Here is a 57,671-nt window from a genome sequence, read left to right as displayed (position 1 = left end):
GATAATGTAAACCTTTTGAATACAGGCTCTTAATAGAAGCAGAATCATTGTTAGCTTCTTTTTGACTCAAAATCGGATAAATGACCGTAGTCACTGCTGTAATTAAAATCGCTTGTGGGAATTGCATCAGCTTAGAAGAATAGTTCACAGCTGCTACAGCCCCTTCAGAAAGCATACCAGCAAAAATACGCTGTAACAAAGCATATAATTGAATTGTCGCTCCTCCAAGCATAATTGGCAACACCATAATCCAAAGCTGCTTTGAGGAAATATTATGCTCAAATGAAAACCCGACTTTAGGGGAATCTAATTTGCGATAACCAATTATTAAGAAATACAACATAATTGCCGCACTGGCTAAGGCACTTATACCATACCCAAGTGCTCTAATACTTTCAATTTGAGATAACCCAACAGCAATGACTAGGAAAATCGCATTGTAAATTAAAATGGCAAAGCTCGATAAGTGGAATTTTTCATTGACATTCAGCAAGCCACTATACCAAGAAGATAACACAAGTAATATCGATGATGGCATCATCCAATAGTACAAGTTTTTCAATAAGTCTAAATCACTTTGACTATACTCACCATTCGTTTTTTCATGATTGAAAATCTCCATGATTGGATTCGTAAATGCTAATAAAATAATAGTCATTGCCGACACAGTCAACAACACAATGGTAAAGGACTGTTTTACAAATAGTGCGCGGTCTGTTGTTTCCCGATTATAAATCGAGATTACAGCTGTCGTAAAAGCCCCACCTACTACTAAATATAAAAAATTCGGAATGGTGTAAGCTGTGAAAATACTATCCGCAGTATGAGAACTTCCATATTGGATACCGATAATTATTTCACGTAAAAAGCCGAAGACACGGGCAACGATATTAATAATCGCTACGGCTCCTACAACTTTTATAAATTTATTCATAAGTCATCCCCACCTTTAATGGCCGACTTATAAATGGCAATACATCTTGCAGTTATATTTTTTTCATCGTGAACGTCTAATACTTCTTCGACCGCTTCACGATTCATATATTGTTCTTTCGGCGTGTTCACGGCACGCAGCATCTCCTCAGATAAAGCGATTGCGTCTTCAGGCTCCACTAAATGCCCTGCACCTTCACCAAGTAGTGATACGAGGCCACCAACTTTAGAAGCGATGACAGGTGTGTCTGTCGCTAATGCCTCTAATGCTACAAGTCCGAATCCTTCTAAATGTGATGGTAATACGAAGACATCGCTTGCCTGGAACCACTTTACAAGTTCCTGTTGTTTTAGTGGGTCTATAAATTTGACGTCTTCACTGAAGAATGGTTGCAAAGATTGGAAAAATCCCTCATCTCTTCTAGAGCCTACAATAACTAGCTCTATAGGACGCTCCACTTTCGTCTTTAACATTTGGAATGCTTGCAGTAGCTCTTCAACACCCTTTTGTTTAATGACATTTCCTACGAATAGAAAAACAAAAGGCTCTTTGGCTAATTGCAATTGTTGTCGTGCTTCTGCTTGTCTACCTTGTGAAAATACTTCACGATTCACGCCCATGCTAACTACTGAGATTTTGTCGGGAGCTATATCAAAGTCTTGCTCAATTTGTTGTGCTAACACAGGACCTACTGCAATGACATGCTCACTTTCACGTAAAATACTCGCTGTCCAGTTGCGAATTCTCGCACTTTTCTTTGCCATACGTTCAATGTCTCCACCATGAGCAGTAACAATGTACGGTATACCAAACATTTTCTTTAAAAGTAGCGATAACATCCCTGAAGGAAACACATAGTGCGCATGTGTAATATCGATTGATTTTCGATTTTTTAACCCCTTCAATAATGTAGAAAATCCCCATTTAGCATATTTTACAATGGTGTTTTTCTTGCCTGTAGCTGGGTTTGTATTCACTGCTATTTCAACGTCTAGTCCAGCTTTTTCAAGAGCTGTAACTTGATTTTTTACAAAAATACCGAATGATAAATGATCAGATGTTGGATACATATTACTAATGACGAGTATTTTTTTCATAGACGTGTCACTGCCTTTTTCATTAATTCCTGACCATACATGGCCTCTTTATGAATATGTGTAGCAATTTGTTTCGTCTCTGCAATTGACTGTTCCCAATTGCTACTTAGTTTACCAACTAATTTAGAAAGAGCATTCTCATCATCTTCTATATCCTGCATCTGTAAGCAACGATCTGATGCACCAACAAAGGACATAAAATCTTGCACTTTTGTATGATAGGATACAGCAATAATGGGAGTCTCTGAATTGGTCGCCAAAATAAGCGAATGTAAACGCGTACCAATTATTATATCTTGTTCGCCCGTAACTTCTAGTAAACGCTCAGGCACAAGATTTCCCTCAATTATTTCTGTCTGTGCACGATGCTGCATTTTCTTCTGAATATCTTGTGTCACGGTTACATCTTGAGGAAACTTCGTTGCAAAAAATGTGATGTGAGCATTTTGCTCCGAAATGACTTTATCTAAGTTTTTCGCCATACCTGTTACATATGCATCATATTTTGCTACATTACCTTCTGGCCAATAGTTTGCATTATAATACGGAACGGCAGATACACCAATTTTTCTTGGCTTTTCAGCATAATCTTTGCGATCACCTTTTAATGTAAACGCAGGATCACCAATCACTTCTATCGGTTTTTTGACCCCGATACTTTGTAATAACTTTTTAGACTGCGGATCACGCACAGAGATATTTGCTGCATAACGGCACATGAATCGGATACTAATTTTACCTGAAAATGTATCTAGTGGTCCTGCGCCACATCCGTAAATAATGTAGGGAATATTATTTTGTTTTGCCATCATTGCGTATGTTCCATAAAGATGGGCTTCACGTTTATAAAAATCCATTAAAATACCACCACCACCAATGATGAGGAGGTCAAAGTTCGATACATATTGTTTGTTATTTTTATACGTATGGATAAACGTTTTATATAGATTGCCCTTTTTATGATACAACGGATAGCTATGTACCCCATAACGCTCGGATGTTTGTTTTGTGTTATTGCTAAAAACGGTAATGTCGTCACTCGTTACCGAAAATGTTTGTTTTACTTGTTGAAGAATGCCGTATAATATTGATTCATCACCATTATTATCATTGCCGTAATTCCCCACAATGCCTATTTTCATTAAAAAACATCCTTTTACTTTTTAATACAGAGATTATACCACAATTGCACTTATTCGTTCTTTTTAAAAATAGTAAAAAAAAAGGGAACCTCGAATATCTACGAGATTCCCTCTATTTCTACCGTCTTATGGCTACAATTCATAGCTTAAAACAGCAAAAAAGTACTACTTCATTTTTAAGCGATTATTTATTAATCGTTCTGTAAAGGAACAGACCAAAATGTGCTCGACTGATCGCTTCGTTCGGTTTATAAATGTTACCGTCATAGCCAGTCGTAATGTTGTTTGCTGCTAGTTGTTGTACATATGTGTAAGCCCAATGATCTTTTGGAACATCCTTAAATGCAATACTACTTGTTCCTTTTAAATTATAGGCAATTGCCACAATTTTCGCCATCTGCGCTCGTGTCAATGTTGCATTCGGGTCAAAAGTATTATTTTCACGACCACTCATAATCCCTGCTTCTACAACAGCTGCAATTTCTTTATAGTAAATGTGATTTGCCTGAATATCTTTGAAGCTTGGATTTTTCACATTTTTTGTATCTAAATTTAATGCACGGCTAATAATGACTGCTGCATGTGCACGAGTTAGCTTGTCATTCGGTCTAAATGTACCATCAGCCTGACCTGTAATGATATTGTGCGTCGTTAAATATTCAATCTCTTTATAGTAGACATAATTATTCGGAATGTCCTTAAACAACGCTGGTTTCGCTACAGAAACTGTAGCAGCTACATTTTTCGTTCCTAAAGTAGCGATTACCTTACCAGTCGCCCCTGGATTTTGCGCTGTAAACTTACCAGTGCTTGTAATTGTACCGATGTTACCTTCTACAGACCATTTCACTTGAGAAGGATTATAAACAATAGGCTTACCTGCGTCATCTTTTGCATCAATCGTAAAGTTAACAGATTCGCCTGCACCTACCGTTTTAGAGCTTGGTGCAACAGCCATTGTTGTAGGGGCATCTACTACTTTAACTTGATATGATTGCACAGCAGCGCCGTCATAGCCGATATAGATTCGGTCATCCCCAGCTTGTGTTGCTGTATAGTTCAAGCCATTAATCTGTAACGTTTGGTTTTGAGATGCTAACGATAAATGACCATCTAGAGGTAGTGTCGTATAGTTATCATCTAAAACATATTGAACAGCTACACTTGATGAAGCACCTACTAAAAGTGTTGCGTAGTTTGTACTATTCGTAAATTTGATATGTGTTGCCTTGCCAGTTGGCGCTGTACTTACTGCTTGTAGTGTGGCAGATACAAGACGTTGCGTATTACCTGAATTGGATGGCAAATTCGCTAAGACCACATTATTACTGCCGTAGTTTCGAATACCCATTGTTGTTGAGCCACCGCCATCTAAGTTAATGGCTCTGTCGACACCAAGTGCTACTAAATAATTCGCAAGTTGCACCATATTCATGCCCTTACTATGGGTTTGACGCCCGTCTACTGTAATAAAGTGCACTGTTTGTCCATTATTACTTGTAGCTACTACTGTACGTGGTGCAACTTCTTTTGCACGTGAGCTTGAAGTGCTCATCATAATATAAGGTTTACCATCCTTTACTAAGTAAGGACCGCTCGCCAATATAAATTGTGCATTTTGCCAAAGCTGATCAATTGAAAAATTAACACTCATTTCATCGCCAACAGCTACTTGGCTTAACTTATTGTGCCATTCACCGCCCTGTAAAGATACAACAAAGCCAGTAGATGGAATCGTTAATTTTTCTTTCGATCCATAAGGCTTAATTTGTGTTACTTTACCAGTTAACGTTTGTCCAAATGTATTTTCTGTAATCGGTGAACCAGTGTCTACCACTATTTCAAAGCCGTATTCATTAGTATCTGTTGTTTTGCTATAAAACTGTGGTGTGTAAATAATAGCTTCATATATATTACGTGTACGATTTAAGCCTGACATCTCGTAATTCGTTCCGTTATGGGAAAGTGTCACGTCAAAATCAAAATAATCAATAACACCGCGACCATCAGATGTCATTCCAAAAGCCGTCGGAACATTCATATATTGGTCGGAACCGCTTGAAACTGTTCCACCGTTCAAAATAACATTATTTTTAGCTAGTAAAAATAATGGGTAACCTTCTGACATATTGTAAAAACTTGCATTAATAGCACCAACTACTCGATTTCCCTCACGAGAAAGACGATTCGCATTTGCTACTGTCGATTCTTTTCCATTGACTGCTGCGGGCATCCCTAATTGTACTTCTGTCGTCGGATCTCCAACATTAATCGATAAATGATTAATAGAGTTTGTATAGGTATTACTGTATGTATATTGTTTATACTGTACACCTTTTGAAAGCGGGTAATCCTTCTTTACTGTTTGAAATGCATAGGCATTTAGCGGACTAACAACGATCGACATCATTACAACTAAAATCAGTAAAATTTTTGCTATTTTTTTCATTTTTTCGCGCTCCTCAAGTAATGTAGAGCCCTCACCTTCCCTTCTTTGTTTTACTTCTATAAGATTATCAAAAATATGCCAAAATAGCTATGGAACATTTAAGCTATTTTCCAGTTACATATAATTGGTAAAAAAACTATTTATATTGACGCATTTTACAAGAATCCATACATTTGACCTTATCTCGACTCTCTAACTTTGGTAAAATGATGTTAAAGTTTAGGAGGGAAAAATATGAAAAAACTATCAATCATTGCATTGCTTATGGCAGTGGTTAGCTTGCTCTTTTGGCAACCCCAAATGGCATCTGCTGATGAACTTTCAGGGCATGCTCATGAAAATGGTCTGCGCTACTTAATTTCGAAGAACGCTTTAGTAACGGATGCTAATGGCAGTTATCGTCCAAATGACAATGTCACGCGTGGTGAATTTGCTTCTTATTTAGCGAAGGTAATGAATCTTGAAGCAAATAACGGTATGGCATTTACAGATGTTCCAGATACATATGTGTATGCAAAGGACATTCAATTGGCTGCTACAGCTGGAATTATTACTGGATACACAGACGGTTCATTTAAACCTGATGCAGCCATTTCAAGACAGCATATGGCAATTATGCTGGAGAGAGCTATTGATTATTTAAAGATTCCTAAGGGTACTTCATCCATTACGTTTAAGGATAATGCATCCATTATTAAAGACTATCGCAATGCCGTAGCAATCGGTGCACATTTAGGAATCATTATCGGTTCTGATGGCTACTTCATGCCAGAAAAAAATGCAACAATTGGACAAGCTGCAACGTTTATTCAACGTTTAATGTTACTTGCAGGTGATGCTGCTGCTGACTTCTCTACTTATGCGATTAAAGAAATTTCAAATGGTACACTAGTTGGCAATCAAGGCTTCACAAGCTTTGATGCTGCGGAAAAAGCCTTAACAAAAAATACGCAAGTTATCGTTCAAAAAGATAAAATTGTAAAAATGACCTCTGGCTATGTTGTAACTAATAAATATGTTGCACTTTATTCAGAAACGATTAAAGATCAAATCGCTGTTGCTGGTAATACAGAAATGGAATATATCAGCAGTGATGCAGCACAAGTAAAAGTGCGATTAGCTGGTCAAGTAGGCTATTTAAAACAGGCCGATGTAACGCTAATTCCTTTTTCACTAAGTAAGGGACGTTCTTACTATTCAAACGAAAATGGTGAAATTAAACACACACTATACGATTACGCAACAAATAAATATTCTTCAAGCTATGTTTACGGAAAAGCACCTGCCTTCATGAAGCAAGGTGAAAAATACTATAGCTGGAATGGTATTTACTTCACAAATGGTAATGGCTCTTCTAAAGGTGACGCTTATAACTATTATCAATTTTTACCTGCTCGTGCAACAACACAATACACAGCAGAAGAAATCGATGCTTACATTATGAACAAGCTTGCGGAAATGGAAAGTACAGGTATTACACTTTATAAAGATGCCACTACGAAAAGTAAGCTTATCGGGTTAGGCCAAACATTAAAAGAGGTTGAGGCAAACTCGCATATTAACGCCATGTTAATTTTGGCACTTGCTCAGCATGAAAGTGCTTATGGTATGAGTGATCATGCACAAAACTTAAACAACCTATTTGGTTTATATGTTTATGACACGAATCCCCTTAATAAGAAATTTGACAGTGTAGCTGCAAATATTAATGAACTGGTTGATAAGTTCCTACAACCAAACTATATTACACCAGGTGGTGCTCCTGGGAAAAACTATGCAAACGGGGCAGTAGTCGGTTCAAAAGCACTTGGTTTTAACGTAAAATATGCTTCTGACCCTTACTGGGGAGCTAAAATTGCTGGACACTACTATCGTGCTGAAAAAGCGTTAGGCTTTAAGGATGCAAATAATCCTTATAAAATTGGCTTAACAACAACGACTGGTTTAAATGTACGTGTAGACACTTCTACTAGCAATAGCCCGCTCTTCACTTATGCTAGAAGTGGGATGCCTGTTATTGTGATCAACACAAACCTTAACGGCTGGTATGAAGTACTATCTGATAAGCTCCACACTGGTTCAGCTTACATTAGTAAAGACTATATTCAGTTTATAGATACAGTGAAATAAAACAAAAGCTCCATCCAATAATGCTATTGGATGGAGCTTTTTTACATGCAATACGGTAGTTTCCGCGATTCTACTCCTTTTTTCCGCGGTGTGACGCTGGAATTCCGCGATTCTGCACCTTTTTTCCGCGGTGTGACGCTGGAATTCCGCGATTCTGCACCTTTTTTCCGCGGTATGACGCTGGAATTCCGCGATTCACTCCCCCTATGCAGGAATAATAAAAGGGCTGTCCTTAATAGGGCAGCCCTTTACTGTTAGTATCGAAGTTTTCTTTGCTCTGTTTTTATAATTGCTGATGCAATTACTACAAAACCTAACATTAATATAAAGATTAAATCAAGTAAGCCTGTGTGCATCGACACTGTAAACAGTGTAATGACAAATGCGTAGGCTACTGAGTGGAAGCTACGGATGCCACCTTGTTTAACTTTATTATAGATTAATGAAATTAATACACCATATAATAAGAAGCCAATTGCTACAAGCGCATAGCCACCATCTAGGAATAGTTGTCCGATAAAGGTAGGTGTTGTTGTTCTTGTTGGACGTGTAATATATTTACCTTCTTCCACGCTCAATGAGTTCACAACTTCCGTCACCTTCATACGAGGTGAAATTTGCTCACCAGGAAGAATCGTATTAAAGATCCCTTTGTGAATTTCGCCTTTTAAATAGCCTTCTTCTTGCGTGTATTCGATAATTTTACTTAAAACGATATGACCTGTCACACTTTCACCATTAATAGAACGCATCCATTTAGGTGTTAAATTTACTTTTTGCTCAACAGTTAAAAGCTTTTCTTTTTCTGTTTCTGTCAATTCAACATCTGGTTGATCACGATTATTGAATTCTTTCGTTGTATCTTCTGTTACTACTCGTAAGAAACCAAACATCGAGAACGCAACACCGATTACAAATAATGCTGTTAGGAACCAAGTTAATTTTACACGTTTCACAACATAGTGGAAAATAATAATTCCAGTAAATAGCATAATAATTAATGGCGTACGATAACCCATTAAAAGGAACAAGAACATTACAACAGCAAAGATCGTGCCGTATACAATTGCTTTCTTCCATGTCATATGCTTTTCTAAAATCATTTTGTAAGATAATAACAGTAAAATTCCATACCATAATAATTGGCTGAAGAAGTTTAGTTTTGGATCGAGATTACGACGATTCGATTCATCTGAAATCCCTAAACCTCCACCAAAAATCATCATTAAATAAGAAGCTAAACCGATTATAGTTAGTAATACAACAATGTGGATAACATATTTACCTAAGAAAGATAGCCCAAATGATGGGATTGTCCATTGTAATTTATCAATAATATAAACACCGATATAATAGCAAACAAGTGCTACTAGTACCGCTGGCAAAATTGATACACGAACGTTAAATAATTCAAATCGATGGAAATCGAATAGACTTGTAAAGAAATATAGTACTAATATAAAAGGTAAAAAGAAATACGGTGAAAACGTATCAATCTTATTGACCTTTGCGAAAACTTGCTTCAGTTTATTCATACATGTAATACATCTAAATAGATGTTATTGCCCTCCTCTATCGTGAATCAATAGTTGTTATTCACTATTATATTCTTTAGTTTTCCCTACAAAAACAAAGGTTATTATATCATAAATACGGATAGACTTATAGAAAGTATTCTATGGATTTTACATAAAAATGCTCAAATTTTTCATTTTCACCTAAATCTCTACGATTCAGTAATTATTTGGGTGTATGATGAAATGAAGTAATACTATTTTTGAGAAAAATACAAAACAAGGATGTGGATTTATTGAAGTTATTTCTTTCATTAATTACAGTCTGCGCTTGTTTGCTTGTTGTATTCCTATTACCGACGCAAGCTCAAGCTACAACACAAAAAATTGGCATCGTTTTCTCTGAAAGTAGCGAGAAATATGCCAACGCCACACACCCTGGTGGTACATATGAGGGACAAACTGTATCTCCAAAGGTCGATTATAGCTCTACATACAACAAAGAGCTAAAAGCTTTCCTTTTATATCAGCAACAAGGCTTCAATGTAGAGAAAATTTACGAAAAGGACTTAAATAGCTTAGAAAGTTTAAGCCAATATGATGCAATCGTCTTTCCTTATACGGTCATGATGAACCATCAACAACGCGAAAATGTCAAAATGTACGTTCGCAACGGTGGCGGTGCCATTTTTGCGTTCCAAACAGCTCGTAACGAGTCTGCCAAATTTCCAAAGGCTGGCCAAATGGACCTCTCTCCGTTAATCTATGATGTCGACTCATGGGTCATGGAATGGGATAACCTATCAGAAGTTTTCAACTCACGCTTTATCGACGATATCGTGTTGGGTAACGGAACAATTAGCAATAACAATTCAGTTCATCCAATTATCCAAAATGCTACTAACGAGCTCGGCAAAAGCCAACTAAGTTTTAAAAAATCTGATCGTGAGTGGGTTGAAATCATTAAACCATGGCAAGGTGGCTCTGCGTCACCGCTATTATATTTTTCGAATTACGATTATACTGATAAGCCACAAACAATGAAGAAAAATGAGTTCGGAGCAGCACATGCTATTGAATATGGCAAAGGTAGAGTCGTACAAATCGGATTCAAAATTTATGATTACATTACTATTAATACCAAAGCAGATTGGCAAGATAACGAAAACGGTGTTGCTTACTCTACAACACAAGGCGACTTAGACGCTCAAGTATTTATGAAGCACGCTTTACGTTGGGTTGCCGAAAATCATGATAGTGATGTGCCACGTCGCTACAATCTTTCGCTATACTCTGACGGTGTGCAAAGCTATGTAGCGCCATCTGGTAAATTCGTCTTCTACTCTACTGTAACGGTTAAAAACAATGGCAATGTGCCAGCCCGCGGTACACTAAAAGTAGAAATTCTCGATGCAAACGATCACGTTGTCGGTAAAGGGCATGATCGTTATATACCAGGCCTTGCTGCAGATGCGACAACTACTAATGCTGACCGCAAAGATATTAGTACCCACTCGGAAAAATATCAAATTTTTATGCCAGGAAATTTAGCCACTGGAACATATACAATCCGTACTTCCTTCATAGAAGGTCGCGATGATCGTAAAAATGCTGACGAAAAATTTGCAACCATTGCAGAAATTAAAACGCTCACACGTACAAAAGGTTCCAATAAGGCGTCTATTGAGGTTGCCCCATTTTTTCCAGATGTATCAACATCAAATGGTGCTTATTATGACATAAAAAACTTACATGCATTAGGCATTGTGAAAGGTAGTAATGGCAAATTTAACCCCCAAGGCACACTCACTCGGATACAAGCTACTGACATGATATTACGTGCACTTGGTATCACCCCTTCAAGCTCAGCAAGCTTGAACGCCAGTGATATAAATGCTGGCGATTATGGCTATGCGGTTTTAGCCACAGGTGCTCGCTATGGGATTCTTTCGTTAGAAGATGGCAAAATTAACGCCCATCAACCAATGACACGTGCAGCAATGGCACATGCACTTGTAAAGGGCTTTAAGCTACAAGGCTTTACTAAAAATACATTCATTGATGTCCCGATATCTCATGTCAATTTTAAAGATATTCAAGCTCTCTTTGCTTTAAATATAACGACAGGCTACGCGGATCAAACTTTTAAACCAAACAACACGGTAACACGCCAAAACTTTGCCCAATTTGTAAATCGTACACTTCATGCAAATGCTAAATAACTTGATTGTTAGCGCTGATAGATTGTCTGTAATCTCCTTCATCCAATAAAAAAAGAGCTACGTCGTTCAAAAATATGAACGATGTAGCTCTTTCGTTTTATTGTTTTGCGTAGTATTGAGAAATACCTTTATAAATAGCTTCAGCAAATAACTCGATATATTGATCATCTGTCATTTTGCCACGGTCTTCACCATTTGTAAGGAAACCTAGTTCAACTAGAATCGCAGGAATTAATGTATTGCGAATAACATAGTATTGTTGTTCTTTAACTCCACGATTTTTCATGTTTAAGTTATTAACAATTTGGTTATTTACAAAAGTAGCGAGATCAACATCTTCTTGATACATATCTCCAGTTGTTACAGCATAATATGTTTCAGTACCTTGTGCAGAGGTGCTAGATGCTGAGTTGACATGTATACTAACGAAGATTTCGCCAAAGTTTGCATCGGTAAAATCAACACGGTCTTGCAATGAAGGATATGTGTCACCTGTACGAGTCATTAACACTTTCGCTCCAGCTGCTTCAAGTTTCTGTTTTACTAGTGTACTAACTTTTAATGTAATAGATTTTTCTGAAGTGGAACCTACTACAGCTCCAGGGTCTTTACCACCATGACCAGGGTCAAGGATGATAATACGATTTTTCAGTGCATTACCACTTTGGTTTAATAGTTTTAAGTAAGATTTATGCACATAGCCTGTTTGTCCATCAAAAGTAATTTGAGCCCAGTAGCCACTAATGCTGTTAACATGCACATAGTCGCCTTTACTTAATTTACATAGTACCGTAGAAGTTGAGTTCGCTTCTTTGCGGACATTTAAACTATCAACAGTTGCGCGACCTAGTAAGTCTCCTGCCACTGGTGGTGGAGTCGGATCTGGTATAGAAGGTTGTTCTACTTCCACATCCTCTGTACTATTTGCAACAATATAACCTGGTAAACCATTTACTACTGTTAAATAGTAGCCATTAACCGTTTTATAGACAGGCAGTTTAACATTACTATTGATTGTTGAAATTGTTTTAGAAGATGAAGTAGCCTTCACATAAAGATTGATACCTTGTGTTGTCTTCACTTCTTTTTGGATTTTTCCTAACGCATTACCGTCCGCATCTAAAAATTGTGCGTACGTTTTATAAATATAAGCAAATGCACCTTTATATGTTACTTTTAACCAGTCTCCTTCAACTGCATAGACTGATAGTTTTCCACCTTTATCGACAGTACCTACAATGTTAGTACTAATTGAAGAGTCTTTTGATTTACGAATATTCAAGCCATCTGTTGTCACTTGAATTAAACCGATAACCTGTGTTGTATCAGGAACAGTAACACCTTTTACAGGTAACTCTAAACGGTATTTTTCACTTTTAGCACGAGCAACAAATAATGCAAATTGTGCACGTGTTACTTGGCTATTTGGATTATAGTTTTGACCGCTTCCTTTTGTAATACCATTATAGTAAATCGTATTGATATATTGAACGTAGGGATGTGTAATACCTACATCAACAAAAGGAGAATCAATATTTTCGTATTCACTTGCGTCAAGCTTAAATGCCTTTGTTAATACATAACTCATTTCATCGCGAGTTAGAGGCTTGTTCGGTAAAAACTGACCTGTTGTATTTGTTTTAAAGTATCCTAGCTGTATAGCACGTTCAACGTAGCCTGAAAGCTCGGTACCAACTGTTACATCTGAAAAATTGGATTTATTGACAACTAATGGTTTGTTACCAGAAGCAACAACGGCCATTTTTGCAACTTGTCCGCGTGTCACGTTATTATAAGGCTTATAATACGTTTTACCATTTTCCGTGTACCCTTTAATAACACCTAAACTAACTAAATAATTGATCTCTTCATAAGCTTCATGCTTTTGGGGTACATCTTCAAAACCACCACTAGCATTTGCACTATGTATCGTAAACATAGAAGCTGAAATGAATAAGACGCATAATATAAGACTGATTTTTTTAAAGTACAATGTCTTATTTCCTCCCTTCATGTTCTCGTGTTATTGTGTTCATTTTAACAAAAATTCACATACAAAACTATCATAGATTGTAACTATTCGACATTTTTTTATATCACCCCATTTCATATAGATTCATAAAAAGAAGAGAGCCTGCAAGTGCAAACTCTCCTCCGTTTATACGTTATTTAAAAGAACTTCCATGCATTGCTTCACTTCAAACGTAGCCCTTGTCCGAAGCGAAGTAGAAATTGATTACTTATTCACTTGCTTAGCGCGCTCGATAAATGTTTCAAGCTGAGAAATTTTTAACATTTCATCATAGCCGAAATTGCCGTTATCTTTACCTGATGTAATACCATTTGATGCGATAATTGAAATATATTCTGTTGCCCAATAGTTTTCAGGAACATCAGCAAATGTCACAACATCACCTTTATGCTCAAGACCAAAAGCAACTACTAAAACTTTTGCAATTTGTGCACGAGTCATTGGAGAAGAAGGATTAAATTTGCCGTGATCATCACCTGTAAAAATTCCTAACTTCGCTACAGCAGAAATTGCACCAGCATGTGCATAAGTAGGTTTTACGTCTGCAAATGACGTGTTTTTATCAGATGTATCTAAATTTAAAGCTTTTGCAATTTGTACAGCAACTTCAGCACGTGAAGCATATACTGAAAAGTCAATTGCAGCGTCTTTTACTTCAGCAGTCGCTACTTTTGTCACTTCAGCTTGTTGTTCTGCGTCAAAATCTGCTACACGTTTAGCACCAACGTAACGAGAACTCCAATAATATGGATCGTTTACATTAGAATAGCTAACGCCTTTACCTGTTTGAGAGTGAATCATTTTACCGTCACCTATGTATATCGCTACATGTGAGATACCACTACCACTCGTGTTAAAGAAAAGTAAATCGCCAACTTTTAGATCACTCTTCGCAACCGCTGTACCTTGCTGATATTGAGAGCTTGATGTACGGTTTAGTTTAATGCCTAAATCGTTGAAGACTTTAGAAGTAAAGCCAGAGCAATCTAATCCGCTAGTAGTTGTACCACCATATGCATAAGGAATGCCTAAATATTTCGTCGCTGTTTCAGTAACTTCATTTGCAGTTGCCGCTTCAGCGTTATCTATTTGAATTGTTGAAAATAACATAAAAGATGCAAAAATCGGTAATAACCATTTTTTCTTCATAAGTTTGTTATACCCCTCTCAAGGAACTTTTTTGCCTATACATAGACTATCACAAATGAAGGTATTTTAATTTTTCAATTGTGTAACGGTTTTAAAAGTAAAAAAAAAGCTGATATACCAACACTTTGTGGTTTATCAACGTTAAAATATGGGTATTAATTAATGGGTATTGCGGCTTTTTGTAACATTCCTGTAATATTAGCCATGCTTTGTTACAATAGAGTGCCTGTTGAAGTGCCAGGCACTCAAACAACTCAAATAATTCAAACAATTTCTAACGACTTTAGGTGGCACTCGGATTTGAACCGAGAAAAAGGTTTTACAAACTTTGCCTTACCACTTGGCTATGCCACTACGATTTTATTTATGAAAGATGAAAACAACCTAATTATTTTGTTCATTATATCGTTTCTTCAAATCCCAAAATCCTGGGACGGAATTCACATCATATTTTCGTATAGTATTGATGAGCTTAATAAGTAAATCCTGACGTAAATCCTCTCTAAAATGCGGATGGGTTTGATAAAGACAATGTTTCACTATAGGCTCAAAATAATTAATTACAGTTAATAAAGCTTTATCATCATATTTTGATTTTTTTACTAAGGCAATTAATTCTTGTGACATCTCCCTTCAGTCCTTTCTTACGTTTTTAATAAGGTCCGATAATTTATTAATGCTTAACTCAAGATTTTCAATTTTTTTTTCGAATCTAATGAAAAGGTAGACTGTTATTGCTATTGGAAAACCAAAATTTCCGATTATCATGATCCAATCAGATGGTTCTGTTATCATCAGAAATCCCCCTTTTTTTCCCCATGATTTTTAATATACATCATCATATTTTCCAAAGCTTTTTTATGGGTCTTAGAGACAGCTTGCTGTGATTTATTTAATCTTCGTCCAATTTCCGTATCGCTTAAACCTTCTGCATAAGCTAGACTAATTATCTCCTTTTGCTTTTTTGTCAGCGAATTTAATGCATCATACAATATCGGGCTTATTACATAATCATCTAAGTTATCCTTTAAGTTGACCTCACTAAAATGGCCTTCAGCTTGTTCATCAGCTATTAAATCGAGAAATGTTTCTTGTCCTTCATTAGCATTAATCTTGGCGTCTAAAGTAAGAGAAAATCTAGATTGTATAAGTCTCAATTTTTTGTCGAAATTAATTGAATTAAACTTTAGAGTTGAGGAAATATGAGAAATAAAGCGAATTTTAAAATAAAAATGTTTAAATAACATATCTAATTCTTTCATATTCTCCGTAGTTGGGTTTATTATGGTATCCATGTACTTTTCTTTGTTAGTTGGTATTTTCAAAAAGGAAATTACCAACTCGTTATTTATTAGCTGTTGATTTTCACCTTCAAATTTTTTAATTCTTTCTTCATCATCCCTTTTATTTTCCAACATCCAAAGCACTCCTTTTAAGAAGCATACATTCGCTTCCAAATTTTAAAAAGAGCATATGTTCTTATTTCGAGTAAAAAAAAGAGTGTAAGTTCTTTTTCAAAATAAACCATTTGTCCTTAAACCTAGTTTCTCTATCTTATGATTATTTTAACGATTTTATTATTTTCTTAAAATCACCTCCTTTTCTTATTGTATATAGAATAAACAATCTAAAATAAAACAACCTTTCGAAAAAATTTGTTTGAGTGTCAGGCACTCAAACAATTTCCAAACAATTTAATAAAACTATAAACAAACTCGAAATTGCTCGAGTTTGTTTATAGTCTGAAGGCACTTCTAATGCAGTATCAGTGATTATAACTGGCTTATGAACCAAGTAGCTTGTCTATTACTAGTTTCGTTAAATTAGGCATGATTTCCATTGTATATTTTAATTCCGTTCTTTCGTATCTGTTATGTGCATCATAACCATACGGTCCAATATTAATTGCTGGAATATTTATATCCCTAATGGCCTTATAATCAACAAAATGTTTTGTCCCCCAACTTGGGTTATTGTTAATAACGGATTGAATGCTATCTTCATCGTCATTAATTGCTACACAGCTCATATCACAAATATAAGGAAAGTAATTTCTTTGGACAATCGGCTTATTATAATGTGGTTGCACTTTTTCGATAGCATAGTCTAAAGCGATTAATAGATTCTTTTCCTTTTGATTTTTACCAGTCACCTCTACGCGTGGTGAATATAGTGACGAATAAAAAAGAATAATAGCAGGGCTTTTATCCTTTGCCCATTTCCAAGTTTCTTCTACAACTCTCGCTGAAAACATACGTACATCTAGTTCTTTATTTGCCAATAAGTTTTCTTTAAATTTCTTCATATGCTCTTTATAACTTTCACCAGCTTGTGAAATAATTGATTGCTCTAGTTCTTCATAAAATAACACCCTTGTTTCCCAAGGTAATTTTGTATATTCCTGTTCACTAATTTCACAATACCGCTTATAATGATTATTTAAATTTTCCACTACATTATTAAAGGCAATTTCTGCTTGGTTTTTCAACTTATCAAGAACATCTTTAGGGGACCATGATTGCACAAAGAAATTATAATATACATAGGAAGCAAGTGCTGTTTGAACAGTATATGTTTCTTTAAAATCCGTTTGCTTCAGCGTTACTGGCGGCATAGGCGTTTCACCTAATGATTTATCGCATAGCTCAGGATTATATGCAATTTGTCTAGTTAACTCTGCTGCAATATAGTTAGGATCAAGTCCTTCAAAGCTTGAGCCCACGTGACTTTCAGCTCCAGTTATATAAAATGAAGGAAGCAGCTTCCCGACACTGCCTTTATAAATATATCTATTTTCATCGCCTTCATATCTAGGAGCTACAAAATCCGAATTTATTAACGCTTCATACTCAAATCCATATTCGTCTCTAAGTTGTTTTAAATCATTTAAGCCTGATAATACTCCGTGCGAGCTATCTTCCTCATCACATTCAGCAAAAAATACAATATTTCCTTTTAATTCTTCTGGGTGCTCTGAGTAATACTTTAAAAGATAAAAATTGCTGGCTACACCGCTTTTCATATCTAGTGTTCCTCTGCCAAATAACCATTCATTTGATTCCAAATGCTCTTTAACTAACGGAGGAAGCTTTTCATTTTTTAATGCTTCTTGAAGATTATTAGGAAAACAGGCTTTTTCTTTTAAGCTATTATAATCATCTATACCTACCGTATCGGTGTGACCCATTAAGACAACCGTTTTAGCGCTACTTTCTTTTGTCCCCCTTACAAAAGCAAATACGTTATATCTCTCAATCTCATCATCTACAGTTTGTGATGTAAACACATAGTCCGAATGTTTTTGGAAGTATGGTAGGTTAGCAATTGTTTTAGCAAGTGTTGTTGATATATCGATTTCGCCTTCAGTATTGACGATACTTTCAATATTGACAAGATCATTCGTCACTTTTAATACTTCATCATACGTTTTTAACATTAAACACAACTCCTAACTTGAAATAATGATTATAAAACCTGTTGTAGAAACTTCGCTGTTCTCTCTTCCTTTGGCGTTTTAAAAAATTCGGAGGGAGGCCCTTCCTCAATTATTTTTCCATCAGCTAACATAATGACTCTATCCGCAACTTCTCTTGCAAAGCCCATTTCATGCGTTACAATGACCATTGTCATCCCATCCCTAGCTAAACTTTTCATTGTTTCTAATACTTCACCAACTAATTCAGGATCTAACGCCGATGTAGGTTCATCAAACAGCATAACGTTTGGGTTCATCGCAAGTGCTCTTGCAATGGCTACTCGTTGCTTTTGCCCTCCAGATAATTGTTCAGGATAATAGTTAGCCTTATCAGCAAGCCCAACCCTCGTTAATAGCTCCATTGCTTTTTTGTTCGCTTCCTCCTTACTTTGCTTTTTCACTTGGATAGGTGCTTCAGTTATATTTTGTAAAACACTTAAATGAGGAAATAAATTAAAGTGTTGAAATACCATACCCATATTTTCTCTAACTTTATTTAAATTCGTTTTTTCTATATCAATCATTTCATCATTAATGCTGATAGTTCCTTCATCTAAAATCTCTAAAAAATTTATACAACGTAACAACGTACTTTTTCCCGAGCCACTTGCTCCAATTAAAACAACTACTTCTGATTTATCGATTTCAAGACTTATATCCTTTAAAACTTTCAATTTACCAAATGATTTAGAAAGCGACTTCAACTTTATCATGCTTTTTCCCCTTTCCAACATCCATTCGGCTTTCAAGTTTATTGAACAACAGTGTGAATATTAGAACTAAAATTAAGTAATATACACCTACTACAAAGTAGGTTTCTAAAGGCATATAATTGTACGCTTGAGCGGATAAGGCATGGTTAAATAATTCTGAAACAGCAATATAGGCTACTAAAGAAGAGTCTTTTAATCCAATAATGAATTGATTTGCTAATGCTGGTATAGCTCGTTTAAAGCTTTGTGGCAAAATAATTCGTCTCATTGTTTTAAAATACGTCATTCCTAAAGAGCGGCCTGCTTCCATTTGTCCCTTATCGATTGATTGAATGGATCCTCGAAAGATTTCAGCAATATAAGCTCCAGAATGAATTCCAAGTGCAATAGCACCTGCTGCAAAATCCGAAAGAACAAATATACTAGAAATGCCGTAGTATAAAAACATAAGTTGTACTATAAGTGGCATACCACGAATAATAAAAATATAAGCGTTTGCTATTTTTTCTAATATCTTTATATTTGAAACCTTGAAGAAGGCAAAAACAAGTCCAATAACACAGGCAATTAATAAAGAAACAACCGTTAACTCCACTGTTAAAATAGTAGCTTTTAAAAACTCGATTCCATGTTTTTGGAATATCGAGGCTATATTCGTTAAAAACTCCATAAAAATCACCTAACCTCTTTAAGTGTTTTTGGTACAGAAGAAAATTTTAAGAATATTCAAATTATTTTACCTAGTATTTTTCTATTCAACTAGGTAAAATAATTTATACAGTCTGTTTATTCTAATAAATCTTTGCCAAACCATTTTGTACTTATTTCTTTATAAGTGCCGTCTGCCACCATATCTGCTATTGCTTTGTTTATTGCATCTAATAACACTTGATTATCCTTATTAATAGCTACCGCAATTTCTTCTCTTTTAATTTCTTCTCCTACTGTTTCAATTTCTAACCCAGATTCTTTCATCGCTGAAATGCCTACAATTTTATCTGTAATAACGGCATCTAGACGTCCTGGAGGAAGGTCTTGTAATGCATATATCTCACTAGGGAATTCTTTAATTTTATCTGTATATTTTTTTGCGTCTTCAACATACGTACTCGCTTGCATAACACCGATTGTTTTTCCTTTTAAATCTTCAAAAGATTTAATGTCTGTATTTTTACTTGAGATAAAGACTGTAGCTCCTGAAATATAATATGGGTCTGAGAAGTCCACCTGTTTTGCTCTCTCCTCAGTAGCTGTCATACTTCCAATAATGGCATCATATTTCTCTCCTCGTAGTCCTTGGAGAATCGTTTCCCATGGATTTGTCACAGGGTTCGGTTCAAGACCTATTCTTTTTGCAATTTCATTTCCAATTTCTACATCGAAGCCAACTAATTTTTCATTTTCCTTATAGTTTAATGGTTTTAGTAAACCGCTCATGGCAAATGTTAGCTTCCCATCATTCACTAATTTCATTTCCGATGTAGCGCTATTTTCTTGTTCTTTATTATTTGCAGCTGTTTCAATTTTTTTATTTGAATCTTTTTCTGAACACGCAACCATCAATGCAGCAATCACCAATAACAAATAGAATAGACTTTTCTTCATAAATACCAATCCCCCTCGTTTTATGATTAAGCTAATTCTCCACCATCAATGGCAATTGTTTGCCCCGTAATGTAAGCTGATTCATCTGAAGCTAGGAAGGCATACAATGCCCCTACCTCTTTTGGATCTGCATGCCGCTTTAAAGGAATGCCTTCATTTACAGCCGCTAACATTTCAGGTGTATACTCAGCCATTTGCATCGGTGTTAATACATATCCAGGACATATTGTGTTCACTCGAATGTGTGGTGCCAATTCTAATGCCATCGTTTTTGCTAATAAATTGACGCCTGCTTTTGAAGCGTTATAGTCCGCATAGAACGGATGTCCCGTAACTCCATTTGTAGAGGCTGTCATGAGTATAACGCCTTTCCCCTGTTCAACCATGATTTTTGCAGCCGCTTGTGACGTATAAAAGACACCATTTAAATTAATATTTAATACTTTATTCCATTGTTCTGGCGTAATATCAAGAAATTGAGAGCGAACGCTAATACCTGCATTTGCTATAAAAACGTCCACTCCACCTAAATCCTCTTTAATGGTTTTAAAGACAGCGTTTACACTTTCATGGTTACTAACATCCACTACATAGCCTTTAGCAATTCCTTTGTTTTCTTTTACAGACTTTTCAATACTGTCTTCATTAATATCTAAAATGGCTACGATAGATCCTTCTTCGACAAAACGTTGTGCTGTGGCTAATCCTATACCACTTGCCCCTCCTGTAATGACTACTCTCTTCTTTTCTAAGCTACTATGCCTTGTCGTCATCAAATTCCCCCCTAACGGTTATAACTTGTTATTTCCGCTTCATTTTTCACCTTTTCTTGATATACCCTCCATGAAATACACCATTTTGTAGGGTCATCTAAATAATCAGCTTCGATTAATTGATGAATGGTACTATTTTGCGGTGCACTTTTCACTACTTCTGGATTTTCATATGCTTCCTTTGAAATTTGTTCAAGTGCCTGGATATACTCATCTAAATCTGCTTTAGAGTAGGATTCTGTTGGTTCTAATGTGAATGGTTGAGGCACAATGTACGGATGATGACTTGTCCAGTAATGTAAACCAAAGTCTGTCATGCGACGCTGTACATCCTCTGTTGTAACACCTGTTTCTTTCTCCAGTTGCTCCCAACTATAACGAACTTGTTCCAACCGTTGCCCTTGTACATAAGGCACACTTGCGCCACGAATTTTGGAAACTCTACTATATAAATAGTTATTATTTAGCACAGCTGTTTCTGCCACTGCTTTAAGCCCTTCTTGCCCTAATGCTCGAATCCATGCATACGAACGTAAAATAGTTTGTGCTACCCCATGGAAAGCGCGCACTTTTCCAATTGAATGCTCTAATTGATCATTTAGCACATATTGATCCCCATTTTTTTCGACAATAGGTCCTGGTAAAAACGGCTTTAATTCCTTAGTTACGCCTAATGCACCTGTTGCTGGACCACCACACATATGTGGCGCTGCGAATGTTTTGTGTAAATTGAAGAAACACATATCGAAGCCCGCCTCTTTTGCACGTGTAATGCCTAATAACCCGTTTGCATTCGCTTGATCGTAGTAACAAATACCACCTGCATCATGTACAATCTTCGTAAATTCTTTAATTTTCGAATTGTAAATACCTGTGTCTTCTGGGTTGGCTACAACAAAGCCTGCAGTTCTTTCGGATACAACTGCCTTTAACTTTTCAATATCAGGGAATCCATTTTCATCTGGGTGTAAGGTAATAATTTTATATCCCTTTACAACTGCCGTTGCAGCTTGAGATGGATGAGAGAAAATAGTTGTAATAATTTCATTACGTTGCTCTGCCTCGCCCTTTACTTCAAAATACTTACGGACAATCGATGCCATGGCAAATAAAGCTTGTGTACCTCCACTCGGTTGGAAAGAGAATGCATCCATTCCTGAAATCTCACGCATCGCTAAATCCATGTTATGAATAATTTCTAACATTCCTTGTACAGTACGAATATCTTGTAGTGGGTGTAATTCCATTAGTTTAGGATTCCGAATTAATAGCTCATTAATTTTCGGGATGTACTTCATCGTACAAGTCCCTTGACCAATTTCTACATTAAAATCTGAACCTAATGTTTCTTGTGAAAGTCGAACATAATGGCGTAAGACACGGGCTTGCCCGATTTCTGGTAAGCTCGGCTTACTTGCTCGCTTTATATTTTGCGGTAAAACTGAAATACCATCACCTACTACATCTATCACTTCTTGTGAAACTTGCGGTACTTCAACTCCAACTTCACCTGGTTGATGAAGCTCGAAAATTATAGGTTCATTCCACTTGGCTTGATGAAAATCTATATTTACAGATTGTCTTTGAATTTTTAACATGCTAATGCTCCTTTCTGTCTCGTTATTTCGTCACAATTTTTGCTAAAGCACTTACTAGTTTGTCTATATCTTCTTTCGTATGCACTTCTGTTACACAATAAAGAGCCGACTGCCCATATTGTGGAAACTCTTCCGAGAGATTCTTTCCTCCGAAGATCTTATGCTCTAATAATTGCGTATTGATTTCTTCTACAGTTAATCCCGTATCATTAAAGTCGATAATAAATTCTTTGAAAAAAGGTGATGTCATTCTCGAACCTCTAATGTTCTGAATTTTATTAAGCTGCATCACAGCGTACTGACTATTTTGCATGATTGCTTGCCCTAAATCGTACATACCATTTGGTCCCATTAACGATAAATAAACACCTGCTGTAATACCCCATAGAGCTGTTTGCGTACCAACAGATTCTTTACCATTTTCTCTATCTGCAAAAGATGTACGGTCATATGCAATGTCACCAAAACCATACTCTCCTTCTTTTACCGTAGGAATAATACCAAACAATCGTGATGGGTATTCATTAACGAATTTCGGATCATTATGTGTCGCAATAAACCCTGCTTGCCCTCCACTATAATTCATATGCATCCCAAGTGGTTGAAGGTCTCCACATACAATATCAGCACCATACTGACTCGGTGGTGCTAGTATTCCAAGTGAAATGGGATCAACTCCAACTACGATTATGGCACCGAATTTTTTTGCAAGATTTGAAATCTCTTGCCCTTGTGATTCAATAAATCCTAAATAGGATGGATTTTCAAAATAAATCGCCGCAACATCATTAGATAGTTTTGATTCTAAATCGGCTAAATCCATTAACCCTGTATTAAGATTAAAATTCACATCTTCAAATGCTAATTGCGGTGTACCATAGTTTGTTATAATCTTTTTTCGCTCAGGCGAAACTGTACTAGCGAGTAAAATCTTAGTACGTTTCGTAATACGACTAGCCATACGAATCGATGTAGCTGCAGCCTGAGCCCAATCAAACGTTGGCACATTCACTACTTCCATATCAACAAGTTCAGCCATAAGACTTTGGTATTCAAATAAAGCTTGGAAACGACCATGATCTTCATATGGTTCTCCCGCATAAGCAGTTAAAAATTCAGCTCGTTGATTGACCTCATCACATACTGCTGGTATAAAATGTTGCCAGCAGCCAGCCCCTAAAAAGTTAAGATATTCATTCGTACTTATATTTTTATTTAATAAACCTTCAATATGTCGTCGTAACTCCAATTCATTTAAAGCTTTTGGGATATTCATTGTTCCTTTATATTGCAAATCCTCTGGAATACAAGAATAGAGTTCTTTAATGGAAGGCACTCCTATTTCGTCTAACATTTCTTGTTTTACTTCGGGTACCATATTTGGAATGTATGGATGAACTTTTTTACTCATGTAAATTACCTCCTAAAATTTTTTATGCTAAGCCGCCACCATCAACAGTTAATGTCGTTCCAGTAACCCAAGCAGATAAACCACTTGCAAGGAATAATACCCCCTTCGCAATATCTTCAGGTGTGCCCAACCTTGCCAATGGTCTATCTACAGCCGAACTACGAAGAAAACTAGACTCCTCTATATCTAATTGTTTTGCCTCCCCACGCAGTAACGGCGTATCTGTATCTCCAGGGCAAATACAATTTACGCGAATGTTCTCTGATCCATGGTCGATAGCCATAGCTTTCGTTAAATTTACAACCCCTGCTTTCGCAGCACAGTAAGATGCCGCTTTGTCTCCACCTTTTAGTCCCCAGCCAGAACCAGTATTGATAATACTGCCGCCTCCGTTGTTCCGCATAAGTGGAATCAAATATTTAGAAAGTAGGTAAACGCCTTTTAATGAAACATTAATGACAGCATCCCAATCAGATTCATCTAAATCTACAACTGTTTTTCTACGTATAATGCCTGCATTATTAAAGAGCACATCGACGTTTCCATGCTTTTCTTCAAGTAACCCCGCCACACGCTGGCAATCTTGTGAGTTTGTGACATCACACTTTACAAACTCAATATCTAAGCCCGCAGCTCGCAATGTTTCTTCTGTTTCCATTCCCTTTTGCTGATCGATATCAAGAATAATTGTTTTCGTCCCTACCTCACTTAGCAATTTAGCGGTTGCAAGACCTATTCCTGAAGCTCCCCCTGTTACTACTGCAATCTTCCCACCTAATTCGAAGTAATCTAGCAAATAAATGTACCCCCTTTTTTGTTTCTCAATGTATATAATGCAAAAACCATGCCAAATTAAAAAAGCTGATTTTACGAGATTCATAAATAATTCATCAGTATTTTTTGACACATTTGTCAATTCAAATGTTATTTTTGTCATAATATTCAGTTTTTTAATGAGATTAATTAAGAACTATCTAATAGTTCCTTTAGAAGAAGTCTTAATGATTTAGCTTTCTGATAAAATAAGCATAAAAATATAAAAATTGAAGATAAATAAATTTTAAAAATAGAAAAGGTAGGAGGAATGAATTAAAGAAAAGAAAAATGAAATTGATATTGCAGCAATCAATATGCCTATCTTAAATACAAGAGTGTATTCAAACTTAGAGAGTTACAGGGGTTTCAAAGACAACTATCTACAAAATAAAACAAGAAATTGAAAAATAAAATAGAAATTCAAATAAAAATGTAGAATAAAAGTCTAAGAAAATGACTAGTATAATACTATAGAGAGAATATAGGGGCGATGAAATGAGCAACCGATTACACGTAACTAAAACATTTAAATCTTTAGATGAACAAATTGCTTTATTAAAAGGAAGAAAATTAATCATTAGAGATGAACAAAAAGCTAAACGTCATTTATTAGAAAAAAACTATTTTGATTTAATTAATGGTTTTGAAACACTTTTATTAAAGGACGATAAAGCGATAGATAAAGAATTCGAAGGATATTACTTTGAGGATTTTTTATTGTTGTATGATTTAGATAAAAAATTGAACATTGAGCTATTAAAACTTTTAGATAAATTTGAAACTCGCTTAAAAACATCAATGGCATACAGATTTTGCGAAAAATATTTTCGAACTGCTGCCGATGCAGATTGTTACATTAATTTGAGCAATTACACAAATCCGGCTAATAATCATTTAAGTTTACCTAGCGATATTGCTAAATCTATTAGGAATCATAAAATATTTAAAACTAACATTCGATATAACGGGGTTACGTATAGAACCTTTATTGAGTTTAGCAAGGCAAAATACACTTTTTTGTCTACTTATGATTCTCCGCCTTTTTGGATGTTAATTAAAGTACTTGAATTTGGTGCTGTATTCAAACTTTTATTAGGTTATGAAAAGGACGTATTTGAAAAAGTCATTGAAGATATGGGAATGAAGTACATAGATAAACAAAAATTTATTAATTCAATACGAATCTTTATTGACTTACGTAATACTTGTGCACATTTCCAACTGGTTAATAGATACCGTACAGCAAATAATATAAGAATAGATGCAGGAATGATTAATGATTTAGGATTGAGACCAAAATCAAATATCCGGGGATTACCTACTTTTTATGAAATAAAACTTTATGATACTTTGTTAGTTATTTCTCAATTCGAAGATTTAAAAAACATAAGGAAGTTGATGAATGATTTTTATTATAAAAGATGTAATTCAAAAAGAGAAAGACAGTTAATGATGAAAATATTCGAAAGAATGGGAGAAAACAAACTTTCTAATTGGCTTAGTATAGGGAAATGCAACTAGCCTTCTATCCATAGAGTTGTGATTTTTTCTTTAATAGTTAAAGCATATATGCTATTATTTAAACATATAATATATCGTGCGTGACGGCGAGTTATCCGATTAAAAGGTTAACTGTATAGTCAGAAAGAGATGCTCAAATGAGCATCTCTTTTTTTCTGTACATATAGCATAGTAGGTTTAAGTGTCAGGCACTCAAACAATTTAGAGTGCGATGATGCCGCCCGTAGTGGGAGTCGACTGCCTGTTAATTACTTTTTAATTTTCGATAAAGCGTCCTTGTACTGATGCCTAACTCTTCTGCAAGACGCTCCTTGCCCGCAGCATCATTTCCGTACTCAGATAACTTTTGATTGATTAATTCCATTTCCATATTTCTTAATAATTTTGGAGGCGTAACGTGAGAATGTTGCATCCTATTATGCTCAATTATATAGCCAGGTAAACTGTCTTTTGTTAATTGCAATGAATCTTCCATGACCATACTATATTCTAAAACATTTTCTAATTCTCTTATGTTACCTGGCCAATCATAAGCATTCAATTCTTCTAAAAATTCGTCTGTAAAATCGTTAATATATTTACCTGTTTTATGTTGGATTTTTTCTAGTAATGTAAAAATTAAGTACTCCATTTCACCTTTTCTTTCTTTTAATGGTGGTAGCGTTAAAGGAATCACATTTAATCGATAATATAAATCTGCTCGAAACTCTCCTTTTTTCACCATTTCAGCTAAAGATTTATTTGTTGCAGCAATAATTCTTACATTTACCTTTCTAGGCTCTATTGCCCCCACTCTATAAATAAGTCCATTCTGTAAAACTGATAATAGTTTAGCTTGAAGATGCAACGGTAATTCGGTAATTTCATCAAGGAATAAGGTACCTTTATCTGCAATTTCAAAATAACCTTGTTTTCCTTTTCTCCTTGCGCCAGTAAATGCACCCTCCTCATAGCCAAATAATTCACTCTCAAATAAAGTTTCTGGAATACTAGCACAGTTTAACTCTACAAATTTTCCTTTATGCGTAATACTGTTTGAATGAATATGATTAGCTAGTAAACTTTTACCAGTACCTGTTTCTCCAGTGATAACAATGGACGAGGAACTATTTGCAATACTATTTAGTTTGGTTTTAATAAATTGCAAATAAGGTGCATCTCCAAGTACATATTTTGTATCAAATCCTTTTTTTGTTTCAAATAATAAATAAGACCCCTCGTTATTTAGAACATTAATCACTATTTCCCCTAAACGAGCTAACCAGTATTGATATTTCTTTTGTTCAGTAGATAATTTTCTTTCCCCTTCATCTGTAAAACTTACAAACGTTAAATACCCAAAATGCCGATCATCTTTAACTAAATTCATCAGTATTTCTACTTTTGAAGGACAATTGTTTTGAAACCTACACCCAGAGCATGTTTTCATTTTTCCAGGTCTTTGCACGTATTGAAATGGCTCGGAATAGTACTTTTGGAAAAAGGGTAAATGCACTTGCTCCCCTTTTCTTTTTCTATACTCATCTGTTGCTAAAATTTTACCTTTAGCAGTAAAATAAGCGACTTCTACTTGTAGCAAGTCTCCATATAAAATAATTATAGATTGTACTAACTTTTCACCATTTAACATAACATCACCCTCTCAGAAGTAAATTGAGTCATTGGCATTTTACACGAAAATATCCTTAACTTTATAATTCTACATTCGCTGGTGGGAACGCTTTATACGGCTATAGTAGACATGACATCCATCTCTTATATATACATAAATTCCGCAAAAAAAGGGTCCATTCCTTTAAAAATCGTTCAACAAATACAGACATACAAAGTCGAATACTATCAGAAAAAGGGATGTTAAATTTAAAGTGAGAAAATCCAAAATTAATTTTACTGTCTAAGGAGCTTGAATTTTATCCAAGTGAAAGGACATAACATTCTAATTAATGCTATGTCCTGCTTGTTCGTTTTAAGTTAGATATTATAAAACCAGTCTTTATTGCTCATCAATATAGCAGTTATATATCGATAAATTCTCTCTTCATTTTCCGAAATCCATTTATCAATATGCTCCATAATCGTTTCGTCATTATATTTATTTAGCCCCATCTTATATATAGGAAGAATTTCAATTTCTTCTTTTCCTTTTAGTTTACTTATAAGTGTAGTGGCTGAAGAATTATTGACTATTTCATAATATGTCCAAACGCCCGATCTATTTGACTGAGATTGCCAATTCATCATCTCTCTTAATTCAACAAACCAATCAGGCAAATTGTTTTGTTCTTTTAATTCACCATATGCAATAAGAAACAACTCAGCCATAGAACTATATTCGTGAATGTTATGAAAGTAGTTATCAATATAGTTTTTAGTATATTTCATCGTCTATTCCTCCTCTCCATCGTACAATAAAAAGCTCCACCATTATTGGTAGAGCTTCCTTTAGTAGCCATATGCTATGAACTTTCGTATCCCTCAGGCAATTACTGCTTTCTAGTCTAGTTATTGACTGGAAAATAGCTGGACCCAATAGTAAATCCCTTTGCTATCGACTGCAATAGCTACTCCCGTATTTGTATAATTTTCTCTCAAAATATTTTCACGGTGGGATGGTGATGCCATCCATGCTTTAACAGCCGCCTCAGGGGTTGGAATATTTCTACCTATATTTTCTCCTAAACTCGTATATGGATAATCAAATAAAGTAGCTAAATCCCATGGCATGCCGTAGTAAGGTGATTCGTGTTCAAAATAACGTCGATTCACCATATCCTGTGCCTTAATAACGGCAACTTGTGTTAAAGCTCCATCATAGGTAAGTATCGGCAGCTTCCTTTTTTGTCTTTCGTTATTGACTAAATTTAACACTTCATTAGACAACGTTGCTGAGTAGTTTTTTGTCGGAATATAAGACTTTGATAAATAGTCATAGGCTATTTCATAATTTGTTAGCGTCGTTGTAAAGTCCAAGCTTCGTTCCACTAGAGATGCAAATTGCGCACGTGTTACTAAAAGATTAGGTGCAAATTGTTTCGCGTTGACCCCTTTAATAATACCGACATCTGCAAGTGATTCAATGTAATCTTTTGCCCAATGGCTATCCGTAACATCACTAAACTTACTATTATTTTGAGAATCCACCTCAATTTTATATGCAAGCGTTAACATTTTAGCGATTTGCATGCGCTTCAATGGTGCATCTGGATTAAAGCAATCACCATTCTGCAATATCCCTAATTCTACTAGTGCACAAATCTCCTTATAAAATGGATGATCTGCTTGTAAATCTACAAAATTAGGCTTAGCAGACACACTCGTCTTCAGTTGCATCGAACGGGCAATGGCCGCTGCTGCCTCTGCTCTTGTTATTGCTTGCTCTGGCTTAAACGTACCATCCTCATATGTTGTCATATATTGCTTATCTAACATGTGCTGAATCGAGCTTCTCGCCCAATGTGAAGGCGAAATATCCTTTGCCTCCTCTGCCGCTAACGCAACGTTCGAGCTATTTGGTAGAGGTAATGCAAATGGAGTAGCCAGCAAAATAAGCGACATTCCGACAATACTAGATACTTTTTTTAACATAGCTACCTCCTATATATGTATGGAGTTGTTAATTAATTTCCGATTTCTCAACAGTTTATGACAGCTAGTTCTTTCGGATAATTGATTTTCTTTACCCATATTCCTTATATATAAACATACCATTATTACCTGTTTTTTCCTACTGCGATTTTTAAAAAATCACTCAAAGGTACTTCTTTCCTAAGAGTGATGTATGTCTTACTATTCAACTCCAATAATGTATAAGTCATCGTCATTTTTTTGTAACATGCGATAAAGGAATAAAGCCATTTGACCACGTCGAACATCCATATATGGTGAAAATGTCGTAGTGGTAGTCCCTTGTGTGATGCCATAATCTAATAACGTTTGAATATAACGATCGGTTTCAGCATCCTTTGTAAAATCTGTAAAAGGAGCAGTTAATGATGTTGCTTGTTTTAAATGAAAGCCCAATGTCAACATTTTGGCCATTTGACTACGTTTAATCGAAGCATCTGGATTAAAATGCGTACCTTTTTGGATAATACCATTCGCTGCAAGTGCTGCAATTGGTCCATAGTATGGATGTGTAGTTGGAACATCGCTAAAGCTTGGATTCTCAACATTGGACGTTTGTAATTGAAGTGCTTGTGCTAAAAAATAAGCTGCTTCCCCTCGTGTTAATTGTTGATAAGGGCTAAATGTTGTAGACGTTGTACCAAATACGATTCCTTTGCTGTACAGTTCGCTTACTGCATTGTACAGCTCCATGTCACGATCGCTTTTTTTAATATCTACAAATGGCATTACAGCCGCTTGAGTCGGAATGACCGCCACACAAGGTGCCACAACTAAAGCCGTAGCAAATGCCCATGCGTATTTGTGTTTTATTTTCATTGTCCTTCGCCCCTTTTAAATTGATTGATCTCTATCGAAAAATAATGAAAAGAGGGCATACCCTCTTTTCATTCTCTATTACAGCCCTAATTCTTTTATATGCTCTTGTAAAATACGGTAGTTATAAACTAAATCTTGTTGTTCAAGTGATAGTGAACTATAAAGTTTTTGTGCAGCAATGACTTTCTTTTCAAATGTTTTTGCATCTGGATCTAATTCAGCAATAGCATCCACGACTTTTAGAACAGCAGCTATATCTTTTTCAGCAATTTTCAACTTATCGTAGTTGATAACTTGTCCTCTTACTTTTGAGTCTAGTGCTTTATACGCGGCTACTGCGTTCGCTACATCTTGAATATACGTACTTGATGTTGGAGAAAGGCTTGCGATAAGCTCCACAACCTTTTTCACTTCACTCATGTTTTTCTCTGCTTCTAGTAAAATTGAATAATTTGATACTCTTTGTTTATCTGTTGTATTTAAACTATCGTAATCTTTACGTACGGACTCAATCATACCAAAGTACATTTTATCGCTTGGTTTTAAAGCCGCAATACTTTTGTACACTTTAATGACATTATCTAATGACAGAAGCAACTGCTCATTATAAACGTATTTGCGTTGTGTGGCGTTTAAATTATCATATGCTTTTAAAATCTTTTGATATTGACTATCCATATTTTTCGATGTCATCAGCTTATCAATTTCATTGATTACACTAATAACAGGCTTAATAATTTTTTCCTGGTCTTGTAATGTTTTATAATTTTCGACTGCCATTTGCTGATCTTTTGGTAATGCATTATAGGCTGCACGAATTTCCTCAATACGTTTTACATATTGATGTGGCTCAATATATGGCAATTCCTCAATCATTCGTTGCACATTTCCAGCACCTAAAATACTTGTTTCAGCAGCTTGTAACTGCTTATAGTTTGTAACATACTGCTGCATGTCCTTACTTAGCGCATCATATAATGCACGTGCTTGTACAGTATCCGTATGGAATGTTTTACTCGATGATTTTAGCTTACCAATTAATTCAATAACCTTTGCTAACGGTTCATAGCTTTGTAGCGTCGCCATGTTGCTCACATACGCCTTTTGGTCTTTAGTCAATTTTTCATACGCTTTTTGCGCAGCATTCACTTTACTTACAAAGTTATTTGAGCTTGGGTCTAAGTTATCGATTTGCACCATGACATTTAAAATTGGTTTTACTTGTTTTTCACGATCCGTTAATAACTTTACATTAGAGACAAGCTTTTTTTGCCCTGTTGATAGTTTGTCATAAGCAACACGTGCATTCATTAATTTTGTTAAATAATTTTCCTCTCCAGGAACTGCCGCATCTATTAAAGCGATAACTGTACTTGCAGATGTTAGCTCTGCTTCTGCTGTTACAAGCTTTTCATAGTTAATGATTGCTTGCTGTTTGTCTTGAGGTAATGCATCGTAGTTTGCACGAGCAGTTTTTAAATCGTTTAAAAATGTCTTGCTCGTTGGCTTCAACGTTTCAATTAAGCCAATTAAAGATGCCACATCTTCTACAGATGTTAACTGTTCATAGTTTGTTACACGCTTTTGAGATGCTGTATCTAAGGCATTAAAGGCTTTACGAGCTGCGATTACCTTTTTCGTATAATCTTTGTTCGTTGGATTTAGAGCAGCGATTAAATTAATCACTTTCACAACATTAGCGTTATTTTTCTCGTACGTCGTTAATGTTTTATATTGCGTCACTAATTTTTTCGCATTTTTGTCCATTGCTTTATATTCTGCAGACAACTCCACTACTTTTGCAACGAATGTTGCATCTGATTCATTTGCCAATGCAATCACTTTATCGTCAAACTGCTGAGCTGTAGTGATATAGCTTTCCGCAGTTAAAAGAGCTGGATAGTTCGTCACTAATTTTTGCGCTTCAGGCGATAGTTTATTATATTCTGCTTTCAAAGAAGAAACAGTTTCTTTGTAATCTTTGCGCGAAGTATTTAAAGCCAAAATAGGATCGATGAGACTCATTGCATCTACTTGGTCTTTTAATTTACTATCTTTATAGCTTTTTACGAACTCACGCTTTGCTGTATCTAATTTTAAGTAAGCTGTGTGAGCTGCCTTTGCTTTTTTTGTATAATCCTTTGCTGCTGGATCTAGTTTTTCAACAAGGGTGATGACATTTAACACTGTCTTATTTGAACTTTCCCAGCTTGTTAGCTCTGCCAAATTGTTAACGATTTTTTTCACACTTGCTGCGTCGATTTTTTGACCATCTGGTGCTACAGGTGTGTTGTAGGCAGCTCGCGCTTCTTCGATTTTAGTAATGACATCTGGAGCTGTCGCAATGCCAGAAATAAGTTTTTCAATTTCTTTTGCTGCTGCAATATTCGCTTCAGCTAATTGTAAATCACTCGCATTTTTCACGAAATCTTTTTTAGTTAACTGATCGTATTCCGCCTTTGCCGCCGTTACTGCAGTACGATACGCATCAGTATTGGAAATACGTAATGCAGTAATTTGTTTGGAAACATTAACTGCAGCTTGATATGGCAGTAAGTCATTGTAATTCGAAACTAAACGTTTTGTATCTGCATCCTTTAAATTGTTATAAGCTGTTTCAATGGCCGTTACAGCACTAATAAAGCTTGCAGCCGTTGGGAAGTCTTCTGGTTTTTTTGCGATTAGTTGTGTAATACTTGCAACTATTTTATCTGCGGAAGATAAGTTAGCTAATACATCTGTATATTTTTTATATGGCGTCACTGACGTAGTATTCGGATTATAGGCTGTAATAATTTTCTTTTGGTCTGTTGTCAGTGTACTGTAGCTTGTCGTTACTTCATTGGCTGCTTCAGCGATTTGAGTAGAAGTTGATGACGTATTTTCTAGTACACGAACAAAAGCATCTAATTGGTCAGTTGTTATTTTCGCTGCAGTTGCATCAGCGTTTAATTTTGCTAGCTTTGCGATATCTGCTCCGCTCTTTTTAAAATAATTGTTACGTTCAGCTTCGTCGTAGCCGTATTGCAAAGATGTCCCTCGAACAGCTGATACAATGCCCTTAGCATCCTCGGCTGCTAATGCTGTATTAACAGCGTCATTGAAAGTTTCTTGAACAGTAAGATAGGGTATTAAAAATTTGTCATAGACTTCTTGAACTTTTGCAACATCCGCTACAAATGTTTTACTTGTATACGACAATGCATTGATGCTTTTACCAATATCAGTTAATTCCTTAACGAACTTTCGTTGTGCAACTACATAATCATACTTTGCTTCAATAAATGCTCGTTCATTTTCATTGAAATCAGTCGTGCTTAAAACTTTTACGTCTCCGTCTGCAATGACCATGTCATTGGCTGATGATGTTTCTGAAAGCTTACCGAATTGTTCAATCGTTTTACTTCTTGTATCCGTTGCTGCTACGGTATTTACATAAGCTACTTGCTCAGATTGTGATACTGTTTGCGGTTGTGCTTCTTGCGCATTGGCAAGTGCAGTTGGTGTTAATAACAGACTTGTTAGGACACCCACTTTTAATGGTTTATTCAACTTGCTCATCCTTTCTTATTACGTTATATAGGAACATAGATATGTATGATTTATTTATTGCGAATCTACTATATTAAGTATCGGTATGCATCACTTGATTTCAAGCTAATCTAGTAAACTCACGTACTTCCTTTACTAACTTACAGATAATTGCTATTTTTAGATAGAATAGACTTTTTAAAGGAAGTTATTGTTAGGATACTATATAATTGGATTAGACGCATTTATCCCGCATCGGGTATAAGGAATTGAGCCGAATTAAAGTCCCACCATATCGAGAAAATTCCTGAAAAAAACTAGCATTTATACTATGTCATTTACCAGTAACTAGGTGTATACTACATCTTTAATATTTAATTTACTAGAAAGGGAGCTAGATATGTTTTATCACTACAAGTTTTGGCATAGCTTAACGCACCCCACGAACTTTACACAGGCTATTGAGTCAGGAGAAATAAGGGGCTATAAAAAACGATCATTTACGGTTTTCATCCTCTTTTTGCTCCTTTTTGTGATACGCGAGTTTTGGGGAATGGGCACTGAAAGCTTAACATCATTATTTGCAATAAATCACCAGGATGAATACTATACTGCCCGTTTGCTATCAATGGTCGGAGCAATTGTTTGGGGAATCATTTATTTTTGCTTCCACTATTATGGCGTTACATATATATTACATCTATTAACGGACATTCCTTACAAATGGATTCAAAAAGTACAGTTATATGTGGTGGCATTTTTGCTTATCGAAAAGGCCATTTTATTTGCAGTGTTCTATGCAGTTGGTTACTCTACAACGTTCTCCTTCTTTTCACTTGCCCCTGTTGTACAGCAAGTATTAGATAAAGATGTTGTGTTATTCACTATTAATCAGTTAACGGTGACAACTGTGCTGACGATTATTATACAATTTACGTTTCTTTCAAAATGGGAGGAAGCAACAGACCGTAAAGCATTATTAGCAAAAATTATCGTACTCCAAGTAATAATGGCTGTTTTTGTTGGAATGATTAGCGTGTTACCACTACAAGAATGGATTACAAGGGGGTTAGGATGATGCGTTTTATAAAATCCAGACCTTGGACAAGCCTGAGTATCATTGTTATAGCGCTATTAGTCGGCGTGAATGCCTTCTTCGTTTTCAAGGATAATAGTAAAGTTGCCCGTTCGTATTTTGTAGATGAATTTCAACGAGCTACTATTGGTGACCGAGTTGAAACGGTGAAAAAGGATACGATTGTTGCGCCCGCTGAAACGTATACAATTTCTGCAGATGCCAAAACTTTATCAGCAGTAAACGTAAAGCGTGGGCAGGACATCAAAGCAACGGATCTTCTAGCTACTTATAAAACAGAAGAAGTTGACGATGAATTAACGAAGCTAGAGGCTGAACGGGATGCATATGAAACAGAATTAAGCGATTTAGAGTCTGCTTTATCACAAGTAGAATCTGAATTCGGAGACAAATCAAATCCGAAAAGTTCAATCAATACAGACCAAATTAGTGATAAATTAAATGTCACAGTTAAATTAGAGTTAGGCCAACAAAATTCACCATCAACAGCTGTTGCGATTTTAAATCGTCACATCGCAGAAGCGACGCGTCAAATTGCCGTAATGGATGCACAAATTGCACAAATTCAAGCACGTCAAGGCGTGATAAGCCCAGTAGATGGCGTTATTGCCAACATTATAGAAGAAGCTGGTACGGTGACCTTTGAAGTATATTCAACAGAAAAATCAATGCTCGCTTATTTATCTGAAGATGAATGGCAAAAAGTATTAGCGGGACAAACGGTTAATTTTGATTTACAACATTTTAAAGGTGAATTATCTGGTGTTGTACTTGAAAAGCAAATGATTGCAACAAATCATGACTCTACATGGGCAAAAGAATTAGCGAAATCGGCAAAATTGCCGAAACCAACAAATTATGAAGTAACATTACAGCAGGACGATATGTTAGAAAATATTCCATTTTCTACAGTCGGCCAAGCTTCAATTGTTGTTAACGAAGCGCTCGATGCTTATAAAGTGAAGTCTTCTTGGGTCAAAAAAGCAAAAGGTGCTAAGCGCGTATATATTATCGATGAAAACGGAAAAATCCGTCTTGAAGATATTGACGTTGATTTTTCAACTGCCAATTCAACGATTTTCACAAGCTATTTCGATGAAGGCACACCGATTCTAGCTAATGAACAGCGCAATATTTTAGCACGCTCCTTCTGTTCAATGCCTGTTAAAAAAATAGAATGGCAACACTTTAAAGAAATTGGCTGGAAAGACTACGTCAAATATATTATTTTCTAAAACTTAATTAAGAACAAAAAAGGTATCAAGAATCATTCTTGATACCTTTTTTAGTGCCAGGCACTCAAACAATTTTCAAACAATTATGTGCCTCGGTAATTTGTTGCTAGTTCGTGATATTCTTTAGCTTTTTGATTGTTTCCTAATCGCTCATAACAAAGTGCTAATTGAACATACGGTAACCAAGTCCAAGCAGCATGGTTGATTAAATTTCCTTGTTTAGGTTGTTTTTTCACGTTTATTGCTTGCTCATACCAATAGATGGCTTGTTCATATTGTTCATCTACTAAAAATCTTGCACCTAAGCGACAACAACCTTCTGGACGAGGCATACAATATGCCAATGTTTTAAATAAAAATTGCAATTGTTTATCAGGATCATACAGGATTTCATAACAGTCCGCTATGTGCAAGCAAGCTGCTATCTCATCTTCTATCCATCCTTGTTTTGTTAATAAAAATTGTTTATATTTTTCGATCGCTTCTTCATACATGGCATGGTCCTTTAATTCATTCCCATAGTAAAATAAATCACGAGCCGAAAATTCCTTTCCTAACACTTCTCTTTGTTTATATATTTTTATATTTCTATCTGTATATGGCTTCTCTTTACGATGCATAATCGCAATATTGCGTTGTATTATATTGCCGTGAACAGCTAAGTATTCATGGACTGCACCAACCCAAGTAAAATTGCATGAACGTTTTACTAGTCTGTTTCTTTTTAGGCTATATGTTGGCTCTCCATTCTGATCGAATGCTAAGTGATAGTCCATCATGACACTGTCTACTTCTTTAGAGCTGAGCTCTTTTGTTAAGCTCAAAAAACGTTGTCTTTCGCTTTCCTGTAAAATATCATCTGCATCTAACCATAAAATATAGTCTTTTGTTGCTTTACTAAATGAATAATTACGCGCTTTTGAAAAGTCATCTTCCCAGGCAAAATCATAAATATGATTAGTGAATTGCCCCGCAATATCTTTTGTTCTATCTGAGGAACCTGTGTCTACAATAATAATTTCATCAACAAGTTCTTGAACGGAAGATAAACAGCGTGCTAAAACTTGTTCTTCATTTTTGACTATCATACATAAGCTAACTGTTGCTTTGTCCTTTTTCTCCGTGAGGACTTCATTTTTAAATTTTTGTGCACCAAGTAATTCGGATTCTCTATAAATATGGAATGCAGGAAGACGAGTATCCACAAAAAGCTGTAAATCTAATGCAGCAGCTCTTATGCAAAAATGTCGATCTTCACCCCAAAATGATAAATTGTTCATCTGTTTAAAACGAACACCTTTTAAAAGTGCTTTTCTACTTATTAATGTGCACGCACCCAATCCACCTACTTCATATACGCCTGGTACTTTTAATTTCGTTATGAACGCTGCAGTTCGATTTGCTATTTCTATCGGTTCCAATTTTTCTCCATTTTTTATTTCATATAATGTGTATTCATCCATCATCCACACTTGCGGTAATGCTTCAACATCCTTTTGCCATTTGGTCCAAAAAATATTTGAAATGATATCCTTTTGTTCATGCCATAAATTTTGTAGTGTATTCGGATACAACATTAAATCTGAATCTATAAGGAATAACCCATCATACTGGAATTGAATTGCATGCTCTATAATAGCGTCTTTCATTTTTGCTACTTTTTCAATTAGTGAATCTGTCCAATAATGTGTTTTTTCATCTTTCATATAAATGTCATTTTGCTGATCATATTTAATAATTTTCACACGCTCATTTTCCGATTGAAATGACGCTAAAAGTTCTGTTGATTGTTTATCGTCATTATCATCTATAAATAAAAAATCCACTACAAGTTCATCTTGATTTAACGATTGCAGGGAAGTTAAGAAATATGCCAAAATATAAGGGTTTTGTCGCACAGGGCTGGCAATTAAAATATGAGGTTTCATGTAATCCTCCTTCATTAAATGCTTTGGAAAAATGTATTTTGATAGAGGTGAATTCACAACAATTGGTCATAGTTATATCAATATTCATATTTCACTTGTTTTGTTACAGAGCTTGTAATCAAAAAGCCCTCTTGCATGATGCAAAAGTCAACGACAATTGACTTTTCATCATACAAGAGAGCTTCATTTAACTAGGGGTATCGGCGATTTTTGAGGTTCTATCGGCTATTCTTAAGGTTCTATCGGCTATTCACCTCAGTTTATCGGCGGTTCCAGTTGTTCTATCGGCGATTTCCAGCAGTTTATCGGCGGTTCACCATGAATTTTCCATATCTTGTTGCGTTGCTAGCTCGTAATACATAGATGTTACACCGCTTATTTCATACATCATGCCATGTACATAAAGTTTTTCACCGTTTGTACCGTTTAGGCGAATGGCAAATAGAGCATCTCCTTTGCCTACACGTTTAATTGTTACACCATCTGCTGAATGTTCAACATCAACAATTTTGTGATCAATCGTGGCTCCTGTATATTGCTCAATGCTAACATCCTTAACGGTAAAGCCTATTTCACTTGTTGGAATGAATTCGCTACTTATTTCAACAGCTGCTGAAGTATACATATCAAAACCATCCGTTTCAGCGCGAATGCCAACACGCACAGATTGACCTTTGCCATCAGACAATGTTGCTATATAATCCCCTGCCTGCAATAGCTTCAACTCGTAATTGCCGCCTTTTGGAATGCTATCTTCCTCCCAACCTTCAAAATTGTAAGGTTGATAGACAAAGACTTTATCGCTTACCTCATAACCGTTTGCAGTTGTCAGCTTGATATGAGCAGGATCAAATCCTAACTCCTCCTCAAAAAGCAGTGCTACGCCAGGTGTTATTTCATCCGTTTGCTGGCAATTGAGCTGGAGCTTACCGTCTACTTCCGTAACAACAACCTTATATTTTTGCGTTTCGACGACTTCATAGTTTTCTTCCTTATCTATATTGTAGCCTATTAACATGAAGTAGCCCGAGCCCTCTCGAAGTGCCTCCACTGTTATGCCATTTGTTGTTTGATGAATGTTGAAAAATTCATGCTCACCATCCGTCGCAACATTATCATAAGAGTAAGCATCAAGTTGACTTGCACCAAGTTCGCTTGCAGAAAATTTCTGTAAAACACGGTTCGCTTGCATCGCCTCTATGCGTTGAATAAATAAGGCAAATTGAGAACGCTTCACTGTTTCTTTTAAACCAAATGTAGTTGCTGTAATCCCCTTTGTAATGTTGTGTTCAAACAAAGGTCCAACTGCATAATAGGCATCAGAGTATTTCACAATATCTGTAAACGGAAGTGTCCAATCTTCTGCAATATTTGCTAATTGGTAGGCCGCCGTTAACATACTCGCCAACTGTTCACGTGTAATCGCTTGATTAACACCATAGCTACCGTTCGCAAAGCCAGTCGTAATTCCTTCATTAGCTAAAGCAGCAATTGCGCCATAGTATTCATCACTTTCCTGAACATCCGTAAATTGCGGATTTATCACGTTTTGCGTATCTAGCGCCAATAAATTAGCTAAAATTTTCGCAGCTTGTCCACGTGTTACATCAGCATATGGCTTGAATGTACCATCTGCATACCCATTAATAATTCCTCTTGCTGCTAATTCTTTTACCGCAGCCCCATATTCTTTCGACATATCAACATCGCTAAAACCTTCTGCTGCTTGTGCTGTTGGCACTACTACAATGGCGCTTGTTGCTAATGCTGCAACGATCGCACCTTGAAATAAACTGTTCCGCTTCATCCGCTCATCCCCCTATACATTTTATCTATCATACTTGATAATACGTGGAGGTAATAGTAAAAGTTTCATATTCTTCTATAGTTATGTAATCTAAACACAAAAAAACTCTAGTCGATTTCTCGACTAGAGTTTTACATTAATAGCTAAATGCTAAGACATTCGTACTTAATCAATTAGTTTAATGTAGTTGTAGCAGTTACTTTTACAAGGTTTCCAGCAACGCCACCGAATTTAACTAATGCGTTAAATTCAGAACCAGCAGTGAATTTAGAAACAGCAGCAGTTAATGTACCGTTGTTAGCGAATTCAACTTCACCAGATACTTTAGTTAAAGTTAAAGTATCTGCATTTACTACAGTTGTATCAGCAAGAGTTACTTTTACGCCAGCAGTTTCATCAGCAGCTACTGCAACACCATAAGTGTCAGTTACTACGAAGTCAACTAATTTAGCTAACTCAGTTAAGTTGAATGCAGAAGTTGCAGTAAATTCAACAGCTTTTGCTTCTTCAAGTTTAGTTGCGTCTGCTACTGCAGCAGCTGCAGTACCTTCTTTAACAACTTGTACTTTAGCAACTTTTGGAGCTACGTTAGAGTATGTTAATTCTTTTGTTAACTCTTCACCAGTAGCATTGATTGTGATTGTAACAGTCTTTTTAGCTGTAGTTTCTTTATCAGCAAATGTAATTGCAGATCCAGCAGCTGGTTTACCAGTTACAGTGAAATCAGTACCTTCTTTTAATTCTACTACTTCGCCTGAAGCTGTTTTAGCTTTTACTACGATAGCTTTATCGTAAGCAGTTACTACTTTGTTGCCGTCAGCAGCGTTAGCATAGATAGTTGGTACATCTTCTACAGTGTAAGAAGCAAATTGAGAATCAGAAACGATAGAGAATGTTTTTGTTAATGCACTTGATTCAACTGGAGTTGCACCATCTAATAATTTGAAGCTTACTTTACCTGAAGTTTCAGTAGTACCAGCTTTAGCAACGATGTTAGCTGAAGTGTTAGCAGTGTTTGTTACAGTGAATGCTTTATCACTTGCAGAACCAGCTTCAACTGATGCTTCAAATTGAATAGCACCTAATACAGTTGTATCAGTAATAACTTGACCGTATTGGTCTTCAACTACTAAGTCAGTGTTTTTAACTGTTACACCTGTAACGTCTTTTGCACGTAAAGCAGTTGCTACTTTAGAATTTAAACCAGTAATTACAGTTGCTTTTGCTTCAGCTTTCGCTACGATTGTTTGAGTAGACACTTTACCAGATAAAGTTGTCACAACAACTGTCACAGCTTTGTTAGCTTCTACTTTGTTAGCTGGAACTTTTACAAATAAACCAGTTTTACCAGTTACTTCAACGATATCGTAACCAGCTGATTCAGTTAATGTATCTTGTTTAACAGCAGCTAATTCTTTTAATGTTTTAATTTCTTTACCTTGTGTATCAACAACTGTTAATGGGAAGAATGCATCCTTATTAGCAGATAATACTTCTGTTGGAGCAGAAACTGATACAGATGAAAGTTTAACACCTTCAGAAACAGCTACAGTAGTAGTTGCACTTTTACCAGTTGTTTTAGAAACAGCGATAAGGTTAGAAGTACCTGCAAGGTTAGTACCTGTTACTTCTACTACGTTCACTTCTTTACCATTGATTGTTACAGTTTTAACAGCGCTTAATGTAACAACACCTGGATTAGAGTTTGTTAATAAAACTTCGTTGTTAATAGTAGTTAAGTTTGTAACTTCTTTACCATATTGGTCTTTAGTAGTTACTGGTAAGTAGAATTTATCTTTAGATAAGTCAGTATCTTGAGATAATGTTTTACCGTCTTTATTGTAAAGTTCACCGAAAGTGATGTCAGAAATTGCTGCTACAGCTGATAATTTAACTGTTGCTTGAGCAGTAACGCCTGTTTTAGCGTGTACTAATGTAATGATAACGTTATCGCCTTCTTTAGCACCTGCAGCTAAAGTAAGATTTAATGTACCATCAGCATTTAATGAACCAGCAGTAGCTGCACCAGCAACTGTTACAGTTACGTCAGAGTGGTTTAATTTAGTGATGTCTTCACCGTATTGGTTAGAAACTTTCACACCAACTGTTGCTGCAGTTTTAGCTGTGCTAGTGAATGCTGCAACATCAGATAATACGTCAAGTTTAGCTACTTTTTCGTTTTCTACTTTTACAGAGCCTTTTAATGCATCAGCTTCTTTTTGAGCTACAGTTACTGTGTACTCACCTTCTGTTAATTTAGAAGTTAATTCGATTGTAGCTGTTTTTTTGTCTTCAGAAAGTGCAACTGAAGCAACGTTAGCTTTCACTGTACCTTTGTTTACTGTGAAGTCTGCTGCTGTAAAATCAACAGCTTTGTTGAATGCTACTTCGATTGATTTAGAGCTTACTGCTTTTACTGATTCTAATTTAACTTCAGTTACTTCATATGTAACTACAGCTGAATAAGTTTTACCTTCGATTTCGAACTCTACTTTAGTTTCTTTGTTTTCTTCAAGTGGAGTTTCTAATTTTACAGTGTGTTTAGTGTCATCAGAAAGAGTTACTTCTAATGTAGTTGCGTCAACAACTTTAGCTTCTTTAACAGTTAAAGCAGCTTCACCAACGTTTGTGATTGTACGGTGTAAGAATGATGCGAATTGACCACGAGTTAAAGAGTTTTTAGGGTTGAACGCTTTAACGTTTGTAAGTCCAGCATATTCTAAAGCGATAATTGCTTCACGGTTTTCAGTTGCTGTAGCTTTGTCTAAATCTGTGATAGCAGATTTGAAGTCAGATTCTTTGTAATCTGCTACTAAGTCTACATTGTAAACAGTGTTGATAGCACGTACTAATACTACTGCCATTTGTTCACGGTTCATGTTGTTTGTGTACATTAATTTGTTGTTAGAACCTTTGAATACGCCTGCATCTTTAACAAGTGCTGCATATTGTAGTAATTCTTGGTCTGGAGCTGAAGTTGGAAGGTCAGTGAAACGAGCTTCTGTTTTGTAATCAGCTGGAATTTCATATCCTTCAGAAATTAACCATTTACCTAAGAATTTTGCTACGTTACCGCGTGTTACCACTGCGTTCGGTTTGAATGTACCGTCAGTGTAACCTCCTACGATTTTAGCTTCCGCTAATGCTAAGATAGCGTCCTTGTGATCACTTGTTTCAATATCAGAAAAGCTTGCTGCGCTTGCTACTGGTACGATTGCTGATGCTACTAGAGCTGCTGATGCTGCGCCGACAACCCATTTGCTATATTTTTGTTTCATGTCTAAAAACCTCCTAGATAAATTAGCCACTTTTATGACTACGATTCTATTATAAGAGAAGTAGAACATACATATCCATGTGAAATATCTGGAATGAAAGATGTGGTAACAGTAATACTTCATTGGTTACACATACAAAATTTAGTTTTTTATATAGTGTTTTACCATCCAGTAATTAGTAGAGAAGTGTTGCTTTTATGCGGAAAATATACCATTTTACCCATAGGTATTGAGACTTTTTCCCTTCCATATATTTTTAGCTAAGACAATTTTCTCACTTAAAGGAATAGTGAACAAATCATGAATTTACGTTACAATAATATAGGTAATTTATTCATTAATTCCCTTGGAAAACTGGATTAATATTTTATGGAAACCAGAATCTAGCGATAGTGACTTTATTCTATTAAGGATTAATGGACTTCAATCAGCGGTATGACTGGGTTTTGTCGTGATTTGCTCAGTGGTCTGACGATTCGCTTCAGGGGTGTGGCGTTTCACTCGAGTGTTGTGGCGTTTCACTTTAAGTTAATGGCGATTGTTGCTGCGCTATTAACGACCTCGACTATTCGCTAAGTTCTATCATTTACAGAGATGGGGATTTGACAGAAATGGTATTTAGTAGTCTTATTTTTTTATATGTTTTTTTGCCATTAGTAATTGTTTTGTACTTCATCTCTCCGAAGATGCTACGCAATACAATTTTATTGTTGGCAAGCTTGTTCTTTTACGCTTGGGGTGAACCGAAATATGTGCTTTTAATGATGCTGTCTATCGTGCTCAATTATGTACTCGGCATTATCATTGAAAATACAGTTTCACAGTCAAAGAGAAAAACACTTCTATGGTTAGTCATTGTTAGTAATTTAGCCATTTTAGGCTATTACAAATACGCTGGCTTTTTCGTGGACATTCTTAACAATTATTTGGCACAGCCTATTGAATGGCAGGCAGTTCCACTGCCAATCGGCATATCGTTTTACACGTTCCAAGCACTTAGCTATGTTATCGATGTTTATCGCAAGGACGTAAAGGCTCAGCGCAACTTTTTGGATTTATCACTTTTCATTACCTTATTTCCACAGCTCGTTGCAGGCCCTATCGTTCGCTATCAAACGGTAGCTGAGCAAATAAAAAAACGTATTGCTACAGCAGAAGATTGGATGATTGGGACGCGTCGCTTTGTACAAGGTTTAGCGAAAAAAGTGCTAATCGCAAACCCAATGGGCGAAGTAGCCGATCATGTATTTAGTTTATCTGGTGGGGACTTAACAACTGGTACTGCCTGGATTGGGATTTTAGCGTACTCCCTACAAATTTACTTCGACTTCTCAGGTTATAGTGATATGGCAATTGGATTAGCACGTATTTTCGGCTTTAAATTTGAAGAGAACTTTAACTATCCGTATATCGCACAATCCGTTACAGACTTCTGGCGTCGCTGGCATATCTCACTCAGCAGTTGGTTTAGAGATTATGTCTACTTCCCACTTGGTGGAAGTCGTGTAAGCCATGAATGGAAGTTATATCGTAATTTACTTGTTGTCTGGACACTAACAGGTTTTTGGCATGGTGCAAGCTGGACCTTTATGGCATGGGGCTTTTACTATGGGATATTAATCTGCCTTGAAAAATGGGTACTGCTAAAATGGTTAGCGCGTATTCCACGTGTATTACGACATATGTATATTCTTATTATTGTCATGATTGGCTGGGTTTTCTTTAGAGCGAATGACTTTACATATGCCTTTGCATTTATCAAAGCGTTATTTGGGTTATCTGACGCCGCGCTGTACAATTATGAAACAATTTTATTGACTAAAGATTATGCTATTTACTTTGTTATCGCCATTATATTTGCGATGCCTGTTTATAAACTTTATCAAAATTGGAGCGAGCAAAAAGCTACCGTTTCCCTATCATTTGACTGGGGGCTACGCATTACGCAAACAATTTACTATGGCGCTCTGTTGTTATTTATTACGATGTTTTTAGTGAACGCAACACATAATCCATTCATTTACTTTAGATTTTAGGTGGGACATCATGCGAAAAATACAAACGTTTCTTTTACCAATTACATTTTTTTGCATCATTTTCGGTGGCTTCGTCGTACATGTATTAACAGTGGATCGTCCACAATCAGAAATGGAAAACCGTCCATTAGCATCTGCCAATATTACGCCAAGTCCACAGGAAATCTTCTCAGGAGCATGGTCCAAACAGGTAGAATCTTATATTTCTGATCAATTTCCTGCACGAGATACATGGATGCGCAATTATGTTAACTTCCAGCGTGTTGTAGGCAAAACTTATTTAAATGATAAGTACGCAGTAGATGATAAAAGCGGCTGGATCATTTCAAAACCAGCCGTAGCAAAAACAGAAGAAGAGCTAGCTTCCTTTGCCTCCGATTTAAAACATTTAAGCGAGGGGCTAGCCGAAAAAAATATTCCGTTTACATTTTACTCACTACCAGCGAAGGCAACCTACTCACGTGAGCCAAGTCCAAGTTATATGCCTGAAGATGCGGGTATAGCCAACAACACCAAACTGCACGAACTTGTCACAGCTGCTGGTGTAAACAATATTCGTCTATATGATGAAATGCAGGATGACTTTTCTGCAGAGCGGAACTTCTATAAAACAGACCATCACTGGACAATACGTGGTGCATACTCTGGCTACGAGGCACTAATCAATACACTAAGCGAACGACTTGGCGAAACAATTGCTCCAATTCCATACGATGAAGCCAAGACATTTTGTTTACCAAATAAATTTGCTGGCTCATGGAATAAAATACTGTATATGACCGTCGATAATGACGAACAAATTTGCTATAACGAGCCAGACTCTTTCGCAACACAGTTTACTATTTACGACGGTACGATTGACGATGGGGTCACTGCACCATACGAAGCAGTGTACGGTCGCGCCAAACAAATGAGTCCCGATGCAGTCGTAAACTACGCTGAAGCCTATAGCCGTGACTTTGCTGAACTCACGATTGTTAATCAAAATTATGATAGTGACAAACATCTCGTCGTTATTAAAGATTCATACTTTAACACCATCCAATTTCACGTAGCAAGTCACTTTAAAACTTTAACCATTTTAGACTTACGTTATTTGGATAAAGAAATCATTCCTTACCTACAAAGCATGCAACCAGACTATGTTGTCCTTGCCTATAACGATCGCAATCTAAAACTAATGCCTGAGTAAAAATTAGTTTGATTATAGTTTGCGCCAGGGGTATCGGCGATTTCTGCCGGGGTATCGGCGATTCTCCGGGTTCTATCGGCGGTTTCTGCCAGGGTATCGGCGATTCTCCGGGTTCTATCGGCGATTTCTGCCAGGGTATCGGCGATTCTCCATGTTCTATCGAATATATAAATTAAAAAAAGCCGAATAAAATATTCGGCTTTTTCTTATCTATTATTTTTATTATGAATGTCTATAAAAGCTTCAATCATATGTTGACGGAATTGCTTTGATACATACGAATACTTTTTGTTTTTTAACCATGCGAAACCTACCATTTGATAACAGTGACTATTTTTCAAGCGAATGATTTTAGTATTTTCTAGTTGTTCACCTAAAAAGGAGTATTGCGGATAAAATGTAATACCTTGTCCTTCATTTACAAGTTGTAAAACAATCGACATTTCCGTCCCTTCAAAGACAATGTTTGGTGTAAACCCCGCTTCTAAACAGCATTTCTCAAACATGCTAATCGATTCTAAACCAGATTTGTATCCTATAAAACGTTCATTTTTCGCTTCAAGTAAATCAATTTCATCGAATTGAGCAAGCCTATGATTTTTAGGAACAATCAAATCTAATCGTTCCTTTAAAACAGGTAGCCATTCAATATCCGTTCCTGTAATCGGTGTATTGGAAACACACAGCTCAATTTCCCCACTAATAAGACGTTCCTTTGCAACTGAATCGGGTAGGATGGATTGTTGAATACGAATATTCGGTCTACGATCATAGAAACTCCTAAATATCGGCGGTAGGATGGTGGAGCTCATTACACTAACGGATACGCGATCTTCCTCTATATCAGCCATTTCTAGCACTTCTTCATGTGCTTCTTGTAAAATATTTAATGCTCGCTCTACTTCCTGCGCATAATACTTTCCATAACTATTCAAACGAATTTTCTTCCCATCTCGATCGAATAAAGGGACACCTAATTCATTTTCTAATTTGGCAATCGTTTTACTTAATGATGACTGAGTAATATTTAAAGAAAGTGCAGATTGAGACATATGCTCCGTCCTTGCCACAGCTAAAAAGTATTGTAACTGTAAAAACTGCATAGTATCTCCCCTTATGAATCATAATGAATATAGATATAGATTTGAATATATTGTAGCGATTTCTGTAAACGATTACAATGATAGCGAATTTCAATAATCTGTACTAAACGGAGGAGTATTTATGAAAATTAAAGCAGCAGTTACACCTGGACAAGGTCAGGATTTTATTATTAAAGAAGTAGAACTAGCAGCTCCGAAAGCGAATGAAGTGCTAGTGAAAATTGTAAGTACAGGTGTTTGTCATACAGATGCTGTGGCACGTGATGCAGCCATCGCCCCACTACCAGCTGTTCTTGGACATGAAGGAGCGGGAATTATCGAAGAAGTCGGTGAAGGTGTCACGCGTTTTGAAAAAGGTGATCACGTTGTCCTTTCATTTGCACATTGTGGACATTGTGATAACTGTTTAACAGGTCACCCAACAGTTTGTGAAACATTCAATGATTTAAACTTTGGCGGTACACATGATGATTACACACATCGTTTATCTAAAGATGGCCAGCCACTTTCAACATTTTTCGGTCAATCTTCATTCGGTACTTTTGCCATCTCGCATGAGCGTAATGTTGTCAAAGTAGATAAAGATGTAGATTTAGCATTACTCGGACCTTTAGGCTGCGGTATTCAAACAGGTGCAGGTACTGTTTTAAATAAAATCAAACCAGAGTTCGGCTCAACTATTGCAATTTATGGTGCAGGCGCTGTAGGTTTAAGTGCGATTATGGCTGCAAAAATTGTAGGCTGTAAAACAATTATTGCTGTCGATGTACACGATTCACGCTTAGAATTAGCAAAAGAGCTAGGTGCAACACATACATTTAACGGTTCAAAAGTAGAGGTTGTAAAAGAAATTAAACAATTAACAAATGGTGGAACAAAATACGCAGTTGATACAACAGGCGTCCCTCCAGTAGTTCGCCAATGTCTACAAGCGCTACGTCCCCTAGGCGTTGCAGCAGTCGTTGGTGTAACACCAGAAATGACTATCGATGTGCACAATGATATCATGGCTGAAGGTAAAACAATGATGGGTGTCATTGAAGGTGATTCCGTACCAAACGTATTTATTCCTCAATTAGTGGACTACTATAAAGCGGGCCAATTCCCATTCGATAAATTGGTGAAGTTCTATGACTTTGACCAAATCAATGAAGCATTTTTAGCATCAAAAAGTGGCGAGGCAATTAAACCGATTTTACGAATTCAATAATGTTTCAGTGCTTGTTCGGGGTTTAGTGGCGTTTCACGCAGGGTTCTTTGCGATTCACTCGGAACTACAGGCGATTTACTCGGGGCTTCCGACGTTTCACTTCCCTACAAAACAAAAAAGCAGTGATTTCTACTACAAGAAATCACTGCTTTTACCGTTTCTTTAGTTTGCCGACGATCCATTGACTGAATGGCAAGTATGACAGTAGTTTTGTCAGTCCAATACAAACAACCAGCGTCCATAGCATGAGCAGTGGAACACGCGTCAGTGTGCTATCAAAATGCGCCACGAACCAGCTTGTTGATAGGCGCAAAACCTCCCAATGGATAAGGTATATCATAAACGCATATCGACTTATCATATGGACCACTTTTGTAGACGGTATTGACTGCCCCCAAGCAATTACACAAAGGACAACACTAATGACAAGTGGCACTAAATCGAGCCGTCTTGAATGTACCTCTGTGTAACCAAGTTGCACACGAATATATAAGAACAGCGCAGCTAGTACGACGAACACAACGGTCGCACCGCGATACTTTTTCGCTAGCGCGGCTAATTGTTCATAATAAGCACCAATCGCATAGGCTACAGCAAAATAACCGAGCCAGCCAGTAAACAGCAAGCGTATAACCATTACATTGTCCTCGAATATCGGATATGGCAATAAAATAATTGCATGATGCACAAGTGTAATCAATGCACTAATAGGTAAAAACCAAGCAATCGACCACTTAAAACGCTTCATTAGCGCAACTACCACATACAGCTGCATAATGACTACGACAAACCAGCCTACAAACTCGCCAGACATAACATTGTGATAAAACTTATCCAATAGCATGCCCTTCTGGTAAATTGACTCAACTAATAACGCATCTAAAAAAGCCCACACTAAAAAAGGTACAAAAATATATTGAATGCGACTCGACCAAAAATTAATCGGTAGTCGCTCACGATAACGATTCGACAATATTAAAATGGATAGCACAATAAACGTCGGTGTTGCATAGCAAAGTGCAATTCGCAAAAACAAATACAACGGTTGCTCAGGCTCTGCTCCAACCTCCATAATAACCCACGATGATGTATGCAATAGTAAAATAGATAGACATGCCACCACACGTAGTAAATCCCATTCCTTTATCACTACAACATTCTCCTAGTACTTTCTCTCTCTATTAAGCATGTCATAGATTGTCGATTAATGCAATGGTGGTACTTGGCATCAGATTGACCGCAATCGGCATCAGTATATTTTCACTACTCTTTATAGGAAGCTTCTTCATTATCCTCGAAGTTATTTAAAGAAATTAGTAGAAGTGCATTAAGCGTGCCAGTCATTTTTTCATTAAAAGAGAACGAAAAAGCGTTAGAATGACGACAGTCAATCTAACACTTTTTTATACCTTTGTTTATTTCTAACCTGCTATCGATTGTTGAAATCGCTTTATAATATGGCTCACCCAATAGTCTTCGTCAAAGTGATGAACATAGATCGGGTCCTCCTGTAAACGATGGAGGAAACCAGATGTCATGAGCGCTTCATCCGCTTGCTCACCTAAAACTTTTTTTAACTCATCTCGAATCAAAAAGACAAGCTCCAAATCTAATTCATTAAATGTATAATCGATCCATTTCAATTTCCTCCACCCCCACAATTTTTAAACATTCAATTGCTGCTTCTGTATGTAGCGCTAACTGTGAATTCGTCATATACAATGGCTTGATACTATCAAAAAATTCATCGAGCTCTCGACAAATCTATTCTCTTCTCAATATTTTCTCCATCGCGTTTAGTTGTACCGTGATAGCAAAATAAATAAGATTTCATCATTTCTACCCTAGAATAATCGTTTATTTACGAACGCTAACCACTCGTATTTTGCCCATATTATATCATATTCTGAATTACTTCTAAAATATCATACAAAAGGAACAGTATAGAAAATTTCCTACACTGTTTATTAAGAATTATCATTGTACTTCTACCTACCGTTCATATTCCTGTTAAATCGCTAAATTTGAAGCCCACCATAGCTTCTGGAAGAACTGAATTTCAAATTTTCTATCATTATAACTATTAGGTATTTGTCTTAAAAAACTAAAAACCCACTTCACAACCAATTGAAGTGGGCTACCAATATATTTTTCTAGTTAATTCGCCATCTGTAATGCTGTTTTTTTACCATAAATCGTTTCTACCCATTCTGGGTGGTCGATAAATGGATTGCGATTACCTTGCACCTCGTAGATTCTGTCGTTTCTTCGTTTTTCATAGTCATCTACAGGATCTTGTTGATGCCATTGTAAAAGGATTGAAAGTTTACCGTGATAAGGCGCTGTGCCATTGTTAACTTTTTCATTTAATTCAAGATCAACTCTATCGCCTGACTCATAACGAGTTGCCATATAAAATAAGATGCGTGCTACATCCCCTTTTACATTATTAGGCGGCTCGAATGAATCCGAGTCTTTTAAGCAACCATTACAGCCAGATACAGGACTGCCACCATTGTCAAAGTCTAAATTTCCTCTCGAGCTATTCACTGAAACATCTGTAGGGCGTAAATGATGAATATCTGTTCCTGGCCCTTTGCTCGTCCCAAAATTACCATGTGATTTTGCCCACGTATGCTCTCTGTTCCAGTTTCCTACATTACCGCCATTGTTAGATTTAGGGCTTGATTTCCCAGAGTAAAATAACAGTACATTATTTAAATTATTCGGATCTTCATCCGTATATCTTAATGCATCCCAAGCATCATCATATGACAGTATCTTTTGTACAGAAATAATATCGTGAAGTGCCTTTTTTAGTGCTTGGCCTTCTTTGTCATAGGCAGCTGCATAGTAGTCATTAGCAGCATTTACGGTAACACTAAAGTTAGTAGTAACACTTTTCTTGCCATCAGATGCCGTAACACCAACAATATGGCTACCCGCTTCTAAATTTAGCGTTAATATGTTGCCATTTATCGACCCTTTTGTAGCTGTAAATGACAGTGGGTCATTATCAAGATCAGCGAAATGTTCTGTTAAATCGATTGTAATTGCCGTTCCTACAGCTACTGTTTTATTTGTAAAAGGTTTTTTAATGATTGGTTGCTTGTTTTCAGAAGGTAAAGAAGGATCCACAATGGGATCCCCTTTAGAATTCGTAAATTTAATTTGATCAAGCGTTGCACCATTCTTCAGTTCAATCAATTTTAAGTCGATATTGTCGGCGCCTCTAATTTCACTTACATTTTTACCGTCAATCGTGATCTTTTTAAAGGTATTGCCTTTTAAGTCAACAATAGCACCTGCTTGATCTGGATTGATGATAACATTTGTCGTTTTAAACCCTTCACCGTGAAGCTCTGTATAGTTCCCTTTTAGGAACACGCCCTCAGTGATAACAGATTTAGCATCTAAATGTAATGCCACACTAGGCTTTGTAATAGTTAATTTGTTTGTTTTAAAGTTTGTTAAATTATATGTGATCTCAGCTTCAATCGGTTCAACAGTTGAACCTTTTTTCAAGTCAATTTGCACCATTACAGGGTCATGGTCACTTGCACGTCCTGCCATATCCGTAAAGTCAGCATTAATATGAAGGATATCAATGATTGTATTGTCTTTAAGATTATTAGAAACTAAAATATGATCTAATACTTGCGAATTCCCTTGATATAAATACGTATAACGATCAGCGTCTTCCGCTTTATTAATCATATTTGTCATCAATTCGCCCTCATGAATTTTAAGCGCATCAGCAAATTGGTAGTCGTTAAAATCACCTAAAGATACAACGTTGGCATCTGGATTTTTTGTTTTAATATCTTTCACAAAGCCATACACAATGTTTGCGATTTTTTTACGTTGCACTTCACTTCCATAAACTGGTGGCTGTTTCGCTCCGAATAATGGCGTGTCACCTGATTTAGAATTCCAGTGGTTAGCGATAACTACTACATCTTCACCTTGGAATTCAAATTGTGCAGCTAACGGTTTACGGCTACTTGTAAATGCATCATTCGATGGGTCGATTCGACCTGGGTTTAACGTTAACTTGCCGTCATTATAACCAACAGCAGTTGTAGCATTACCTGCTGGAATACCTTCCTTCAACTTCACTCTTTCTGGATTGTAAAGGAATCCAACACGAATATTTGCGTTAGGTGCACCACCATCTGCATTATTCACTGGGTCAATATTGACATACTTGTACTCAACGCCGCTTGCTGCTTTAATGGCATCAATTAATCGTTGGTAACTTTGATCTGCCTTTGAATCACCAGTCGATTCGCCGTTATTATCTTGTACTTCCGTAACCCCTACAATGTCTGGCGTTTTCATATCGACACCGATTGCACGTGCTAATTTACGTGCTTTATCATCTGATGTTGACGTTTTATTATTAGAGAAGTTTTCTAAGTTATAAGATGCAATTGTTAACTTGTCTTCCGCTTTAACAATCTTTGTTGTCTCAGGTTTTGCAGTCCCTTTTACATGTGCTTGTTCCATCTCATCTAATGGGACATAGATTTTAAAGTTTTGATAAGAATAGCCAACGATACCCGTAATTGGTCCCTTAAACTTATCACCTGTTGCAACTTCGAAATCCCGAGCTGTTCCATTTGGTTCTAATCTGAATTGAATACGATTTGGGTTTGTTTTCCCTTCCTCATACAAGACACCACCATGAAGGGTATTCGTTGGTTCACTTTCTAGAACCGTTACTAAGTCCCCGTGTTCCTGTGGAGCGACAGCTTTAACATTGCCTACTTCTACACGCATACCTTCAATACTTTCCCAAAAATCAATGGCATCAATTGTCGGGTTGAATACTTGAAGATTGTCACTATCAATTTTGCTAAATGACATTTTTAATTCATCAATTTGAATGGCTTTCGGTAATGCTACGCTACTCTTTATTTTTTCTACTTTGCCACCTTGATCATTACGAACATTGATTTGCGTTGTTTTTAAATCTGTTTGGTTGGCGTCACTATAGCCATCGTACGCAAATTCATCTACTTTACCTGTTACAGATACTAAATCACCTACTTGAATCGGCCAAGCATTTTTCCCACTATAAAGTAAGATTGCTTCAGATGTATTTGGATTATTATCCGCCAATTCATCAGGCGTTTGAATTGTATAATACGTACTACCGTTTAAAGCAAATGAATACGTCACGATCCCTTGAATACCTTCAACTGTTTTACCTACAAATGGAGAAGTATGCCCCTCCCCTTGAATATTATGAATCTGCAAGGCATCTGTAATAGTATAGTCATAGGTCATAATTTCACTAAATTTCCCATCACTCGCTTTTACAACTGCTTTTAATGTTGTATTTTGAGTAATCTCGATTGGCGTTGTGTATTTCGTACCACCTACAGTTGGATCTGAGCCATCTACTGAGTAATAGATTTCTGCATTTGCTGTCGATGTAGATAACGTAACAGTTGTTTTATCCACAAATGTTCCACTTCCAGGAGATGCGATAGCAGGCTTTAACGCTGTGCTATCCACCACAATATCCGATGCAGAACGAGGAATCACTTGGTAATCATTATCAAACTGTTGCACAATACCTGTAATCGATTCATACGTTGCGCCTACAGTTAAGCCAAGCGTAGCTGTTTCATCTCGTACTAAGAAATTGCTGCCATCACTAGCTGTGAAGTTTGCCCAGCCGCTTCCTTCTTGAACATTCGTAAGCGTAACATTTTTCACAGTAATAAGTTGTGATTCATTAGCTTCCTTTACCTCTGCTCCTGTTACCACTTTTGCAGTTGGCTCACCAACGCCTGCTACTTTATCGATCATTTGTGCTCCATCTAATTGCAGCAAACCTCTGTAATCAGCTAACGTACCTTTGAGCGTGACTTCATCACCAACATTCGCATTTAAGCTAGTCGGACGAACTGCAATACCGCCAGTTGCATCTTGCACAGAGATTGTATTTTTCAGCTTGCCTGCCACAACACCTTTAATTGTTACTGAAGTACCGTTAGCTTTTGCTCTAGCATCAGCGATAGACAGAATATCTTCTTGTCCAACTACTGTATAATTAAAAGTTTGGACATCACTATTTTCTAATCCTTCTGCTACAGCCATTGCTTTTATTGTAGTTGTTTTATCAATAACAATTGGTTGCGAATATAAAGTGCTTTCTGAAGTCGGGTCTGTACCATCCGTTGTGTAATAAATCGTTGCGCCTTCCGTTGCTGAAGCTAATGCAATTGCAGTACCAGTCGCAACCGTTCCAGAAGGTGTAGAAGCTGTTACTGCGCCTACCTTAGTAATTGGCCCTACTTCTCCACCGTCCATAGAATGTTTGCCTATTTGTGTAAAGTCATCCTTAGGATACACATCCCACTCGCTAGGATTGAATGCATCGTCAATGATTGTATCTCCAGATGTGACTGAGCTTTTTCGAACTAATGTAACATCCACACCAAAATTTATTTTTGCTCCAATTGCTTGCCCAATAGAATCAATTATTGCCCCATTTTTTCTTAATACGACTGGATCGTCTCCATTGAAATTAATAACAGTCGAATTTTCTAGATTTCCAACTTGCTTAATAGCTGCATTTACGTCTTTATGATGCACCACATACGTAGCTCCATGTTCTAATGTTCCTGATAACGCCACTGTTTTATCAGCAGTTGCTACGCCATTTGTATGCATCTCTAACGTATAATTTGCTAAATCGATTGTTGCACCAGTACCATTATAAATTTCAATCGCCTTATTAAAACTGCTGCCTTCAATGTATTCTGAAATTATTAAATCAGTTGCTAACGTAGCGGCTTTGGCATTTAGGGGTGCTGCTGTAGGAACAACAGCGCTCGCAATTAGACTTGTCGCTAAAAAAGCATGTATTGGTTTTCTCCAGTTCTTGTTATACATCCAAAAAGTTCCCCTTTCAATATGGACAAACGAGTATAGTTAACATTAAAATACAAAGCCCTCATCCCTCTAGGAGAAGGCTTTGCAATACTTATAGAATTGTATCTCCTGTAACATCGACCCCATCAAAATTAAATAGGTCTCCCGTTAATTGTGAAAGATCAAGATTGCCTCCAACTTGTAGATTGTTAAATGAGAATTGCGCTGGCACAGTACCAGTTAAAATTAAATTCCCTTTCACAACTGCATTTGCTAAAGAAGCAATATTTGAGATACTAACAGTTACATTGCCTTCATAAACTTTTGGTTGTCCAGCAGTTCCAGAGAAATCAGCTCCATCAACAGTTTTATCAGGCTGTTGACTATTAGCGACGTCTACGATTCTACCTTCAACTTGCGGATTGACATTAACTAAAGATTTTAAATGCTCAGCGAGATTTTCCCAGTCCGATAAACCTAAGTCTGTTACGCGTCCTTCTGCATATGCCTTTGCTAAAACATCAAATCCATCTCCGCCTTTTGCAGTAAATGCATTTGTAGCGATTGTATATTTCAGGTTATCTTGAATTTCGATGTAGTTATTTTGAGCATCTTTGTAAGAGATTTTGACAATACGTTGACCTGCTGGTTTAGAAGAATCAAATTCTACCTTTGCACCTGAAACATGAAGGAAACCACCATTTTCAAGTGGATATAGGCTCACACTTTTTTCAAGTGTTTGTTTTAATTCCGCTCCAGTTAAAGTCACCGTTGCTAATGTATTACCAAATGGTAGAACGGAAATAACTTCACCTACCGTTATTGGACCTTGATTAATTGCTGTACGGATACCTCCGCCATTTTGTAGCGCCATAATCACATCTTTATTGTATTGTTTCGCTTTTGCAAGCATGCCATCTGTAATAACATTCCCTAACGGCGTTTCATTTTTACGAACACTCGGCTTTGCCGTATCTCCATTATCACGTGGATTTTCCAGCGCTACTGTTGCAGTTGCACCTGTTTCAGATTTAGAAACCGCATCAACTTTATCTTTAAATGGTTTTAATGTCGCCACAGCATTTGCATCCTCTGCATAATCTGCCACTTTTAATAAAGCCCCATTATGTGCAATGACTACACCTTGTGGGTTAAAGGTAACATCCAATGTCCCTAAATAATCATTGTATTGATACGCTTGTACAATAATTGTCTTATCTTTCGCTTGTCCACCCATATTCTTATCGACTACAACAGGTTTATCAAGTTGCGTATGGCTATGACCACCGACAATCACATCGATGCCTGCTACTGATTTCGCTAACATTAGGTCGTTATCATAT

At 36.5% G+C, this 57,671-nt stretch carries 38 protein-coding genes, 1 tRNA gene and 1 pseudogene (2 of these 40 only partly in view); 8 read left to right on the top strand and 32 right to left on the bottom strand.

The window, feature by feature from the left end:
* The 4 genes from murJ to FH508_RS03090 all read right to left on the bottom strand — a co-directional run.
* Window positions 1-934, bottom strand: the 5' portion of a protein-coding gene (gene murJ, locus FH508_RS03105; RefSeq protein WP_173479701.1) for a murein biosynthesis integral membrane protein MurJ. 605 nt of this gene lie to the left of the window's left edge; 934 of the gene's 1,539 nt are visible here — the first part of the coding sequence; the start codon lies at window positions 932-934; the stop codon falls past the left edge of the window.
* The gene (locus FH508_RS03100; protein WP_173479702.1) at window positions 931-2,031 is read right to left on the bottom strand and encodes a glycosyltransferase; all 1,101 of its coding nucleotides are present in this window, start codon (window positions 2,029-2,031) and stop codon (window positions 931-933) included. The genes murJ and FH508_RS03100 overlap by 4 nt, the downstream gene beginning before the upstream one ends.
* Window positions 2,028-3,173, bottom strand: coding sequence for a polysaccharide pyruvyl transferase family protein (locus FH508_RS03095; protein WP_173479703.1), 1,146 nt, complete (start codon window positions 3,171-3,173; stop codon window positions 2,028-2,030). The genes FH508_RS03100 and FH508_RS03095 overlap by 4 nt, the downstream gene beginning before the upstream one ends.
* Window positions 3,174-3,357: 184 nt before the next feature.
* The gene (locus FH508_RS03090; RefSeq protein ID WP_173479704.1) at window positions 3,358-5,622 is read right to left on the bottom strand and encodes an S-layer homology domain-containing protein; all 2,265 of its coding nucleotides are present in this window, start codon (window positions 5,620-5,622) and stop codon (window positions 3,358-3,360) included.
* 234 nt (window positions 5,623-5,856) lie between these two features.
* Here FH508_RS03090 and FH508_RS03085 point away from each other — a divergent pair, with 234 nt between their 5' ends.
* A complete protein-coding gene (locus FH508_RS03085) occupies window positions 5,857-7,752 on the top strand; it encodes an S-layer homology domain-containing protein (RefSeq protein WP_173479705.1) in 1,896 nt (631 codons plus the stop codon).
* A 254-nt stretch (window positions 7,753-8,006) separates the two neighbouring features.
* Here FH508_RS03085 and FH508_RS03080 read toward each other — a convergent pair whose 3' ends face one another.
* Window positions 8,007-9,287, bottom strand: coding sequence for an oligosaccharide repeat unit polymerase (locus FH508_RS03080; protein WP_173479706.1), 1,281 nt, complete (start codon window positions 9,285-9,287; stop codon window positions 8,007-8,009).
* Window positions 9,288-9,562: 275 nt separating this feature from the next.
* Here FH508_RS03080 and FH508_RS03075 point away from each other — a divergent pair, with 275 nt between their 5' ends.
* A complete protein-coding gene (locus tag FH508_RS03075) occupies window positions 9,563-11,488 on the top strand; it encodes an S-layer homology domain-containing protein (RefSeq protein ID WP_173479707.1) in 1,926 nt (641 codons plus the stop codon).
* 97 nt (window positions 11,489-11,585) lie between these two features.
* Here FH508_RS03075 and FH508_RS03070 read toward each other — a convergent pair whose 3' ends face one another.
* The 14 genes from FH508_RS03070 to FH508_RS03005 all read right to left on the bottom strand — a co-directional run bounded on the left by FH508_RS03070 (window position 11,586) and on the right by FH508_RS03005 (window position 25,040).
* Window positions 11,586-13,481 (bottom strand): N-acetylmuramoyl-L-alanine amidase, encoded by a 1,896-nt coding sequence (locus FH508_RS03070; RefSeq protein ID WP_228134366.1) that lies wholly within the window; start codon window positions 13,479-13,481, stop codon window positions 11,586-11,588.
* A 243-nt stretch (window positions 13,482-13,724) separates the two neighbouring features.
* The gene (locus tag FH508_RS03065; protein WP_139860780.1) at window positions 13,725-14,669 is read right to left on the bottom strand and encodes a C40 family peptidase; all 945 of its coding nucleotides are present in this window, start codon (window positions 14,667-14,669) and stop codon (window positions 13,725-13,727) included.
* 285 nt (window positions 14,670-14,954) lie between these two features.
* A tRNA-Tyr gene (locus FH508_RS03060) sits at window positions 14,955-15,022 on the bottom strand.
* A gap of 31 nt (window positions 15,023-15,053) precedes the next feature.
* Window positions 15,054-15,296 carry a helix-turn-helix domain-containing protein gene (locus FH508_RS03055; protein ID WP_173479708.1) on the bottom strand — a complete coding sequence of 81 codons (243 nt, stop codon included), beginning with the start codon at window positions 15,294-15,296 and terminating at the stop codon, window positions 15,054-15,056.
* A gap of 6 nt (window positions 15,297-15,302) precedes the next feature.
* On the bottom strand, window positions 15,303-15,464 hold the full coding sequence (locus tag FH508_RS03050; RefSeq protein ID WP_173479709.1) for a YvrJ family protein: 162 nt from the start codon (window positions 15,462-15,464) through the stop codon (window positions 15,303-15,305).
* Complete coding sequence (locus tag FH508_RS03045) at window positions 15,464-16,087, bottom strand: sigma-70 family RNA polymerase sigma factor (RefSeq protein ID WP_173479710.1); 624 nt, start codon at window positions 16,085-16,087, stop codon at window positions 15,464-15,466. The genes FH508_RS03050 and FH508_RS03045 overlap by 1 nt, the downstream gene beginning before the upstream one ends.
* Window positions 16,088-16,452: 365 nt before the next feature.
* Complete coding sequence (locus FH508_RS03040) at window positions 16,453-18,105, bottom strand: M20/M25/M40 family metallo-hydrolase (RefSeq protein ID WP_173479711.1); 1,653 nt, start codon at window positions 18,103-18,105, stop codon at window positions 16,453-16,455.
* Between the two features lie 29 nt (window positions 18,106-18,134).
* Window positions 18,135-18,857, bottom strand: a complete 723-nt coding sequence (locus FH508_RS03035; protein WP_173479712.1) for an amino acid ABC transporter ATP-binding protein — start codon at window positions 18,855-18,857, stop codon at window positions 18,135-18,137.
* Window positions 18,832-19,527: an amino acid ABC transporter permease gene (locus FH508_RS03030; protein WP_173479713.1), complete on the bottom strand. Its 696-nt coding sequence runs from the start codon at window positions 19,525-19,527 to the stop codon at window positions 18,832-18,834. The genes FH508_RS03035 and FH508_RS03030 overlap by 26 nt, the downstream gene beginning before the upstream one ends.
* 116 nt (window positions 19,528-19,643) lie before the next feature.
* Window positions 19,644-20,462: a transporter substrate-binding domain-containing protein gene (locus FH508_RS03025; protein ID WP_173479714.1), complete on the bottom strand. Its 819-nt coding sequence runs from the start codon at window positions 20,460-20,462 to the stop codon at window positions 19,644-19,646.
* 26 nt (window positions 20,463-20,488) lie between these two features.
* The gene (locus FH508_RS03020; RefSeq protein ID WP_173479715.1) at window positions 20,489-21,235 is read right to left on the bottom strand and encodes an SDR family NAD(P)-dependent oxidoreductase; all 747 of its coding nucleotides are present in this window, start codon (window positions 21,233-21,235) and stop codon (window positions 20,489-20,491) included.
* Window positions 21,236-21,246: 11 nt separating this feature from the next.
* Window positions 21,247-22,833 (bottom strand): aminomethyl-transferring glycine dehydrogenase subunit GcvPB, encoded by a 1,587-nt coding sequence (gene gcvPB / locus FH508_RS03015; protein WP_173479716.1) that lies wholly within the window; start codon window positions 22,831-22,833, stop codon window positions 21,247-21,249.
* A 22-nt stretch (window positions 22,834-22,855) separates the two neighbouring features.
* On the bottom strand, window positions 22,856-24,244 hold the full coding sequence (gene gcvPA, locus FH508_RS03010) for an aminomethyl-transferring glycine dehydrogenase subunit GcvPA (protein ID WP_139860246.1): 1,389 nt from the start codon (window positions 24,242-24,244) through the stop codon (window positions 22,856-22,858).
* 22 nt (window positions 24,245-24,266) lie between these two features.
* The gene (locus FH508_RS03005) at window positions 24,267-25,040 is read right to left on the bottom strand and encodes an SDR family NAD(P)-dependent oxidoreductase (RefSeq protein ID WP_139860248.1); all 774 of its coding nucleotides are present in this window, start codon (window positions 25,038-25,040) and stop codon (window positions 24,267-24,269) included.
* Between the two features lie 515 nt (window positions 25,041-25,555).
* On the opposite strand from FH508_RS03005, the gene FH508_RS03000 reads away from it, so the two are divergent.
* Entirely contained in the window at window positions 25,556-26,581 is a 1,026-nt protein-coding gene (locus FH508_RS03000) for an Abi family protein (RefSeq protein ID WP_173479717.1), read from the top strand.
* 244 nt (window positions 26,582-26,825) lie between these two features.
* Here FH508_RS03000 and FH508_RS02995 read toward each other — a convergent pair whose 3' ends face one another.
* The 5 genes from FH508_RS02995 to FH508_RS02975 all read right to left on the bottom strand — a co-directional run bounded on the left by FH508_RS02995 (window position 26,826) and on the right by FH508_RS02975 (window position 34,576).
* Complete coding sequence (locus tag FH508_RS02995; protein WP_173479718.1) at window positions 26,826-28,211, bottom strand: sigma-54 interaction domain-containing protein; 1,386 nt, start codon at window positions 28,209-28,211, stop codon at window positions 26,826-26,828.
* Between the two features lie 341 nt (window positions 28,212-28,552).
* Window positions 28,553-28,963 carry a hypothetical protein gene (locus tag FH508_RS02990; protein WP_173479719.1) on the bottom strand — a complete coding sequence of 137 codons (411 nt, stop codon included), beginning with the start codon at window positions 28,961-28,963 and terminating at the stop codon, window positions 28,553-28,555.
* 120 nt (window positions 28,964-29,083) lie between these two features.
* Entirely contained in the window at window positions 29,084-30,166 is a 1,083-nt protein-coding gene (locus FH508_RS02985; protein WP_173479720.1) for a CAP and S-layer homology domain-containing protein, read from the bottom strand.
* 201 nt (window positions 30,167-30,367) lie between these two features.
* Window positions 30,368-31,024, bottom strand: a complete 657-nt coding sequence (locus tag FH508_RS02980; protein WP_173479721.1) for an S-layer homology domain-containing protein — start codon at window positions 31,022-31,024, stop codon at window positions 30,368-30,370.
* Between the two features lie 78 nt (window positions 31,025-31,102).
* Complete coding sequence (locus FH508_RS02975) at window positions 31,103-34,576, bottom strand: hypothetical protein (protein ID WP_173479722.1); 3,474 nt, start codon at window positions 34,574-34,576, stop codon at window positions 31,103-31,105.
* A 532-nt stretch (window positions 34,577-35,108) separates the two neighbouring features.
* Between FH508_RS02975 and FH508_RS02970 the strand changes: the two genes are divergently transcribed.
* Together FH508_RS02970 and FH508_RS02965 are read left to right on the top strand one after the other, a co-directional pair.
* On the top strand, window positions 35,109-35,633 hold the full coding sequence (locus FH508_RS02970) for a hypothetical protein (protein WP_228134364.1): 525 nt from the start codon (window positions 35,109-35,111) through the stop codon (window positions 35,631-35,633).
* Window positions 35,630-36,886: an efflux RND transporter periplasmic adaptor subunit gene (locus FH508_RS02965; protein ID WP_173479724.1), complete on the top strand. Its 1,257-nt coding sequence runs from the start codon at window positions 35,630-35,632 to the stop codon at window positions 36,884-36,886. The genes FH508_RS02970 and FH508_RS02965 overlap by 4 nt, the downstream gene beginning before the upstream one ends.
* Before the next feature lie 83 nt (window positions 36,887-36,969).
* On the opposite strand, the gene FH508_RS02960 is transcribed toward FH508_RS02965, so the two are convergent.
* The 3 genes from FH508_RS02960 to FH508_RS02950 form a co-directional block, all read right to left on the bottom strand.
* Window positions 36,970-38,814 carry a glycosyltransferase family 2 protein gene (locus tag FH508_RS02960; protein ID WP_173479725.1) on the bottom strand — a complete coding sequence of 615 codons (1,845 nt, stop codon included), beginning with the start codon at window positions 38,812-38,814 and terminating at the stop codon, window positions 36,970-36,972.
* Window positions 38,815-39,127: 313 nt separating this feature from the next.
* Window positions 39,128-40,621: an S-layer homology domain-containing protein gene (locus FH508_RS02955; protein WP_173479726.1), complete on the bottom strand. Its 1,494-nt coding sequence runs from the start codon at window positions 40,619-40,621 to the stop codon at window positions 39,128-39,130.
* 173 nt (window positions 40,622-40,794) lie between these two features.
* Entirely contained in the window at window positions 40,795-43,899 is a 3,105-nt protein-coding gene (locus FH508_RS02950; RefSeq protein ID WP_173479727.1) for an S-layer homology domain-containing protein, read from the bottom strand.
* A 611-nt stretch (window positions 43,900-44,510) separates the two neighbouring features.
* On the opposite strand from FH508_RS02950, the gene FH508_RS02945 reads away from it, so the two are divergent.
* On the top strand, window positions 44,511-45,935 hold the full coding sequence (locus FH508_RS02945) for an MBOAT family O-acyltransferase (protein ID WP_173479728.1): 1,425 nt from the start codon (window positions 44,511-44,513) through the stop codon (window positions 45,933-45,935).
* Between the two features lie 10 nt (window positions 45,936-45,945).
* The gene (locus FH508_RS02940) at window positions 45,946-47,127 is read left to right on the top strand and encodes an alginate O-acetyltransferase AlgX-related protein (protein ID WP_173479729.1); all 1,182 of its coding nucleotides are present in this window, start codon (window positions 45,946-45,948) and stop codon (window positions 47,125-47,127) included.
* A 206-nt stretch (window positions 47,128-47,333) separates the two neighbouring features.
* Here FH508_RS02940 and FH508_RS02935 read toward each other — a convergent pair whose 3' ends face one another.
* On the bottom strand, window positions 47,334-48,230 hold the full coding sequence (locus FH508_RS02935; RefSeq protein WP_173479730.1) for a LysR family transcriptional regulator: 897 nt from the start codon (window positions 48,228-48,230) through the stop codon (window positions 47,334-47,336).
* Between the two features lie 121 nt (window positions 48,231-48,351).
* Between FH508_RS02935 and FH508_RS02930 the strand changes: the two genes are divergently transcribed.
* Window positions 48,352-49,440, top strand: a complete 1,089-nt coding sequence (locus tag FH508_RS02930) for an NAD(P)-dependent alcohol dehydrogenase (RefSeq protein WP_173479731.1) — start codon at window positions 48,352-48,354, stop codon at window positions 49,438-49,440.
* Between the two features lie 151 nt (window positions 49,441-49,591).
* On the opposite strand, the gene FH508_RS02925 is transcribed toward FH508_RS02930, so the two are convergent.
* From FH508_RS02925 to FH508_RS02910, 4 genes and pseudogenes are all read right to left on the bottom strand, one after another.
* Window positions 49,592-50,590, bottom strand: coding sequence for an acyltransferase family protein (locus FH508_RS02925; protein WP_173479732.1), 999 nt, complete (start codon window positions 50,588-50,590; stop codon window positions 49,592-49,594).
* 271 nt (window positions 50,591-50,861) lie between these two features.
* Window positions 50,862-51,083, bottom strand: a complete 222-nt coding sequence (locus tag FH508_RS02920) for a hypothetical protein (protein ID WP_173479733.1) — start codon at window positions 51,081-51,083, stop codon at window positions 50,862-50,864.
* 514 nt (window positions 51,084-51,597) lie between these two features.
* Window positions 51,598-56,349, bottom strand: a complete 4,752-nt coding sequence (locus FH508_RS02915) for an endonuclease (protein ID WP_173479734.1) — start codon at window positions 56,347-56,349, stop codon at window positions 51,598-51,600.
* Window positions 56,350-56,440: 91 nt separating this feature from the next.
* A pseudogene (locus tag FH508_RS02910) lies at window positions 56,441-57,671 on the bottom strand (bifunctional UDP-sugar hydrolase/5'-nucleotidase); its annotated part runs 599 nt beyond the window's last position; the annotation flags it as partial.

Source organism: Lysinibacillus sp. CD3-6 (genome assembly GCF_006351725.2).
Taxonomy (GTDB): domain Bacteria; phylum Bacillota; class Bacilli; order Bacillales_A; family Planococcaceae; genus Lysinibacillus.
This window is presented reverse-complemented; position numbering and strand designations above follow the sequence as displayed.

Coding starts and splice junctions, on each gene's coding strand:
- FH508_RS02955 (WP_173479726.1), bottom strand. CDS start 40,621: ATGAAGCGGAACAGTTTATTTCAAGGTGCGATCGTTGCAGCATTAGCA.
- FH508_RS03050 (WP_173479709.1), bottom strand. CDS start 15,464: ATGATAACAGAACCATCTGATTGGATCATGATAATCGGAAATTTTGGT.
- FH508_RS02980 (WP_173479721.1), bottom strand. CDS start 31,024: ATGAAAATAAAACACAAATACGCATGGGCATTTGCTACGGCTTTAGTT.
- FH508_RS03080 (WP_173479706.1), bottom strand. CDS start 9,287: ATGAATAAACTGAAGCAAGTTTTCGCAAAGGTCAATAAGATTGATACG.
- FH508_RS02915 (WP_173479734.1), bottom strand. CDS start 56,349: ATGTATAACAAGAACTGGAGAAAACCAATACATGCTTTTTTAGCGACA.
- FH508_RS03095 (WP_173479703.1), bottom strand. CDS start 3,173: ATGAAAATAGGCATTGTGGGGAATTACGGCAATGATAATAATGGTGAT.
- FH508_RS02935 (WP_173479730.1), bottom strand. CDS start 48,230: ATGCAGTTTTTACAGTTACAATACTTTTTAGCTGTGGCAAGGACGGAG.
- FH508_RS02950 (WP_173479727.1), bottom strand. CDS start 43,899: ATGAAACAAAAATATAGCAAATGGGTTGTCGGCGCAGCATCAGCAGCT.
- FH508_RS03000 (WP_173479717.1), top strand. CDS start 25,556: ATGAGCAACCGATTACACGTAACTAAAACATTTAAATCTTTAGATGAA.
- FH508_RS03065 (WP_139860780.1), bottom strand. CDS start 14,669: ATGAAGAAAAAATGGTTATTACCGATTTTTGCATCTTTTATGTTATTT.
- FH508_RS03085 (WP_173479705.1), top strand. CDS start 5,857: ATGAAAAAACTATCAATCATTGCATTGCTTATGGCAGTGGTTAGCTTG.
- FH508_RS03045 (WP_173479710.1), bottom strand. CDS start 16,087: ATGTTGGAAAATAAAAGGGATGATGAAGAAAGAATTAAAAAATTTGAA.
- FH508_RS03100 (WP_173479702.1), bottom strand. CDS start 2,031: ATGAAAAAAATACTCGTCATTAGTAATATGTATCCAACATCTGATCAT.
- FH508_RS02960 (WP_173479725.1), bottom strand. CDS start 38,814: ATGAAACCTCATATTTTAATTGCCAGCCCTGTGCGACAAAACCCTTAT.
- FH508_RS03055 (WP_173479708.1), bottom strand. CDS start 15,296: ATGTCACAAGAATTAATTGCCTTAGTAAAAAAATCAAAATATGATGAT.
- FH508_RS02930 (WP_173479731.1), top strand. CDS start 48,352: ATGAAAATTAAAGCAGCAGTTACACCTGGACAAGGTCAGGATTTTATT.
- FH508_RS02940 (WP_173479729.1), top strand. CDS start 45,946: ATGCGAAAAATACAAACGTTTCTTTTACCAATTACATTTTTTTGCATC.
- FH508_RS03025 (WP_173479714.1), bottom strand. CDS start 20,462: ATGAAGAAAAGTCTATTCTATTTGTTATTGGTGATTGCTGCATTGATG.
- gcvPB (WP_173479716.1), bottom strand. CDS start 22,833: ATGTTAAAAATTCAAAGACAATCTGTAAATATAGATTTTCATCAAGCC.
- FH508_RS02985 (WP_173479720.1), bottom strand. CDS start 30,166: ATGTTAAAAAAAGTATCTAGTATTGTCGGAATGTCGCTTATTTTGCTG.
- gcvPA (WP_139860246.1), bottom strand. CDS start 24,244: ATGAGTAAAAAAGTTCATCCATACATTCCAAATATGGTACCCGAAGTA.
- FH508_RS03090 (WP_173479704.1), bottom strand. CDS start 5,622: ATGAAAAAAATAGCAAAAATTTTACTGATTTTAGTTGTAATGATGTCG.
- FH508_RS03020 (WP_173479715.1), bottom strand. CDS start 21,235: ATGACGACAAGGCATAGTAGCTTAGAAAAGAAGAGAGTAGTCATTACA.
- FH508_RS02970 (WP_228134364.1), top strand. CDS start 35,109: ATGGGCACTGAAAGCTTAACATCATTATTTGCAATAAATCACCAGGAT.
- FH508_RS02995 (WP_173479718.1), bottom strand. CDS start 28,211: ATGTTAAATGGTGAAAAGTTAGTACAATCTATAATTATTTTATATGGA.
- FH508_RS03040 (WP_173479711.1), bottom strand. CDS start 18,105: ATGTTAAAAACGTATGATGAAGTATTAAAAGTGACGAATGATCTTGTC.
- FH508_RS02990 (WP_173479719.1), bottom strand. CDS start 28,963: ATGAAATATACTAAAAACTATATTGATAACTACTTTCATAACATTCAC.
- FH508_RS02945 (WP_173479728.1), top strand. CDS start 44,511: ATGGTATTTAGTAGTCTTATTTTTTTATATGTTTTTTTGCCATTAGTA.
- FH508_RS03030 (WP_173479713.1), bottom strand. CDS start 19,527: ATGGAGTTTTTAACGAATATAGCCTCGATATTCCAAAAACATGGAATC.
- FH508_RS02965 (WP_173479724.1), top strand. CDS start 35,630: ATGATGCGTTTTATAAAATCCAGACCTTGGACAAGCCTGAGTATCATT.
- FH508_RS03035 (WP_173479712.1), bottom strand. CDS start 18,857: ATGATAAAGTTGAAGTCGCTTTCTAAATCATTTGGTAAATTGAAAGTT.